49 protein-coding genes and 3 pseudogenes (1 of these 52 running past the window's edge) are annotated in these 57,671 nt (G+C 71.2%); 33 read left to right on the top strand and 19 right to left on the bottom strand.

Annotated features, from left to right (window positions below):
- The 5 genes from ABD361_RS28760 to ABD361_RS28740 form a co-directional block, all read left to right on the top strand.
- Positions 1-510 carry the 3' portion of a hemerythrin domain-containing protein gene (locus ABD361_RS28760; protein WP_344439643.1) on the top strand. 36 nt of this gene lie to the left of the window's left edge, so the window shows 510 of its 546 coding nt (coding positions 37-546); its start codon lies off the left edge, out of view; it ends in the stop codon at positions 508-510.
- Between the two features lie 13 nt (positions 511-523).
- On the top strand, positions 524-1,174 hold the full coding sequence (locus ABD361_RS28755; RefSeq protein ID WP_344439641.1) for a hypothetical protein: 651 nt from the start codon (positions 524-526) through the stop codon (positions 1,172-1,174).
- A gap of 87 nt (positions 1,175-1,261) precedes the next feature.
- Entirely contained in the window at positions 1,262-1,885 is a 624-nt protein-coding gene (locus ABD361_RS28750) for a DUF1707 SHOCT-like domain-containing protein (protein ID WP_344439639.1), read from the top strand.
- A 118-nt stretch (positions 1,886-2,003) separates the two neighbouring features.
- A complete protein-coding gene (locus ABD361_RS28745) occupies positions 2,004-2,930 on the top strand; it encodes an aminoglycoside phosphotransferase family protein (protein ID WP_344439637.1) in 927 nt (308 codons plus the stop codon).
- A 94-nt stretch (positions 2,931-3,024) separates the two neighbouring features.
- Positions 3,025-3,606 (top strand): hypothetical protein, encoded by a 582-nt coding sequence (locus tag ABD361_RS28740; protein ID WP_344439635.1) that lies wholly within the window; start codon positions 3,025-3,027, stop codon positions 3,604-3,606.
- A gap of 125 nt (positions 3,607-3,731) precedes the next feature.
- Here ABD361_RS28740 and ABD361_RS28735 read toward each other — a convergent pair whose 3' ends face one another.
- Positions 3,732-4,082, bottom strand: a complete 351-nt coding sequence (locus tag ABD361_RS28735) for a hypothetical protein (RefSeq protein WP_344439633.1) — start codon at positions 4,080-4,082, stop codon at positions 3,732-3,734.
- Between the two features lie 12 nt (positions 4,083-4,094).
- Positions 4,095-4,955 carry a leishmanolysin-related zinc metalloendopeptidase gene (locus ABD361_RS28730; protein WP_344439631.1) on the bottom strand — a complete coding sequence of 287 codons (861 nt, stop codon included), beginning with the start codon at positions 4,953-4,955 and terminating at the stop codon, positions 4,095-4,097.
- 319 nt (positions 4,956-5,274) lie between these two features.
- On the opposite strand from ABD361_RS28730, the gene ABD361_RS28725 reads away from it, so the two are divergent.
- Both ABD361_RS28725 and ABD361_RS28720 read left to right on the top strand, forming a co-directional pair.
- Positions 5,275-6,831: an FAD-binding oxidoreductase gene (locus ABD361_RS28725; protein WP_344439629.1), complete on the top strand. Its 1,557-nt coding sequence runs from the start codon at positions 5,275-5,277 to the stop codon at positions 6,829-6,831.
- A 188-nt stretch (positions 6,832-7,019) separates the two neighbouring features.
- Positions 7,020-7,403: a hypothetical protein gene (locus tag ABD361_RS28720; RefSeq protein WP_344439627.1), complete on the top strand. Its 384-nt coding sequence runs from the start codon at positions 7,020-7,022 to the stop codon at positions 7,401-7,403.
- Between the two features lie 75 nt (positions 7,404-7,478).
- Here the strand turns inward: ABD361_RS28720 and ABD361_RS28715 are convergent, their stop codons facing one another.
- Positions 7,479-9,035, bottom strand: a complete 1,557-nt coding sequence (locus tag ABD361_RS28715; RefSeq protein ID WP_344439625.1) for an FAD-dependent monooxygenase — start codon at positions 9,033-9,035, stop codon at positions 7,479-7,481.
- A gap of 82 nt (positions 9,036-9,117) precedes the next feature.
- Between ABD361_RS28715 and ABD361_RS28710 the strand changes: the two genes are divergently transcribed.
- Both ABD361_RS28710 and ABD361_RS28705 read left to right on the top strand, forming a co-directional pair.
- Positions 9,118-9,732: a TetR/AcrR family transcriptional regulator gene (locus tag ABD361_RS28710; protein ID WP_344439623.1), complete on the top strand. Its 615-nt coding sequence runs from the start codon at positions 9,118-9,120 to the stop codon at positions 9,730-9,732.
- 149 nt (positions 9,733-9,881) lie between these two features.
- Positions 9,882-10,379: a hypothetical protein gene (locus ABD361_RS28705; RefSeq protein WP_344439620.1), complete on the top strand. Its 498-nt coding sequence runs from the start codon at positions 9,882-9,884 to the stop codon at positions 10,377-10,379.
- Positions 10,380-10,627: 248 nt separating this feature from the next.
- On the opposite strand, the gene ABD361_RS28700 is transcribed toward ABD361_RS28705, so the two are convergent.
- On the bottom strand, positions 10,628-11,539 hold the full coding sequence (locus ABD361_RS28700) for a LysR family transcriptional regulator (RefSeq protein WP_344439618.1): 912 nt from the start codon (positions 11,537-11,539) through the stop codon (positions 10,628-10,630).
- A gap of 115 nt (positions 11,540-11,654) precedes the next feature.
- Here ABD361_RS28700 and ABD361_RS28695 point away from each other — a divergent pair, with 115 nt between their 5' ends.
- The 5 genes from ABD361_RS28695 to ABD361_RS28675 all read left to right on the top strand — a co-directional run bounded on the left by ABD361_RS28695 (position 11,655) and on the right by ABD361_RS28675 (position 18,070).
- The gene (locus ABD361_RS28695) at positions 11,655-12,596 is read left to right on the top strand and encodes an NAD-dependent epimerase/dehydratase family protein (RefSeq protein ID WP_344439646.1); all 942 of its coding nucleotides are present in this window, start codon (positions 11,655-11,657) and stop codon (positions 12,594-12,596) included.
- Positions 12,597-12,611: 15 nt separating this feature from the next.
- The gene (locus ABD361_RS28690; protein WP_344439616.1) at positions 12,612-13,496 is read left to right on the top strand and encodes an aldo/keto reductase; all 885 of its coding nucleotides are present in this window, start codon (positions 12,612-12,614) and stop codon (positions 13,494-13,496) included.
- Between the two features lie 96 nt (positions 13,497-13,592).
- The gene (locus ABD361_RS28685) at positions 13,593-13,964 is read left to right on the top strand and encodes an effector-associated constant component EACC1 (protein WP_344439614.1); all 372 of its coding nucleotides are present in this window, start codon (positions 13,593-13,595) and stop codon (positions 13,962-13,964) included.
- Positions 13,951-16,599, top strand: a complete 2,649-nt coding sequence (locus ABD361_RS28680; protein ID WP_344439612.1) for a substrate-binding domain-containing protein — start codon at positions 13,951-13,953, stop codon at positions 16,597-16,599. Before ABD361_RS28685 ends, ABD361_RS28680 begins: the two co-directional genes overlap by 14 nt.
- A 19-nt stretch (positions 16,600-16,618) precedes the next feature.
- Positions 16,619-18,070, top strand: a complete 1,452-nt coding sequence (locus tag ABD361_RS28675) for an extracellular solute-binding protein (protein ID WP_344439610.1) — start codon at positions 16,619-16,621, stop codon at positions 18,068-18,070.
- Between the two features lie 149 nt (positions 18,071-18,219).
- On the opposite strand, the gene ABD361_RS30780 is transcribed toward ABD361_RS28675, so the two are convergent.
- From ABD361_RS30780 to ABD361_RS30770, 3 genes and pseudogenes are all read right to left on the bottom strand, one after another.
- Positions 18,220-20,187 (bottom strand): WD40 repeat domain-containing protein, encoded by a 1,968-nt coding sequence (locus ABD361_RS30780; RefSeq protein ID WP_425583353.1) that lies wholly within the window; start codon positions 20,185-20,187, stop codon positions 18,220-18,222.
- 336 nt (positions 20,188-20,523) lie between these two features.
- Positions 20,524-21,762, bottom strand: a pseudogene (locus ABD361_RS30775) (ATP-binding protein); the annotation flags it as partial.
- 87 nt (positions 21,763-21,849) lie between these two features.
- Positions 21,850-22,077 (bottom strand): annotated as a pseudogene (locus ABD361_RS30770) (helix-turn-helix domain-containing protein); the annotation flags it as partial.
- Between the two features lie 361 nt (positions 22,078-22,438).
- On the opposite strand from ABD361_RS30770, the gene ABD361_RS28665 reads away from it, so the two are divergent.
- Complete coding sequence (locus tag ABD361_RS28665) at positions 22,439-22,987, top strand: allene oxide cyclase barrel-like domain-containing protein (RefSeq protein WP_344439606.1); 549 nt, start codon at positions 22,439-22,441, stop codon at positions 22,985-22,987.
- 115 nt (positions 22,988-23,102) lie between these two features.
- On the opposite strand, the gene ABD361_RS28660 is transcribed toward ABD361_RS28665, so the two are convergent.
- Positions 23,103-24,230, bottom strand: coding sequence for an FAD-dependent oxidoreductase (locus tag ABD361_RS28660; RefSeq protein WP_344439604.1), 1,128 nt, complete (start codon positions 24,228-24,230; stop codon positions 23,103-23,105).
- Between the two features lie 152 nt (positions 24,231-24,382).
- On the opposite strand from ABD361_RS28660, the gene shc reads away from it, so the two are divergent.
- From shc to ABD361_RS28615, 9 genes are all read left to right on the top strand, one after another.
- Positions 24,383-26,242, top strand: a complete 1,860-nt coding sequence (gene shc, locus ABD361_RS28655; protein WP_344439603.1) for a squalene--hopene cyclase — start codon at positions 24,383-24,385, stop codon at positions 26,240-26,242.
- Between the two features lie 61 nt (positions 26,243-26,303).
- The gene (locus tag ABD361_RS28650) at positions 26,304-27,044 is read left to right on the top strand and encodes a methyltransferase domain-containing protein (protein WP_344439601.1); all 741 of its coding nucleotides are present in this window, start codon (positions 26,304-26,306) and stop codon (positions 27,042-27,044) included.
- A 59-nt stretch (positions 27,045-27,103) separates the two neighbouring features.
- Positions 27,104-27,949: a prenyltransferase gene (locus tag ABD361_RS28645; RefSeq protein ID WP_344439599.1), complete on the top strand. Its 846-nt coding sequence runs from the start codon at positions 27,104-27,106 to the stop codon at positions 27,947-27,949.
- 2 nt (positions 27,950-27,951) lie between these two features.
- Entirely contained in the window at positions 27,952-29,001 is a 1,050-nt protein-coding gene (locus tag ABD361_RS28640; RefSeq protein WP_344439597.1) for a polyprenyl synthetase family protein, read from the top strand.
- The gene (locus ABD361_RS28635; protein WP_344439596.1) at positions 28,998-30,332 is read left to right on the top strand and encodes a cytochrome P450; all 1,335 of its coding nucleotides are present in this window, start codon (positions 28,998-29,000) and stop codon (positions 30,330-30,332) included. Before ABD361_RS28640 ends, ABD361_RS28635 begins: the two co-directional genes overlap by 4 nt.
- Positions 30,329-31,585 (top strand): FAD-dependent monooxygenase, encoded by a 1,257-nt coding sequence (locus ABD361_RS28630; protein ID WP_344439594.1) that lies wholly within the window; start codon positions 30,329-30,331, stop codon positions 31,583-31,585. The genes ABD361_RS28635 and ABD361_RS28630 overlap by 4 nt, the downstream gene beginning before the upstream one ends.
- Before the next feature lie 6 nt (positions 31,586-31,591).
- Positions 31,592-32,512, top strand: a complete 921-nt coding sequence (locus ABD361_RS28625; protein WP_344439592.1) for a menaquinone biosynthetic enzyme MqnA/MqnD family protein — start codon at positions 31,592-31,594, stop codon at positions 32,510-32,512.
- Between the two features lie 25 nt (positions 32,513-32,537).
- The gene (locus tag ABD361_RS28620; protein ID WP_344439590.1) at positions 32,538-33,659 is read left to right on the top strand and encodes a redoxin domain-containing protein; all 1,122 of its coding nucleotides are present in this window, start codon (positions 32,538-32,540) and stop codon (positions 33,657-33,659) included.
- A gap of 25 nt (positions 33,660-33,684) precedes the next feature.
- Positions 33,685-34,305 (top strand): TetR/AcrR family transcriptional regulator, encoded by a 621-nt coding sequence (locus tag ABD361_RS28615; protein WP_344439588.1) that lies wholly within the window; start codon positions 33,685-33,687, stop codon positions 34,303-34,305.
- A 56-nt stretch (positions 34,306-34,361) separates the two neighbouring features.
- On the opposite strand, the gene ABD361_RS28610 is transcribed toward ABD361_RS28615, so the two are convergent.
- Both ABD361_RS28610 and ABD361_RS28605 read right to left on the bottom strand, forming a co-directional pair.
- A complete protein-coding gene (locus tag ABD361_RS28610; protein WP_344439586.1) occupies positions 34,362-34,541 on the bottom strand; it encodes a hypothetical protein in 180 nt (59 codons plus the stop codon).
- Positions 34,542-34,565: 24 nt separating this feature from the next.
- Entirely contained in the window at positions 34,566-35,087 is a 522-nt protein-coding gene (locus ABD361_RS28605; RefSeq protein WP_344439585.1) for an alpha/beta fold hydrolase, read from the bottom strand.
- Positions 35,088-35,164: 77 nt separating this feature from the next.
- Here ABD361_RS28605 and ABD361_RS30765 point away from each other — a divergent pair, with 77 nt between their 5' ends.
- From ABD361_RS30765 to ABD361_RS28590, 3 genes are all read left to right on the top strand, one after another.
- Positions 35,165-35,779 carry a MarR family winged helix-turn-helix transcriptional regulator gene (locus tag ABD361_RS30765; RefSeq protein WP_425583352.1) on the top strand — a complete coding sequence of 205 codons (615 nt, stop codon included), beginning with the start codon at positions 35,165-35,167 and terminating at the stop codon, positions 35,777-35,779.
- Positions 35,772-36,737, top strand: coding sequence for a hypothetical protein (locus tag ABD361_RS28595; protein WP_344439584.1), 966 nt, complete (start codon positions 35,772-35,774; stop codon positions 36,735-36,737). Before ABD361_RS30765 ends, ABD361_RS28595 begins: the two co-directional genes overlap by 8 nt.
- Before the next feature lie 318 nt (positions 36,738-37,055).
- Entirely contained in the window at positions 37,056-37,790 is a 735-nt protein-coding gene (locus tag ABD361_RS28590) for a hypothetical protein (RefSeq protein ID WP_344439583.1), read from the top strand.
- A 331-nt stretch (positions 37,791-38,121) separates the two neighbouring features.
- Here ABD361_RS28590 and ABD361_RS30760 read toward each other — a convergent pair.
- The 3 genes and pseudogenes from ABD361_RS30760 to ABD361_RS28580 all read right to left on the bottom strand — a co-directional run.
- A pseudogene (locus tag ABD361_RS30760) lies at positions 38,122-38,316 on the bottom strand (DUF5954 family protein); the annotation flags it as partial.
- A 31-nt stretch (positions 38,317-38,347) separates the two neighbouring features.
- Positions 38,348-38,773: a DUF5954 family protein gene (locus tag ABD361_RS28585; RefSeq protein ID WP_344439581.1), complete on the bottom strand. Its 426-nt coding sequence runs from the start codon at positions 38,771-38,773 to the stop codon at positions 38,348-38,350.
- Positions 38,774-39,197: 424 nt separating this feature from the next.
- Complete coding sequence (locus ABD361_RS28580) at positions 39,198-40,637, bottom strand: amino acid permease (RefSeq protein WP_344439579.1); 1,440 nt, start codon at positions 40,635-40,637, stop codon at positions 39,198-39,200.
- 768 nt (positions 40,638-41,405) lie between these two features.
- Here ABD361_RS28580 and ABD361_RS28575 point away from each other — a divergent pair.
- The 4 genes from ABD361_RS28575 to ABD361_RS28560 all read left to right on the top strand — a co-directional run bounded on the left by ABD361_RS28575 (position 41,406) and on the right by ABD361_RS28560 (position 45,828).
- Positions 41,406-42,314, top strand: a complete 909-nt coding sequence (locus ABD361_RS28575; protein ID WP_344439577.1) for a LysR family transcriptional regulator — start codon at positions 41,406-41,408, stop codon at positions 42,312-42,314.
- A 269-nt stretch (positions 42,315-42,583) separates the two neighbouring features.
- The gene (locus ABD361_RS28570; RefSeq protein ID WP_344439575.1) at positions 42,584-43,849 is read left to right on the top strand and encodes a hypothetical protein; all 1,266 of its coding nucleotides are present in this window, start codon (positions 42,584-42,586) and stop codon (positions 43,847-43,849) included.
- Between the two features lie 794 nt (positions 43,850-44,643).
- Positions 44,644-45,510 (top strand): chitosanase, encoded by an 867-nt coding sequence (locus ABD361_RS28565; RefSeq protein ID WP_344439573.1) that lies wholly within the window; start codon positions 44,644-44,646, stop codon positions 45,508-45,510.
- 183 nt (positions 45,511-45,693) lie between these two features.
- Positions 45,694-45,828 (top strand): hypothetical protein, encoded by a 135-nt coding sequence (locus tag ABD361_RS28560; RefSeq protein WP_344439571.1) that lies wholly within the window; start codon positions 45,694-45,696, stop codon positions 45,826-45,828.
- A 1,149-nt stretch (positions 45,829-46,977) separates the two neighbouring features.
- On the opposite strand, the gene tpg is transcribed toward ABD361_RS28560, so the two are convergent.
- Positions 46,978-47,535, bottom strand: a complete 558-nt coding sequence (tpg, locus tag ABD361_RS28555; protein WP_344439569.1) for a telomere-protecting terminal protein Tpg — start codon at positions 47,533-47,535, stop codon at positions 46,978-46,980.
- Between the two features lie 389 nt (positions 47,536-47,924).
- Between tpg and ABD361_RS30755 the strand changes: the two genes are divergently transcribed.
- Positions 47,925-48,116, top strand: a complete 192-nt coding sequence (locus ABD361_RS30755; protein WP_361748708.1) for a DUF6354 family protein — start codon at positions 47,925-47,927, stop codon at positions 48,114-48,116.
- Positions 48,117-48,553: 437 nt separating this feature from the next.
- Entirely contained in the window at positions 48,554-48,967 is a 414-nt protein-coding gene (locus ABD361_RS28550) for a hypothetical protein (protein ID WP_344439567.1), read from the top strand.
- Between the two features lie 570 nt (positions 48,968-49,537).
- On the opposite strand, the gene ABD361_RS28545 is transcribed toward ABD361_RS28550, so the two are convergent.
- The 5 genes from ABD361_RS28545 to ABD361_RS28525 all read right to left on the bottom strand — a co-directional run bounded on the left by ABD361_RS28545 (position 49,538) and on the right by ABD361_RS28525 (position 56,918).
- The gene (locus tag ABD361_RS28545) at positions 49,538-51,682 is read right to left on the bottom strand and encodes an insecticidal delta-endotoxin Cry8Ea1 family protein (protein ID WP_344439565.1); all 2,145 of its coding nucleotides are present in this window, start codon (positions 51,680-51,682) and stop codon (positions 49,538-49,540) included.
- A gap of 261 nt (positions 51,683-51,943) precedes the next feature.
- The gene (locus ABD361_RS28540) at positions 51,944-52,831 is read right to left on the bottom strand and encodes a cupin domain-containing protein (protein ID WP_344439563.1); all 888 of its coding nucleotides are present in this window, start codon (positions 52,829-52,831) and stop codon (positions 51,944-51,946) included.
- Positions 52,832-53,320: 489 nt separating this feature from the next.
- Positions 53,321-53,755, bottom strand: a complete 435-nt coding sequence (locus tag ABD361_RS28535) for a phage tail protein (RefSeq protein WP_344439561.1) — start codon at positions 53,753-53,755, stop codon at positions 53,321-53,323.
- Between the two features lie 247 nt (positions 53,756-54,002).
- Positions 54,003-56,666, bottom strand: coding sequence for a DEAD/DEAH box helicase (locus ABD361_RS28530; RefSeq protein ID WP_344439559.1), 2,664 nt, complete (start codon positions 56,664-56,666; stop codon positions 54,003-54,005).
- 36 nt (positions 56,667-56,702) lie between these two features.
- Complete coding sequence (locus tag ABD361_RS28525; RefSeq protein WP_344439557.1) at positions 56,703-56,918, bottom strand: hypothetical protein; 216 nt, start codon at positions 56,916-56,918, stop codon at positions 56,703-56,705.
- Between the last annotated feature and the right edge of the window lie 753 nt (positions 56,919-57,671).

Below are 57,671 nucleotides of genomic sequence, written 5' to 3'. Positions count from 1 at the left end.
CGGCTCTTCCGGCAGGTGCGCGCGGCGAGCGGCGACGAACGCCGCGAGACGTTCAGGGAACTGGTACGGCTGCTGGCCGTGCACGAGACCGCCGAGGAGGAGGTCGTGCACCCCTCCGCCCGGCAGGCCCTCGGTGGGGCCGGGGACCACGTGGTCGACGCCCGGCTGAAGGAGGAGCGCAGGGCCAAGGAGGCCCTCGGCCGTCTGGAGGACATGGACACCGAGGACCCCCGGTTCACTCCTGCGCTCATCTCCCTGCAGGAGTCGGTGCTCACCCACGCCGAGATGGAGGAGCGCATGGAGTTCGGGCACCTGCGTGCGAACCTCTCCCCGGCCCGGCTGGCGGCCATGGCCACAGCGGTCAGAGCGGCCGAAGCGATGGCCCCGACCCACCCGCACCCCGGCGTGGAGTCCCGGGCCAGGAACGTGATGCTCGGCCCCGTGGCCGCGGTGATGGACCGTACGCGTGACATCGTCCGCAAGGCCATGGGCGGCGGCAAGGACGGGTGACCACCGGGGCGCCATGGCAAAGCAGGTAAAGCAGGCAAAGCAGCGGCTGCGTTTCGACGGCTGGATCGCGGGAGCCGGCACCTGCACCGGCACCCGCATCGTGCTGGGGCACTGGCCCCGCTCTCCCTTCGGCGCGTTCAGCGACGTCATGGTCGAACACGCCGACGGCACCCGGCTGCTGCTCGCCCCCACCGACCGCACGGCCGACTTCATCGCCTCCACCTACGCCTTCGACCGGGTACGCATCGAGCCGGTCACCGTCCAGCGGGCCGGGAACGACTGGTCGGTGATCAGCGACTCGCTCAGCTGGCACTTCACCACCGGCCCCCTCGGCCTGCCCGGACGCCTCCTGCGCCTGGTACCACCCGCACTGGCCGCTCGCCCGGCGTGGATCCGCTGTGCCGACCCGCCGGCCCGGATGCTGGGGCTGCGGACGTGCGGAAGCGGGCGCGCCGACCGCCGGGAGTTCTACGGCATCCACGAACTGCGGCCCCTCGCCACGGCGACAGGGCAGTGGGAAGGTACGAGCCTGGGCGGGCTCGCCCGGGTCGAGCCGCCCGTTCGCTTCGGCTTCGCTTCCGTCCCGCGCCGGCCCGCCCTCATCCGCGTCACCACGACGGTCGACCTCCCGGCCGGACGACCGACCGGAAAGGCCGCCGCCTGACGCCACGGCCCGTAGGGGCCGGATCAGGGTTGCCTCCGGGGACGTCCCGGGGGCCGAGCGGCACCCGCCGTCCCTACGCTCGTTCCTGTGACCACAGACTTCCGCAAAGCCACCCCCTGGAGCGAACAGCGCGCCTCCCATGCCGACCGCGAGCGGGCCGTGCGCTGCCTGCAGCAGGCGACGGTCGAGGGCCGCCTCGACTTCCACGAGCTCGACGAACGGCTGGAGCAGGCGCTGGGCGCCCGGACCCACGGCGAACTGGCCGTGCTGACGGCCGACCTGCAGGCAACGGAAGGGGAGGGCCGGGACGCCGAGCCCGACCGCCCCCCGGTCCTCAGGGGCGGCCTGCACGGTGCCGTCCGCAAGGGCCGCTGGAAGGTCCCACCGCGCCTGACCGCCTACGGCGGCATGGGCGGCGTCGTCCTCGACTTCACGCAGGCCGACTGCCGGCTGCGCACCGTCGACATCGAGGCCCACGGCCAGATGGCGGGCGTCACGATCGTCGTGCCCGACGACTGGTCCGTCGACACCGACCGGATCGAACCCGGCCTCGGCGGCATCACGGACAGGACCACCCCCGACCACGCCGCGGATGCCCCCCACGTCCGCCTCACCGGCAACGGCGGCATGGCGGGCATCGTCGTCCGCCACCCGAAGCCCCGCGAGCGCCGCCGGCTGGAACGCGAGCGCAAGGCCCTCGCCTCCGGGTGACGCCACTTGAGCCCTGCCGCACTACCATGGGGCGCATGCTATGACCTCGTCAGCGGGCGCCCCCGTACTCCTTCGCACCCCCGTCCTCACCACCGGCCTCGCGAAGGAGAACCCACCCATGCCCGCCACACCGGCCCTCCGCGTCCCCGACGCCTTCGCCGTCTCGTACGGGGCCACCGGCCCCCAGGCGCGCGCCTGGCTCACCGGGCTGCCCCGCCTCGGCGAGGAGTTCCTCGCCCGATGGGACCTGCGCCCGGACGGCCCGCCCACCCACGGCATGGCCTCGCTCGTCCTGCCCGTCCTGCGCGCCGACGGCACCCCGGCCGTCCTGAAGTTCCAGCAGCCCCGCGAGGAGACCGCCGGCGTCGCGGCCGGCCTGCGGGCCTGGAACGGCGACGGCGCCGTCCGCCTGCTCGGCCACGACGAGGACAGCGGCACCCAGCTGCTCGAACGCCTCGACGCCTCCCGCACCCTCGCCTCCCTGACCGACAGCCGCGCCGCGCTGCAGACGCTGGCCGAGCTGATGGCCCGTCTGACAGCCGTGCCCGCCCCGCAAGGCCTGCGCCGGCTGGCCGACATCGCCGCCGCCATGCTCGACCAGGTGCCCCGGGCCGTACGCGCGCTGCACGACCCCGCCGAGCGGCAGCTGGTCCGCTCCTGGGCCCGCGCCGTGGCGGAGCTCGCCGGAGAGGCCGGCGACCGCCTGCTGCACTGGGACCTGCACGACGGCAACGTCCTCGCCGGCGACCGCCACCCCTGGCTGGCCATCGACCCCGAACCCCTCGTGGGCGACCCGGCGTTCGAGCTGTGGCCCGCCCTGGACGCCCGCCTGCACGAGGCGATCGCCTCCGCCGACCCCGAACGGGCCGTGCTCCGCGGCTTCGACCACCTCACCGCCGTCCTCGCCCTCGACCGGCGGCGCGCCGCCGGCTGGACCCTCGGACGGATCCTGCAGAACACCCTGTGGGAGATCGAGGACGGCAGCACCGCCCTGGACCCCGCCCAGCTCGTCATCGCCCGGGCGGTGCAGCGCCGGGCCCGCTAGGACGGCCCGGCGGGCAGCGCCCCTTCGGGGCGCTGCGTTTCCGCCTGCTTCCTCCTGCGAAGGATCGAAAGGTGACCCGGCGAAGGGGGAGAACGTGACAGTGATCGTGGGGCTCGTGCACAACGACCGCGTCCATCTGGGCGGGGACTCGGCCGGCGTGGCCGGCCTCAGGATCACCGTCCGCCGGGACCCGAAGCTCTTCCGCAACGGGCCCTACGCCCTGGGCTTCACCACCAGTTTCCGCATGGGGCAACTCCTGCACCACGCCTTCAAGGCGCCCAAGCCCAAGGGCGATCTGGACGGGTTCATGGCCACCGTCTTCGTCGACAAACTGCGCACCTGCCTGAAGAACGGCGGCTGGGCGCGCAAGGACTCCGAACAGGAGCAGGCCGGAACGTTCCTGGTGGGGATACACGGCCGCCTCTTCGTCGTCTACGACGACTACCAGATAGCCGAACCGGCGGACGGATACGCGGCCGTCGGCTGCGGAAGCGAGATCGCACTCGGCGCACTCCACGCCACGTCCGCACTCGACGTCAAGCCCCGCAAACGCCTGACCCTGGCCCTGCTGGCGGCCGCCCACCACAGCGCCGGAGTCTGCGCACCCTTCACCTACGTCACCGCGGCGAAACCCCCTGCCGGCCGCGGCCCGGAACGGGACGCGGGACGGACCTGACAGGCGGCCGCCCCATTCGATCCGTGGCGTGCACGTACGGCACCGCAGGATCAATTGCGCGCACGTCATAGCCGGTGCGGCACCCGGGCGTCCCGAAAGGACGGCCCAGCCGTCCGGCCGGCCCGTCACGTGCCCTCCGGCAGCCTCCGCAGGTTCTCCCGGCCGACCGTGACGTAGAGCCCGGTCGCGGTGACCACCCGGCAGTGGTCGCCCTCCTCGCGGAGGAGGAGCACCGGGGTGCCGGCCGGCAGCATTCCGTCGGGCTCGGGAGCCCGCTCGGACCGCTCGAACCAGTACGGGTGCACCTCCTCGAGGACATGGCTGAACCGGTTGGGCGCCGGCCGGACGACGTTGTCGCGCGGAATGACCGCTTCGGCCCCGAGCACGGTGGCGTCGGGCCTCAGGACGGCGTGTTTCTCCTCTCCCCGCGCGTCCTCGCGCCCGTCCCGGGCCCGCTGCTCCCGCTCACCGTTCATGAGGTTGCGTCCTCACGCCGCCGCCAGCAGGCTGTCCTCGGGCAGGACGACCGGAATGGTGCGCTGCACCGTGCCGGCGCCGACGGGTGCCGCGTGGGTGCGCAGCTCGCCCCGTTCGGCCATCTCCAGATGGTTGGGCAGCATGTAGGCGTCGGCGGCCTCGATGTCGACGACGTAGCCGATGTCGCCCAGGCTGGCCACCGTCAGGCGGCTCAGCGGGTTCGGGGGATCGGCGACGAAGCCGGTCATCAGCTCATTGGCGAACACCGTCTCGCGCCAGTGCCCGTCGCGCGTCCCCGCTCCGCCCTGGTTCTCCACCGGTACGGGCCGGGGCTGCCCCGCGCCGACCAGCTTGCCGTACTCCTCCATGGCTCTCTGGCCGCGGAAGACGGGGTTGTCGGTGCCGGCCCCGTGGAGCACTCCCTTCTCCGTCCAGGGGCGGGTGCCGATGCCGCAGACGTGCCCCATCTCATGGGTGATCACGTCCACCAGCGTTCCCTTCGTCTGCATCTGCTGCAGGTCGTCCGTGTCGAAGGACATCACGCCCTTCGCGGGCAGGAACGCACCGGGCCCGTTCGCCGGTCGCAGCACCGTCGGTCCCGCTTCTCCCAGGATGTTCCCCGGCCCGTCGATCGACGTGCCCTGGGCCAGGACCAGCAGGTCGTCGACGACCTCGCCGTCGACGCTCACGTCCGGCAGGTCCCCGACGATGACCTTCGCCCAGCGGTCCGCCGCCTTGGCGAACGCGGCCTTCTGCGTTTCGTTCAACCCGCCGAGGAACTGCACGGCGATCGTGTACGGGGACGTGGTGGCGGCGAGCTCCCGCGCACGCCCCGCGTCGGCCTTCGCATAGTGGGTCTCGTACTCGACCATGGGTCTCCCTCCTCGAAGGAGGAGTTGCTACGGCTGCGCCGGAGAACCACAGGAGACGTTGCCCACGAGAGCGAGGAAACCGCCCGGCAGGCTCGGCGGATTCCCGGCGCCCGGCGCACTGCGAGATGGCGTGCGCTGACATGTCGCACCGTGCGAGCAGGGCGAATGCCCGTGCTCCACCACTTCCAGGCTACGCCTGTCCCCCCACGAACGCGCAGCAGAGCGGAACCACTTCCCCGGCCCGCATCATCTGTTTGATCAACGGGGACCCGGTAAAGCGCATGGGCGCACAGGCACAGCACCAAGGCAGGTATGCGGCATGGCCATCAGCAGGCGCACACTTCTGGCAGCAGGCACCGGAGCGGCGGCGACCGCCGTCTGGGGCACCACAGTCGCCATCGGCAAGGCGGGGGCGGCCGGTACGCAGAAGGCCGGTGCCGCCGACTGGACCGCTCTCGGCAAGGGCCTCGCCGGCGGCCTCGTACGCCCCGACGACGCCGACTACACCGCCGCCCGCCAGCTGTACAACACCCGTTTCGACGGTCTGCGCCCCGCCGCCATCGCCTACGTCGCCGGCACGGCGGACGTCTCCGCGGCCCTGGGCTTCGCCCGCCGCTTCTCCATACCGGTCTCCATACGCAACGGCGGTCACAGCTACGCCGGCTGGTCCAGCGGCAACGACCGGCTCGTCATCGACGTCTCGCGGCTCAAGAGCGTCCGTACGCCCTCCGCGTCCACCGCCGTCATCGGCGCCGGCGCCAAACTCGTCGACGTTTACACGTCCCTGGCCGCGCACGGCGTCACCATCCCGGCCGGCTCGTGCCCCACGGTCGGTGTCTCCGGGCTCACCCTGGGCGGCGGCCACGGCATCCTCTCCCGCGCCTACGGCCTCACGTGCGACAACCTCACCGGCGCCACGCTCGTCACCGCCGACGGCAGGACCGTCGACTGCGACGCCATGTGGAACCACACCGACCTGTTCTGGGCCCTGCGCGGCGCCGGCAACGGCAACTTCGGCGTCGTCACCGAACTGCGCTTCCGTACCCGCCCCGTGGGCGAGGGAGTGACCGGCTACGTCTCCTTCCCCTGGTCCAAGGCCGCGGCCGTCCTGCAGGCCTGGCAGGAGTGGGGGCCGAGCCGGCCGGACGAGATCTGGTCCGCCTGCGACCTGTCGGCCGCCGGCAGCGGCTCGCCCCACATCTCCGTCGCCGCGTTCACCATCGGCTCGTACGGGGACCTGGAGAACGCCCTCGACGAACTGACCGGCAAAGTGGCCCGGGCGAGCGGCGGCAGCGCCGGCATCGGCACCCCCCGCCTGCGACGCCACTCCTACCTCGACACCGTCCGCGCCTACGCCGGCTGCGGCGACAAGTCCACCGAGCAGTGCCACCTCCCGGGCACCACGCCCGGCCGCGAGTCCGCCGGCCAACTGGAGCGCGAGACGTACACGGCCCGCTCGGACTTCTTCGACCGCTCGCTCGACGCGACGGGCGTACGCACCCTGCTCGACCAGGTCGAAGGCTTCGGGCGCGGCGTCAAGGGCGGCGGAATCTCGGTGCAGCTGACGGCCCTGGGAGGGGCGATCAACCGCATCAAGCCGCTCGGCACGGCCTTCGTGCACCGCCGGTCGCGGATGCTGGCCCAGTACCTGACGTCGTGGGCGGCCGGCGGGACGGGCACGCCGCAGACCGCCTGGCTCGACGGCATGCACGCGGCGATGCGCCCCCACGCCTCCGGCGCCGCGTACCAGAACTACACGGACCCGGGCCTGAAGGACTGGCGCACCGCCTACTATGGGGACGCGGCGGACCGACTGGCCAAGCTGAAGCGGCAGTACGACCCGGAGCGCGTCTTCGACTTCCCCCAGGCCCTGTGACGCCGGGACCCGCCCGGCTCGCCGGCTCCACAGCGCCGCGACCGGCGCCCTGCCGGCCACCGACGACGCGGACAAGGGCCAGACCATCACGTTCGGCTATATGTCACCTCAAAGGACTGATTCCACCGGAACCAGGGCAGATTGTCGCCGGGTGGGGACTGAACAGCACTGTTCTCAAGGGGGAATTCATGCCGGACGAGCAGGCGAACGACGTCGTCCGCGGCGGAAGCCCGGACTCCGCAGTCGACCGCGTGGCCGACTTCTACGGCGCCTACATCGACGCCGTCTCCGACGGAACCGACGACCTGGGCGACGAGCTGCGCGCTCACTACCTCACCGAAGATTTCCGCCAACGGCTGGCCGCCTGGGAAGAGGCCCACCACGCCGACGGCGTCCTGCGGGCCCAGGACGTCCCCACGCACTGGAACGTCCGCTACCACGACTCCGGCGCCGGACACCTGTTCACCACCGTCACGCTCACCTGGGGCACCGGCCCCGACGCCGGGCACACCCGGCTGGCGGTGCAGAGCGACCTGAGCACCAGGCTCATCTCGGACATCGAGGACGCCTAGGGCGTGTCCGGTGGATCCTGCAGCGCCCCTTACGGGCACCGTGGCACCGGGTGACGAAGATGCGCCGGAAAGGCCCTAGCCGGCGCGCCCGGCCGGGGCGCCGAGCCACTGCGCCAGGGCCTCGGACAGCGGGGCGCTCCCGTCGTCCGGGCCGGCCGCGGCCCAGGCGGTGATCCCGTCCGGGCGCACCAGCAGGGCCCGCAGCTCCGGATGGGTCGCGCAGGTGGTGGACAGCACCTTCAGGCGGTCCGCGTAGCCGTCCGCCCGGCGTGCGAGGCCGGGCTCGCCCGCCAGGTCCAGCAGCAGGGCGCGGCCGTCGTGGAGATGGTCGGCGAGCCTGCTGCCGTCCTGCAGTTGCAGGTCGGGGGCGCTGCGCCCCACGAGCGGGTGGGCGGTGCCGTCCGTCGCGTAGGACTGCCACGCGCCGGAGATCATCGTCGTGAGGTACGTCGTCACCGCCGTCTGCCCGGTCAGTTCGGTCATGAGGGTGCGCAGGGCCCTGGTCTTCGCGTCCGGGCGCATGAGCGAGACCTGGGACCGCGTCCAGTCCAGCACCCAGGCGCCGATGGGGTGCCGTTCGGCGGTGTAGGAGTCGAGGAGCGCCTCGGGGGCCCGGCCGCGTACCACCGCGGCCAGTTTCCAGCCGAGGTTCATGGCGTCACCGATACCGAGGTTGAGCCCCTGCCCGCCGAACGGGGCGTGGACGTGGGCCGCGTCCCCCGCCAGCAGGACCCGCCCGGCACGGTAGTCGGTCGCCTGGCGCGCGTTGTCGGTGAAGCGGGTCGCCGTGTGCACCCGGGTGATGGTGACGTCCACGCCGGAGATGCGGCGCAGCGATTGCTGGAGTTCCTCCGCCGTGACGGGCGTTCGGCGGTCGGCCGGTGGGCCGTCGAACTCGACCGTCAGGATCCGGCCCGGCACGGGCCCGTGCGCGTACGTGCCGGTGTCGGTCCAGTTCCAGCCCCGGCCCAGCCGCTCGGAGCCGGTCATCTCGACGATCGCCTGATAGCCCGTGATCTCGGCCGGGGTCCCGGGGAAGTCGAACCCGGCGAGCTTGCGTACGGTGCTGCGGCCGCCGTCGCAGCCGACCAGCCATCCGGCGCGGATCGTCCCGCCCGGCTCGGTGGTCACGGTGACCCCGTCCGCGTCCGCCGTGAAGCCGGTCAGGGTGACGCCGCGGCGTACGTCCACGCCGAGCTTCTCGGCACGGAGGTGCAGTATGCGCTCGACGTCCTGCTGCGAGACCAGGGCGACGTCCCCCGCGGGCCCGCGGTCGGCGAAGTGCGGATCGGACGCGTCGAAGTTCGCGCCCCACAGCGCGATGCCGGCGAAGTGCCCGACGAACTTCGGGGGGAGGGTGGTGGGCGCCGGGCCGGCGCCGGGAGCCGGGCCGAGGAACGCCCTCATCTTCTCCAGGGTGCGCTGCTGCACCTCCGTGAGGTCGGGCAGCAGCCCCCGCCGGTAGAACGCCTCCGCGGTGGGGATGTTGATGGCCCCCGCCTTGATCGTCTCGTCGGGGGCCGTCAGCCGTTCGACGATCAGGACGCGAGCTCCGCCCAGCGCCAGCTCGCACGCGAGCATCAGGCCGACGGGTCCGGCCCCCGCCACCACGACGTCATGGTCAGCACGCATGTCCTGCTCTCCTGTCGGTGGTTCGTTCTCCTTGCCGCGAAAACTATAGTCACTAAAAATTTTGGTTGGCTATAGTGTTTTCGTGGCACAGGAACCCTCGCTGCGCGAGCGCAAGAAGCAAGAGACCCGGCAGCGCATCTCGGACGTGGCCACCGCGCTGATCGCCGAGCGCGGCTTCGACCAGGTCACCGTCACCGAGATCGCCAAAGAGGCCCACGTCTCGGCCATGACGGTCTTCAACTACTTCCCGCGCAAGGAAGACCTCTTCCTCGACCGCATCCCCCAGGCGATCGAGCTCATCACCGCAGCCGTCCGGGAGCGGGAGCCGGGCCGGGCCCCCCTCGCCGCCCTGCGGCATTCCGTCCTCGCCCTCATCGACCAGGGGCACCCCCTGCTCGGCCTGGCCGACCGGTACGCCTTCTTCTGGCGGATCGTCGTGGAGTCACCGGCCCTGCGCTCCCGCGCCCGGGAAGGCGTCGAGGAGATCGAGAACGCCCTCGCCGCGGCCCTGGCCGAGGCCGGGGATCCGGCGCCCGAGCTCGCCGCGGCCCTGGCGCTGGCGGCCGTCCGCTCCGCCTACGTCGCCGCCGCCCGCCGCCTCCTGGCGGGCGAGCGCGCGGCCACCGTCCGACCGGCGTACCGGGCGCGGATGGAAGAAGCCCTCACCGCGGTCGAGAAGGCCCTCCACCGGCGGTGAAGACGCCGGCGGACCGGGGACGGCTCAGCGGTGCTGCGGTCGTCGAAGTCCAGGCGGGTGCCGTCCTGCGTGGCGCATGGCGTACGGCGGTGTACGCGGGAGCCCCGCGTGGGAAGGGAACCGGGGCGGGTCCCCGGACTGGAGTGATCATGAGCACCGACGCGTACCACCACTGGCAAGAGCTCCAGGTCTCCCGGCCCGGCGACGTCCCCCCGGCCACGCCGCTGACGTGGCTGGCGCAGAAGCACCAGCAGCACGCCGACCGGCTGACCGACCGCCTGCTCCCCGCCGACACCCCGCACGAAGCCGCCCCGGCCACGGCCGCCGACGCTCTCGCGGTACTGGCCCTGCGCGAAGCCGTCTGCCGCGAGATGGAACACGGCCGCGGCATGTACCTCTTCGACGCCCTGCGGCTCGGCGCCACCTGGAACGAGGCCGCCGCCGCACTCGACCTCACCCCCGGACAGGCCCGCGACGTGCTGCGCGCCTGGGCCGAGGGCCAGCGCCACCTGTACGCCGCATCCCAGGAACGCGGCGAGCAGCCGCTCGGCCTCGGCCCCCAGGAGCACGCCGCCGTCCTGGCCCTCACCGAACTCGCCGACGACGAACCCGTGACGGCGCGCCGAAGCGGGACGACGGGGACGTGACGCGCGCCCCGCGCGCTCACCACCGGCTTCAGCACCCATGCGGGTGAATTCCTGAGACGAGCCACGCACTCGTGGCCCACTTCCGCCAGGGCCGGGGCCACGAGACGGCCGGCGTGGATGCCCGGCCGCGGCGCGCGTGGGTCGCGGAAACGGGGTCGGACAGCGCCGCGCCCGCCGCGCCACCGCACCCGCCTGCGAGCCGGCGAGGGACGAGGAGGCGGCACATTGAGCGGCGAACCGGCCCGCACTCACCCCTCGTTCAGCGCCGCAGCCTGCTCGCGAAGGGCGTGCACGAGGGTCGTGAGCGGGGGGTGGTCGCGCCGGCGGCCGATCGTGGCGATGCCGATGTGCCGGGTCGGGACCGGTGGCGCGATCGGCACGATGTGCAGGCCCGGTACGTGCGGGGTCAGTGCGATGGAGGGGACCAGGGTGATGCCCATGCCCGCGGCGACGAGCGAACGGGCGAAGAAGTAGTCGGTGGTCGTGCCGCGCACCTGCGGGGCGAAGCCGGCGCGTTCGGCGTAGCGGCGCAGGTACGCCTCGGTCTTCAGGCAGCCGAGCACCCACGGCTCGGCCGCCAGCTCGGCCAGGTCGAGCGCTTCGCGGCCGGCCAGAGGGTGTCCTGCCGGCAGGACGACGTGCAGGGGGTCCTCCAGGAGCGCGGTCCACTGCAGGCCGGAGTGCGGGCCCTGCCCCCCGGGCAGCGGGCCGTCGAAGCGGTAGGCGAGCGCGAGGTCCACGGCGCCCTGGCGGACCAGGGGCAGGCTGTCCTCGGGCTCGCCCTCCCTGACGTGCAGCACGGTGTCGGGATGGGCTGCCGTGAGGCGGCCGAGCGCACCGGGCAGCAGCAGCCTGCCGCCGCTGGTGAACGTGGCGACGGTGAGCCGGCTGCGTCCGGTGCCGAGCCGGTCGACCTGCTGCCTGGCGTGGGCGAGTTCGGCGGCGACCGACTCGGCGGCCCCGACCATGATCCGGCCGGCCGGGGTGAGGGTGACGCCGCGGGTGCTGCGGGCGACGACCTGGGTGCCGAGGCTGCGTTCGAGGGCGGCCACGTGCTGGGAGACGGCCGAGGGGGTCAGGCGCAGGGCACCGGCTGCCTGGTTGAAGCTGCCGTGCTCGGCCACCGCCCGCAGGACGCGCAGCCGCTGTACGTCGATCAACAGTTTCCCTTCATACGTCGTCAGTAAGTGATCACTTCTGCTGGTGACGGTAGATCCCCAGGATGGAGGCATGCAAAAGACAGGTATGCACAAGGCAGACATGTACAAGGCAGGCATGCAAAAGATCTGCGTCATCGGCGGAAGCCGCTACTTCGGCAAGCTCCTCGTCCAGCGCCTCCAGGCCGCCGGCCACCAGGTCACGGTCGTCAACCGCGGCTCCACCCGGCCACCCGCCGGCGTCGAGCACCTCGTCGTCGACCGCAACGACGAGCCCGCCCTGAAGGCCGCCCTGGGCACCCGCACCTTCGACGTCGTCGTCGACCAGGTCTGCTACACCCCCGTACAGGCCGCCATCGCCGCCCGCGCCTTCGGCGGCCGCACCCGGCGCTACGTGATGACCTCCACGATCGAGGTCTACGACCCGGCGACCGCCGCCCTCGCGCCCCTGCCGGTGGACACCCTGGTGCCGGAGGAGAGCGTGGATGCGGCCGCCTGGCGGGCGTCGACCGACCTGCCCTGGCACGACGAGGCGTACCTGGAGGCGCACTACGCCGAAGGCAAACGCCAGGCGGAGGCCGTCCTGGCCCGGACCCCCGGCTTCGCGTTCGCCTCCGTACGCAGCGCCCACGTGCTCGGCGGCGGCGCCCAGGAGTTCACCGGCCGGCTCGCGCACTACGTCGAGCGCATCGCCCGGGGCCAGGAGATCACCGTGCACGCCCGGGCACGGCCCACGGTGTTCATCCACTACGAGGAGCTGGCGGACCTGCTGCTGTGGGCGGCCACCGCCACCGATTTCACCGGCCCCCTCAACGCCTGCTCCGACGGCCTGCTCGACGTACGCGATCTGAGCGCCGCCGTCGCCGCACAGACCGGACGCCGGCCCCTGTACCGGACGGTGGCCGACGGCGAGAGCGCCTCACCGTTCTCCTTCGACCGCCACTACGCCATGAGCAACGCCCGCGCCAAGCACCTGGGCTTCGCCTTCTCCCGCACCACCGACTGGCTGCCCGGCGCCGTCGCCGAGACCCTCACCGCATCCGCCGTCCCCACCCTCTGAGGAACACGAACCACCATGCGCCACCGCAGCATCGGACACACCCGCGTCAGCGCCGTCGGACTGGGCGCCATGCCCCTGTCCATCGAGCACCGCCCGGACGAACAGCGCGCCATCGCCACCCTCCACGCCGCCCTCGACGCCGGCATCACCCTCATCGACACCGCCGACAGCTACCACTGGCACGCCGGCGAGGAAGGGCACAACGAGCTCCTCATCGCCCGCGCCCTGGCCTGCTACGGCGGCGACACCTCCGGCGTCCTGGTGGCCACCAAGGGTGGCCGCGGCCGCCCCGGCGACGGCACCTGGACCGTCACCGGCCGCCCCGAGCACCTCAAACGCGCCGCCGAGGCCTCCGCCCGGCGCCTGGGCGTCGAGGCCATCGGCCTGTACCAGCTCCACAAGCCCGACCCGGCCGTCCCCTGGGCCGACTCCGTCGGCGCCCTGCGCGAGCTCCTCGACGCCGGCACGATCCGCGCCGCCGGCATCTCCAACGTCACCACCACCCACATCCACCAGGCGCACGCGATCCTCGGCGACGGACTCGTCAGCGTGCAGAACCAGTACTCGCCGGCAGTCCGCGACAGCGAGCCCGAGCTGCGGCTGAGCACCGAACTGGGCCTGGCCTTCCTGCCCTGGAGCCCGCTCGGCGGCATCACCCGCAGCTCCCTCGACGGCCCCGCCGCCGCGACCTCGGCAGGCACCGCCTTCCACCGCGTCGCCGCCGAGCACGGCGTCAGCCCCCAGCAGATCGCCCTCGCCTGGCTGCTGGCCCGCTCCCCGGCGGTGATCCCGGTGCCGGGAGCCAGCCGCCCCGCCTCCATCCAGGACTCCGCCCGGGCCACGCGGATCGAGCTGAGCGCAGCGGAGCTGACGCACCTCGAAGCAGCACTGCCGGGCTGAACCGGTCCGGGCACCGCAGCACCGGCATCCCGGCCCGGAAGAACATGCCTTCACACCTCTCCTCGACCGACAGGCTCCGTGCCACCATGTCCACTTATGGCGCAGGGCGAGCGTGAGGGCGAATTACGGCGCATCGTACGTATTTCCGCACCCGGGGACCACGTGCAGGAAAGAGACGTCACGTCGCTGGAGGCCTGGCTCAAGGGAGAGCCGGAGCTCAAGGACCAGGTACAGGTCAAACGTGCACCACGGCGCGCCGAGACCGGCGCGCCCATGGGGCCGCTGCTGGACATCGTGCTCCACGTGATCGACTGGAGCGGTTCGGCGGTCGCCGCAACGCTCGTCAGCCGGGTGGCGGACTCCATCAAGGAATGGCGTACGAGCCGCCGGGCCCTCGGCGACCAGGATCCGCCGCAGTTCCGGGCAGAGCTGGACGACGAGCGGGATCAGCACGATGGCGGGTCCTGAGCCGCACGAGCGGCAGCGCAACCGCGCCCTGCTCGTCGGAGTGACGCAGTACTCCAGCGGAAGACCGCTGGAAGTCGCGGACGACCTCGGTGACATAGCGGCCGTCCGGCACAATCTCGACCAGCTGCGCCAAGCGCTGCACGCCGGCGGAGTCTTCGACGAGGACGCGATCGAGTCGCTCGAATCGCCGGGCCTGGAGAAGTTCGAAAGCCGCCTCGGCCACGCACGGGACCACACCGACGGACTGCTGCTGGTCTACTTCGCCGGGCACGGCATCGTCGACACCCGCACCAACAGCCACGGCCGGCTGCTGCTCGGCCTGCGCGACGCAAAGGTCGAACACGGCGGTCCCAGCTTTCCCGGCTGGGTCCGCTGGGACGACGTGCTCAACCGCCTCTGCTCCGGCGTCCGGCGCCCCCGCCGCACCGTGGTGATCCTCGACTGCTGCTACGCCGGCAACGCGGCCGGCGCCTGGGAGGAACTCGACGAGCAGGACCAGGAGCGCATCGCGCTGCTGCTGGCGGTCCAGAAGAACCAGCGCATCGACGCCGGCGACCCCGCCACCCCCACGCCGTACACGGCGGAACTCGTACGGTTCCTGACCAGGGGCGTCGGCGGTTCAGGCGGACCGGTCGGCCTCGGCGCCCTGCAGGAAGGGCTCGCGGCCCGCCTGGGGGACAGGCAGACGGTGGGCAGGAAGCGCTGGAGCCCCCAGGCCTGCCACAAGGACACGGCAACCGTCGAGATCCTCGCCCGCCCACCCGAACCGGGCGAAGGCGGCACAAGCCCGCAGGGAGCGAAAACCGGAGCCGCGGCAGAAGCCGCCACCGGAGCCCGTACGGTACGGGAAACGGGCATCCCCACCGTCCCCCCGCCCCGGCGGCGCCGCCTGATCCTCGCCGCGCTGGTGACCGCCGTGACCGCCGCTCTCGCCACCACCCTCTGGTGGCTGCTCACCGGCGACCCGAAGGGCGAGGGCCCCGCCGCCTCCTGCGCGAACCACCCGCCCCTCGAACTGCGCGTCCTGACCGACCCCGACCTGCTGCCGGCCACCCGCAAAGCGGCGGACGGCTTCGTCGCCTCCCAGGCCAACACGGACGAACACCACTGCCGCCGCACCGGCGTCACGGTCTACAGCGCGGGCGCCGCCGAGACCGTCGAGGCCTTCCGCACCCAGTACGGCGAGTGGGCCCACGTCGGCCGCGCCGGATTCAACCCCGTCGGCACCGTGGGCCCGCAACCGGACGTGTGGATACCCGCATCCTCGGCCGGCGCGCGGCGCGCCCAGGACGAGGCGGGAAACCAGTCGTCGGTGCTCACCCTGGATCCGGACAACAAACCGCTCGCCTACGCACCCATGGTGCTCCTCCTGCCCGAACAACTCGCCGAGAACGCGGGCGCACGCACCGGCCGCACACTCGCCGAGCTGATGACGGCCATGAAAGCAAGGAACCAGCAGGCCGAGGTGCGGCGGCCGGACCCCGCGCTCACCGACGCCGGACTGGCCGCGGCCCTCGGCCTCTACCGCACCGACGCACCGCGCACCGTCGAAAGGGGACAGCGCCGCCAGGGGCGGCCCGCACCGACGGGACGGGACCTCGTGTGCGCACTGGCCCGGGGCAACTCCGCCGAGGAACGCGCCGCCGACCGGCGCACCGCGGCCCTGGTGGCCGAACCCACCCTCGCCCAGTACCGCAGTTGCGTGGGAGAGACCGGGGTGACCCGGGTGGCGGAATACCCCGACGACGTGCCCGCGCTCGACCCGGTGTTCGTCCACGTCCGCTGGAACGGCGCCCGCCGGGACGAGAGCGACCGGGAGGCGGCGGTCCGGCGATTCCACGACTGGCTCACCTCGGACGACGGCCGGAAGACCTTCCAGGGCGAGGCGTTGCGCAGCACGCCGCAATCACCCCTGCCGTCCCCGCCGGCCGGGCCGCCGGCCGGCCCCGGGCCCCTGCCGCGTGCCCTCACCGCCGACGAGGCGAGCGACACCCTCGAAAAGCACCGGCAGGCCACCGCCGCGAGCCGGGTCTCCTTCCTCCTGGACAGCTCGGGATCCATGAGCCGGTGGTGGGACGGCCCCAACGGCGCCCGCGAGATCCTCAAACAGTCGCTGAGCCGCTTCGGCCCCGACGACACCTTCGGCGTGTGGTCCGTCGCCTCGGCCGCCTCGGATCCCCCCTACCGCGAACTCCTGCCCTTCGGCACGCACGGATCCTGGTCCAGGACGGCCGACAAGAGCGAGCAGGACAAGGCCGCCGACGCCGGAAGGAAAATCGACGCGGCCACACCGCAGATGAACCTGGAAGCGGACATAGGCGGCGCCCTGCGCGCGGCACTGGACAGGATGCCCCGCGGCGACGAGGACGACGGCCACCCCCAACTCGTCGTCCTGCTCACCGACGACGAGGACAACGACCGCCTGAACGCGTCCCAGCAGAACGACCTCCTGTCCTTCGTACGCAACCGGAAAGTGCCCGTGACGATGGTGTCGTTCGACTCCGGCGGCTGCCTCAAGGACCGCCTGGACCTGCGCGTGGCCGAAGCGAGCGGAGGGACGTGTCTTGATGGCCGGGGCGACCTCGCGAAGGGGCTCGACGCCGAGATCGCCCAAGTGGCACAGGGCCGCCAGTAAGCACGACGGGGGAAGGACCATGAGGCACGGGAAGACGATCCGGTGGTGGGTGCACGCCGCCGTGCTCCTCCTGGGCGCGACGACGGCCTGCACCGGTGGCGAAGGCACCGCCGAACAGGCGGGACCGCCCTCGGTACGGCCGCTCACCGGCACCCAGCTCGTCATCGCCACCGGCGTGGACGTCACCGGCAAGAACGGCATCCGCAAACACCTGGTCGACGCATGGAACACCCTGCAGGAGAAACAGCACTCCCCCTACCGCGCCCAGGCCGTCATCCTGCCCGGCTCCGCCGACCTGCAACGAAGCCAGCTCCTGGCGGCACTGCAGTCCGGCAGCGCCGGCTACGACATCGTCAACCTCGACGTCACCTGGGTCGCCGAATTCGCCGCCGCCGGCCTCGTCCGGGAACTACCGCCGGAATTCGTCGACGACGGCGACGTGATCGACAAGGCCGCCGCCACGGCCCGCTGGAAGGGCAAGGTCTACTCCGTGCCCTACAACAGCGACGTCGGCCTGCTGTACTACCGCCGCGACTACCTGATCGACGGCGCCGGAATCGAGGAGGGCAAGCTCACCGCCCTCACGAAGAAGGACACGACGTGGAACGACGTCGCCTCCCTCATGGACGGCGTCGACGCCTGGGCCCGCGCCGACAAGACCGAGAAATCGAAGAACTACCGCAGCGCCTGGACGAGCCAGCTCAGCCCCTACGAGGGCCTCACGGTCAACGGCACCGAGGCATTCGCCTCGGCCGGCGTCCACCTGACCGACGACGACGGCGACTACACCGCCGCCCCCGACGACCTCACCAAAGGCATAGCCGAATTCCGCCGCCGCACCGACAGCGCCCACACCCTCGACTCGGCATTCGACTCGGACGAGGCCGGCACCCTCAAGGACTTCGCCGAAGGCAGAACCGCCTTCCTGCGCCACTGGCCCTACGCCTACCGAACCCTGCACACCGCACTCGGCAACGGCAAACTCGGCGTCGCGCCCCTGCCCGGAGCCGTCCTCGGCGGCCAGAACCTGGCCATAGCCGCCAACCCCGGAATGACACAGGAACGCATCACCAAGGCCAAGGAACTCGTCAGATTCCTCACCGACAGGACCAGCGAACGCTGCCTGCTCGACGCCGGCTTCGCCGCCACCCGCACCTCCGCCTACACCGACCCGGCCGTCTCCTGCGACGGCGACCGCGCCGCCCCGAGCGCCCCCGCCCAGTCCGAAGGCAACGCCACCGACATGCCCCGCGACCCCTCCCACCGCCCCCTGTACGCCCACGACACCCTCCTGCCCGCCCTCCAGACCGCCACCCTCCGCCCCCGCACCCCCTTCTACGGCGCCTTCACCCACGCCTTCACCACCGAACTCAGCCGCCTCCACACGGCGGCGCAGGCACGGTCGATGCCCGACGAGGCGGTGGCAGGAGAACTGGACAAGGAACTCCGCAAGGTCCTGCCGAGCAACTGAGCAACGACCAAGGTCACCAGTGGGCGCCCCCCTACAAAGGAACCGCGCCCGCCCACCCCCGCAACAACAACTCCCGCTGCGCACTGCGAGGTGGGCCAGGTCCCTGCGGCCGGTCCGAGGCGGAGAACCGGACCGGCCGCCGCCGCATGTCAGGGACAGGGCGCCCCGGGAGGCAGGTCGGGCAGCAGGTCGTGCCACTCGTGGGCGGTGCTCAGGGCACAGACGCGGCCCGCGACGTCGTCCGGGGCGAGTTCCCACAGGCGGCTGGTCCGGTCGAGGCTCGCCGTGGCCAGCGTCCGGCCGTCGGGGCCGAAGGCGAGGGAGACCACGGTGTCGTCGTGACCCGTCAAGGTGGCGACGGTGCGGTGATCCCCGGCGTCCCACAGGCGAACCGTGCGGTCGGCGCTGCCGCTGGCCAGGGTGCGGCCGTCGGGGGAAAACGCCAGGGCCTTGACGACTCCGGTGTGGCCCGTCAGCGTCCGGATCCGGTGCCGTGTGACGGTGTCCCACAAGCGGATGGTGCCCTCCGATCCCGCTGTGGCGAGGAGACGGCCGTCCGGGCTGAAGGCCAGGGACCATGTGGTGGCCGACTGCCCGGGGAAGAGTGCGACGAGGCGGCGGGAGGCCACGTCCAGGAGCCGTACCGAGCCGTTGGCGTTGCCCTTGGCCAGGGTGCGGCCGTCGGGGCTGAACGCCAGAGTGAACGTTTCATCGGTGTCACCGCTGGCGACGACCTCCGAGTGCCGCGACGCCACATCCCACAGCCGTGTCGTACGGTCCGCGCCCGCCGTGGCGAGGAAGCGGCCGTCGGGGCTGAAGGCGAGCGCGAGAACGGTCCGGACATGACCGGAGAGGACCGCCTCCGTACGCCGCGTGGCGGTGTCCCACAGGTGTACGGCCCCGTCCGCGCCGGCGCCGGCCAGCAACCGGCCGCCGGGGGCGAAGGCCAGCCCGGTGACGGCCTCCGACGGCCCGGCCAGGGTGGCGAGCAACCGGCGGCTGCGGACGTCCCACAGGCTCACCACCCCCTTGGCGTCACCGACGGCCAGCACCTTCCCGTCGGGGGAGAAGGCCACCTGACGGGGCACGCCCCGCGTGCCGAGCGGCGTGGTCATCCTGCCCGACGCCATCTCCCAGATACCGGCCCGGGGCGCTTCCACCGAGGCCCCTGCCGAACCGCCGGGGCCGGGCTCCTCCAGCGAGACGGTCGCGAGGTGACGACCGTCGGGGCTGACCTGCACCCCGTTGACGGGCAATTCGCTGGTGAGCGTGGCGGTCGTCTCGTGACGGGCTGCATCCCACAAACGGATGGTGCGGTCGTGGCCCGCAGTGGCCAGCCCCCGCCCGCCGGGAAGGAAGGCGACCTGGGCCACCACTCCGGTGTGGCCGGTGAGCACAGCAAGAGGCCGGCGGGACGCGACGTCCCACAGGCGCGCGGTGCCGTCGGCGCCCGCGCTGGCCAGCGTCCGGCCGTCGGGGGAGAAGGCCGCGGACATCACCGAGTCGGTGTGCCCTTCGAGGGTCGCGGACTCCTTCGACGTGGTGGTGTCCCACAGCTTGATCGTGTGGTCGTTGCCCGCGGCGGCCAGCGTCCGGTTGTCGGGGGAGAAGGCGACGCCCATCACCTGCTGCGTGTGCCCGGTCAGCACGGCCGTCTGCCGGTACGTCGCCGTGTCCCACAACCGGACCGTCCGGTCGTGCCCGGCAGTGGCCAGCGTGCGCCCGTCGGGGCTGAAGGCCACACCGAGAATGCCACCCTCGTGCCCGGTGAGCGTGGCGAGCACCCGGTGCGTCGTGACGTCCCACACCTTGGTGCTGCGGTCATGGCTGACGGAGGCGAGGGTCCGCCCGTCGGGCGAGAACGCAAGCGCGTTGACGCTGTGGGTGTGTCCCCGGAGGATCGCCAGCACCGCCCCCGAACCGGCATCCCAGAGCTTGACCGTGTGGTCGTCGCTCCCGGTGGCCACGATGCGCCCGTCGGGGGAGTAGGCCACGGTGTTGACGGTGGCGAAGTGGCCGTTGAAGTCGTCGGCGTGATGCCGGGCGTAGGTGCTCAGCAGGCTGCCGCGGGCCTCCACGGTGGGCGCGTGCCGGTAGGCCGTGAGCGCGGAGAGCATCGCGGCCTCGGGGGACTCCCGGGCCAGCAGGTCCGCCCGGGCGGCGAACTCGCGCGACAGGGCGAGCCGGTGATTGCCCTGGGACGTCCGCCACTGCGTGAAGGCCAGCGCCCCGGCGGTCGAAGCCAGGACGAGGAGCACGGTGAGGACCGAGGTCAGCGTCCTCAGCCGCCTCACACGACGCTTCCTCGCCCGTACCTTCGCGTCGTCGTGGCGGATGCTGGCGTCGAGGAACGCCCTGGCCGCCGAGCCGAGGACGACGCGTCCCGGAGCGGAGGCCCACTCCCGCGCGGCGGCGAGGCGGCCACCGCGGTACAGCAGCCCGCTGTCCCGGCCCTCCGCCTCCCACACGACGGCCGTCTCCGCCAGACGCTGGTGGATGTGGAGCCCCGCACGATCGTCGTCGACCCACCGGCGCAGCCGGGGCCATGCGGACAACAGCACTTCGTGCGCGAGCTCCACGCGGTCGGCGTGGTGGGTCAGCAACCGGGCCCGGGTGAACACCTCCAGGACGGCGGCGGCGTCCTCGCACCCGCCGCCGGCCCCCTGCAGCAGGTCCGCCCGCCGTGCGGGACGGCCGGTCTCCTGCTCCCCTTCCCCGACGTTGACCAGCTGCAGCAGGACGCGACGGGCGGCTTCTTGCCGAGGAGGGGTCAGGGACTGGTAGGCGCGCTCGGCTGTGGACGCCACCGCACCGGATATGCCTCCCGTCAGCTGGTACCCGGCCACCGTCAGGGATGCCCCGTCACGGTGCTGCCACGTGCACAGCAGGGCGTGCGACAGCAGAGGCAGCGCACCGGGCCGCAGCCCGCCGCCCCGGCCGGGGGAGCCGGGCCCGAGCCCCGCGTCGCGCAGCAGGATCTCCACCAGCCCGGCCTCCACGGCCAGCCCCGACCGCCGCGCCGGGCCGGTGATGACCTCGCGCAGCTTCCCCTCGTCCATCGGCGCCAGGGCCACATGCCCCCGCTGCAGGGACGGGGCCAGGCCGGGATCGGCGAGGCAGTGATGGTAGAAGTCGGCCCGTACACCGAGGACCACCAAGGCGCACGGCCGGTCGTCGCTCCCGCTCGGGTGGGAAAGCGCGAGCAAGGCGGTGATGAAGGCAGCCCTCTCCTCGCCGTCCCGGCAGAGGGCGAAGGCCTCCTCGAACTGATCGACAACCACCACCAGACCGGTCATGTCCGAAGAGGAACGTTCGCCGGAGGGGCCGAGCCCCGCGCACACTTGCTTGACGAACGTCTCCGGCCCCGCACTCCATGCATCAGCCAGCTCCTGCCGGGCGACACCGCACACGGCCGCCAGGTGAACCAGCAGCGTCTCCAGGGGACGCTCACCGGGACTGACGACCACCGCCGGCCAGGCCTGCGAGCCCGCCACGGGCAGCGCCCCCCGGGCAAGTGCGGGGAGCAGCCCTGCCCGCAGCAGCGAGGACTTGCCGGCGCCGGAGGGCGCCACGACCGTCAGCGGGCCCCGACCACGGCCGGCGAGCCGCTCGGCCAGCCGCGCGACGAGCTCGGCCACGGCCTCCTCGCGCCCGAAGAACCACCGCGCGTCCTCAGGACCGAAGGACGACAGCCCCGGATAGGGACAGACCTCAGGGCCCGCGGACCGCCCCCCGCGGCACGCCCCGGCGTTCGCCGCCCGCGCAAGCTCCTCCAGCGCCCCGTCCGTCCCGAGCGCCTGGTCGCAGGCCCGGGCCAGCCCCAAGGTCAGCGGCTTGTCACCGTTCTCGACCCGGCTCAGGTAGCTCTTGCTGTAGAAGGCGAGCCGCGACAACTGCAGCAGCGACACCCCCCGCTCCCGCCGCATCCGCCGCAACTGCTCACCGGGCGCGTCCGGAGCGGTAGCCGGACCCTCATCGGCTCCGTTGCAGGGCGTTGCCCCATCCATCACTTCTCATGGCCTTTCCTGATGACCTGGACGGTCGTGCATGTGTCCATGCGCGCACGCGTGCTGACAATCAGTAGGGATCATCTCATCAGCGGATTGACCGTCATGCGGGCGGCAGACCGGAATTCCCGCACCGCTGCCTCGCCGCCAAACCGCCGGATTCCCCCATTACCGACGGCTGAGGGAATGAGGATCGACCCACAATCCGAGGGGTGTTTCTCATGGTTATCCGGAGGGGGTTCGGTTTCCGTCATGCCTCTCGGAACATGACGCCATGACGATATTGATCTTAGACAGGACGACCCGGCGGTCATAGCGTCAAGGTGTTCGCACAGGGAGATCACAGTGGGGAGGAACCATCATGACCAGCAGCACTCCGGAATCCGCTGCCGTGCATCCGAGGGGGCGGGGGAAACTGCGGGGAATGCGCATCACGCGAGCGGCGCTCACGAGATTCGTCGCCGTATCGCTGGCCGCCGCGGCGGTCGGCGTGTGCACCGTGGACGGCGCGGACGCCGATACCCCGAAGAAGAACCCCGTCGAGGTCCTCGACCTCAAGATCCGCAACGATCAGTACGCGGCTACCGATCTCGGCCCGGCAGGGCCGAGCCTGGGGGATATGGACGTCTACTCCGGCGGCATCGTCAGGGACGGCCGCACCGTCGGACGCGGCGGCGGATCGTGCCAGGTTGTTCATGTCGATGGCGAAAAACTCACCAAGCAGTGCCTGCTCACGATAGAACTCGAGGGCGGCTCCCTGACGATGCAGTCGCTCGGGGTCAGCGGAGCGAAAACCCTCGACATGGCCATCACCGGGGGAACAGGCGTCTACCGCGACGCGCGGGGCTCTGCTCGGTACTGGGACATCGCAACGCCCGACGAAAGGCTGCGGGCCGAAATCCTGCACTGACAGCAGACCGGAGCCCTGCGGCGTTGGCCACTCCCATCGAACGAGCGCTGGTCCGAGCACGCCGTAACGGTGGGCAGGCCCGGCCCGCCCGACGTCGAAGGGGCCGGGCCGGTGGCTACCACCAGCGCCGGCGGCCGCGCAGATAATCGCTGGTGGCGTACAGCCAGCGCGCGTACGCCCGCGTCACCAGGGGACTGGGCACCAGGCGGTCGTAGCGCGGCGGGTGGTAGCGGTAGGTGTACTCGGTGGCGGCCAGCCGGGCGATCGGGGAGACCCGCCGGGAGCGGAGGTGTTCGTAGCGGCGAAGCGCCGCGGTGAGGTTTCCCGGCCGGTGGGCGAGGAGGCGGGCGAGCACCCAGGCGTCCTCCAGTGTCTGGTTGGCGCCCTGGGCGACGATGGGCGGCATCGTGTGGGCCGCGTCGCCGAGCAGGGTCGAGCGCTCGGTGCCCCAGACCCGGCGGATGCGGTGGGTGTGGTGCGGGAACGTCTCGATCTCCGCCTCCCGCAGGCCCTCCAGTACGGCCGGCACCGGCGCCGCCCAGCGGGCGAAGCGCTCGCGCAGCAGGGGCAGGGCGGGCACGTCGGGCGCGCCGGGACGCCACGGGAAGCTGAACCACCACTGCAGGGTGTCCGGCCCGGCGGGCAGGAGTCCGCAGAAGCCGGCCCGGCCGTTGATCATGAGCCCGTGGTGCGGACCGGTGATCCGGTGACGGTGATCCGCGAGGCCCTGCCAGGTCGCCCAGCCGGCCGGCACGGCCGGGTCCTGGCCCCACAACTGCCGCCGCACCGCGGAATGGTGACCGTCGGCTCCGATCAACAGGTCGCCCTCGGCCGTGCCGCCGTCCGCGAAGACGGCCTGCACGCCGCAGCCGCCCTCCTTGGCCCGCACGAAGCGGCGACCGTACGCGATGGTGCCCTCCGGCAGGCCCTCGGCGAGGCGGGCGAGCAGCTCGCGGCGCGGCGCGGTGATGCTGGGGTGGCCCAGCCGGCGGGCCGCATGCCCGACGTCGATGGAGTAGAGGTGTTCCCCGTCGTCGGTCCGGGTCTCCAACTGGTCGATCCGGGCGCCCAGTCCGTCGGTGCGGACCCCGAGCGCGCGCAGGATGCCGACTCCTCCGCTCCACACAGTGATCGCCGACCCGGTGGTGCGAGGGCTCGGCGCCTGCTCCAGCACGGTCACCCGGTGTCCTGCCGCGAGCAGTCCTCGGGCGAGCGCCAGACCGCCGATTCCTGCCCCAATCACCAGTAACCGCATGGAAGACGACCCCCCAGTTGTGAAGACGCCGACGGGTGGGAGCAGTGCGGCACCAGTGCTCTTATAGTACGAACGCGAGCTCCTGAGTGTCACGTACCACCCGCTCCTGGCCTGTAGTCCAGATACTGAGGGTTACTATCGTGCGCACTGATCTGAAGGTGGCCGTCTCCCGCGGAGTGGACCACCTGCTCTCGATCCAGGAACCGGAGGGCTGGTGGTCCCGCTGCCCCGACGGGAACGTGATGGTCGACGCGGTCGACCTCTTCATCCGCGAGCTGCTGGGCGTGCGCGACGAGCGCATCCTCGCGGCCACCGCCCGCTGGATCCGCTCCCAGCAACTCCCTGACGCCGGATGGGGCCTGTACCCCGGAGGCCCCGGCGACCTGTCCACCACCGTGGAGGCCTACCTCGCGCTGCGGCTGGCCGGCGACGGCCCCGAGGAAGCGCACATGGCGGCCGCGGCCCGCTTCGTCCGTGCCCAGGGCGGCGCCGAACGCTGCCGGCTGGAAGCACACCTGTGGCTGGCCCTGTTCGGCCAGGAGGACTGGCGGGCCGTGCCCACCGTCCTCACCGAGGCGGTGCTGCTGCCGCCGCGCGCCCCGCTCTCGCTCTACCGGCTGTCCACCTGGGCCCGGCTGACCATGGTGCCGCTCGGCCTGGTCCACCGGTCCCGGCCCTGCCACGACCCGGGCTTCCGCACGGAGGAGCTGCGCACCGGCCGCCCCGCCCCGACCGCACTGCCGCGGGCCCTTCGGGCGGTGGACCGCGCGCTCGGCTGGTACAACGAACACGCGCTCGGCCTGCCGCGCCGCCGGGCGGTCGAGCGCGCCGTCCGGTGGATCACCGACCGCCAGGAGGCGGACGGCGCCTGGCTGGCCTGCAACGTGGCCTCGGTGTTCTGCCTGCTCGGCCTGCACGCCGCGGGCCTGAGCGCCGAGGACCCCGCGATACGCGCCGGACTGCGCGGGCTGGACGGCTTCGCCGTCTGGCAGGAGAGCGCCGACGGCCCCGTGCGCCGGATGAACTGCATGCCCACACCGGTCTGGGACACCGCCCTGTGCGTGACCGCGCTCGCCGGCGCCGGCCTCGGCGGCGACCACCCCGCCCTGCTGCGGGCCGCCCGCTGGCTCGCCGGCCAGGAGGTCACCTCGCACGGCGACTGGGCCGTGGCCAGGCCGGGGCGGGCCGCCGGCGGCTGGTCGGTCGGCTTCGTCGAACAGGCCTTCCCCGACTGCGACGACACCGCGGTGGTCATCGAGGCGCTCTCCAGGGTGACGGCGCCCGACCCGGCCGAGGCCGCCCGGCTGCGCGGCGCCACCGCCCGCGGCACGTCCTGGCTGCTGGCCATGCAGTCCTCGGACGGCGGCTGGGCCGCCTACGATGCGGACAACACCTCGTGGATCGCCTCCCGTCTCAGCACCCTCGACTTCACCGAACTGACCGACCGGCCGTGCCCGGACATCACCGGGCACGCCCTGGAGAGCCTGGCCCGCCAGGGCCTGGCGGCCGATCCCAGGGTCCGGGCCGCCGTGCGGTGGCTGGTGCGCCACCAGGGCGCGGACGGCTCCTGGTTCGGCCGGTGGGGCGCCAACCACCTGTACGGCACGGGGGCAGCGGTCACCGCGATGCTGAGCGCCGGCGTATCCCCGCACAGCCCACCGGTGCGGCGCGCGGTCGGCTGGCTGACCGACCACCAGAACCGCGACGGCGGCTGGGGCGAGAGCCTGCGCTCGTACGAGGACGCGGCCTGGTGCGGCCGCGGGCCGTCCACCCCCAGCCAGACCTCCTGGGCGCTGCTCGCCCTGCACGCGGCCGGTCTGCCGGCCGACGACGAACGGGTCGACCGGGGGCTGGCCTGGCTGGTCGAGGCCCAGCGGGAGGACGGCGGCTGGGACGAGGAGCCGTTCACCGGCACCGTCCTGCCGCGGCAGTTCTACATGAGCTACCCCCTGTACCGCCACCTCTTCCCCGTCATGGCGCTCGGCCGCTACCAGCACTGACGCTGCCCCGGGCCACCGGCGCCGACCCCGTGCCACCGGCGAGAACCAGGAACGGAGTCCTGTGAGGAAGCCCAGAGTCAAGGCCAACGACCTGACCCAGTACGACGACCTCGCCGACCAGTGGTGGGATCCGCGCGGCCCCTTCGCCGCGCTCGGCTGGATCGCGGCGAAGCGCGGCGAGCTCATCCCGCCGGCCGACCGGCCCGGTGCCCGGCTGGTCGACGTCGCCTGCGGCGGCGGTCTGCTCCACCCGCACCTGGCCGGCAAGGGATACCGGCACATCGGCGTGGACCAGTCCGCGCGCTCGCTGGAGGTGGCTGCCGCCCACGGGGTCGACGAGACGGTCCTGGCCGACGTCGCCAAACTGCCGTTCGAGGACAACAGCGTGGACGTCGTGGTCGCCGGCCAGTGCCTGGAACACGTCCCGGACCCGTACGCCGTGGTGACCGAGTGCTGCCGGATCCTGCGCCCGGGCGGCACCCTGCTGCTCGACACCATCGCCGACACCTTCCTGGCCAGGATCCTCATCGTCACGCTGACCGAGAACCTCCCGCTGCCCGGGATGGCCCCCAAGGGCTGTCACGACCACCGGCTCTTCGTCAACCGCCTGCGCCTGGCCCAGACCGCCGCGCTCGGCGGCGTCGAGCTGCGCTTGTACGGGCTCTGGCCGCAAGCCCGCGCCCTCATCCCTTGGTTCTTCAAGCTCCGCTCGACCGTCCCGATGTTCCCCACCCGCTCCACCAACGTGATGTTCCAGGCCATCGGCACCAAGCGCCTGCCGTCCCCGGGAAGCGCGCGGTGACGGCGGGGTCCGCGACGGCGGCATCCGGCCGCTCCCGACCGGGACCGCGGGCCTGGCTGATGGCCGCCGGACCGCCGCTGGTCCTGGTCATCGTGCTGCAGGGGCTGTACGCAGTGGCCGCCGCCCGCCAGGTTCATCCGCTGGAGCCCTGGCGGGTGGCGCTGACCCTGCTCGTCCTCGTACCGGACTGCGTCGGCCGGCGCTACGTGAACGACTACGAGGACTACGTGCGCGGCCTCGACAGGACGGACCGCGTCCGCCCCGACAGCGCCCTCGCGCAGGGCCTGGACATGCGCCGGCTGTACCGGGCCGGACTCGGCTGCTTCGCCGTCGCCTGGGCCGGTCTCGCCGTGCTCGCCGCCACCACCACCTGGTGGCTGCTGCCCCTGATCGCGCTCTGCTACCTCGCCTACTTCGGCTACGCGGGCGGCCCGCGGCCGCTGGGCCACCGGGCGCTGGGCGAGCTGCTGGACTTCGTGGTGACCGGCTTCGGCGTCACCTTGATCCTTGCCTGGCTGAACGCCGGCCGCGTCGACGCCACCTTGCTGCTCGCAGCCCTGGGCCCGGCCTTCCTGTTCGCCGCGCTGATGCTCCACAACAACGCCCGTGACACGCACAAGGACGCCGCAGTCGGCAAGACGACCCTGCCGCACGTGGTCAGCCCGACGGTGACGAAGCTGCTGTACGGCGGCTGCCTGGCCGGCTTCTACCTGGTCGACGCCGCACTGGCCCGGCACCTGCACGCCGCGGGCGTGCTGCTGCCGCTGCTCACGCTGCCCTGGGCCGCCGTGCTGGTCGCCTCGGTCGCCCGGTCCCGGATCGGCCCGACGATGATCTCCTGGGCCTGGCTGTACTACCTGATGATCGCCGACTTCGTCCTCTTCGCGACGGGAGCGTGGATCTAACGATGCCTCCTGCTGGAACCGGTCCCGCCCTACCGGGTCCGGCCCTGCCGGGCCCGGACCTCCCCCGGCTCACCGGCGACCTCTCGCGCGTCCGCGACCGCGTCGTCAAGGAGCTGACGCTGGACGACCCGCCGATCGAGGAGGCGCTGCAGCACCTGGTCCGCCACCCGGGGAAGTTCCTGCGTCCCGCCCTGGTGCTCGGCGCCGCCGACCTGGTCGGCGGCGACACCCCCGCCAGTGAGCACGTGATCACGGCGGGCGCGGCGGTCGAACTGCTCCACCTGGCCACCCTCTGCCACGACGACCTGTGCGACCGGGCCCGCGTCCGCCGCGGCGTACCCACCGTCAACGCCCGCTACGGCGACAGCGCCGCCCTGGTGCTCGGCGACTACCTGCTCGCCTCCGCCTTCAAACTCGCCGCCGCACTGGGCCGGGAGGCGGCCGGCGCCGCGGCACGCTGCGCCCGGCGGATCTGCGTCGGGCAGCTCGTCGAGCTCCGCGAGAACGGCGACCAGGACCGCACCGTCCCCGGCTACTTCGCCGCCGTCTCCGGAAAGACCGCCGAACTCCTCTCCTTCAGCGCACTGCTGGGCGCCACCGCGGCGGGCGCCGACGAACGCCGCCGACGGGCCCTGGCCGCCTTCGGCCACCACCTCGGAGTGGCCTTCCAGATCTGGAACGACCTCGGCGACCTCACCGCACCGGGCCAGGGCGCAGGCCGGGACCTCGGCAACGGCATCTACACCCTGCCCGTCCTCTTCGGCCTGGAGGCGGCCGGCGACCGGCTGCGTCCACTGCTGTCCGTTCCTGCCCGGGACGGCACGGTCGCCGAGGTGCTCGCCGTCCTGCGCGACTGCGGCGCCCTGGAACGCGCCGCCGAGACGGCGGACGGCCGGCTGCGGACCGCCTTCGCGCGCCTGGAGGCCGCCGACCTGCCCCGCCCGGACCGCGTGACGGCGCTGCGCCGGATGCTGGCCGGTCTCCTGCCCGAGGTGGCGCAGCTGCTCGGCACCCCGCCCCCGACCGCTCGATCCGCCAAGGTGGCGCGATGACCACCGCGCAGGTGCCCAGGCTCGCGCCCGCCGAGGTGTTACGGTTCGCCGCCGATCCGTTCACCGGGATGCTGCGCGCCCAGCGCGTCCACGGCGACGTGGTGGAGGTCGGATACGGGCGTCAGCGCTCGACCTTCCTCTTCGGGCCGGAGGCCAACTCCTTCGTCTTCGCCAACCCCCAGCTGTTCTCCTGGCGCGACTCCTTCGAGGTGATGCTGCCGGTGCTCGGCGAGAGCGCCCTGCTGGTGAGCGACGGCGAGGGCCACCGCAGGCGCCGCCACCTGGTGCTGCCCGCCTTCCACCGCCGCCGCATCGAGGACTACGTGCGCCTCATGGCCCGCAACACCGCCGCGACCGTGAACCGTTGGGAGACCGGCCGGCGCATCGACCTCTACCGCGAACTGCGCGCGCTGATCCGCCGCAACACCGTCGAGTCGCTCTACGGCTCCCGGCTGGCCGCGCAGAACGACGCCATCGGCGCCCGGCTGCAGATCGCCCTCGACGCCACGGACCTGCCCCTCGGCCTGCAGCTCTTCCTCACCCGCTGTCCCAATCCGCTCACCGCCCGGGCCAAACGGGCCCGCCGCTGGGTCGCCGGGCGCATCCAGGCCGAGATCGAGCACCGGCGCCGCCACCTCGAACCGGACGGTGACGGCCTCGGCGCGCTGCTCGCGGCCGCACACGGTGAGCGCTGCCCACTCGACGACGGCGAGATCCAGGATCAGGTGATCAGCCTGATCGTGGCCGGCTACGAGACGACGAGTGCCGCCATGGCCTGGGTGGTGCACGCCGCCCTGAGCACCCCCGGGACCTGGGAGCAGGCCCGGGAGTCCGTCACGGAGCTGCTGGGCGATGCGCCGGTGACCGTGGAGGCGCTGGAGAAACTCCACTACCTGGACGGCGTGGTGCAGGAGGCGCTGCGCCTGCACCCGCCCGTGGTCGTCCTGCCGCGGGTGACGGCCCAGGACGTCGAATTCGCCGGGCGGCGGCTGCCCGCCGGCACCCGGCTGGCGATCAGCCCGTACGTCACGCACCGGATGTCCCGGGTCTGGACCGAGCCCTCCCGGTTCGTCCCCGAGCGGTGGCTGAGCGGCCACCGGCTGCACCGGGAGGTGACCCCGGCCGGCTTCCTGCCCTTCGGGGGCGGCCGCCACCGCTGCATCGGCGCGCCGTTCGCGACCGCCGAACTCAAGACGATCCTCGTGGAGCTGCTCCGGCGGACCGACCTGACACCGGCCGCCCCCGTGACCCCGGTCAGCATCATGGCCATGCGCCCCCGCCGGGGAGTCCCCGTCGTGGTGCGCCGACGAAAGGCAGGCTCGCACGGATGAGGATCACCATCGTGGGCGGTGGCATCGCCGGGCTGGCCACTGCCCTGAGCCTGCACGCCGCCGGTTTCGAGCCACGGGTGTGCGAGGCGGCGCGGGCCATCGAGGCGGTCGGTGTGGGGATCAACCTGCTGCCGCACGCCGTCCGGGAACTCACCGAACTCGGCCTGGCCGGGCAACTGGATGCCGTCGCCCTGCAACCGCGACGGCTGAGCTACCACGACCGGGACGGCTCGCCCGTGTGGCAGGAGCCGCTCGGCGTCGACGCCGGCTACCACTGGCCGCAGTACTCGGTCCACCGCGGCCGCCTGCACCTGCTGCTGCTCGCCGCCGCGCGCGAGCGCCTGGGACCGGACGCCGTCCGCACCGGCCTGCGGTTCCAGCGCTTCGAGCAGACCGCGGACGGCGTCCGGGCCCACTTCCTGGACCGGGCGAGCGGCACCGGGGTGACCGAGGAGTGCGACCTGCTGGTCGGATCCGACGGCATCGACTCCGCCGTCCGCGCCCAACTCCACCCGCAGGAAGGGCCCTCCCACTGGAACGGCGTGCACATGTGGCGCGGCGTCGCGCCGTACCCGCACATCCTCGGCGGCCGCACGCTCGTCGTGGCCGGAGGCAGCCCCGGCGCCAAGTTCGTCGCCTACCCCATCGAGGACCCCGCGACCGAGGGCGGCGACGCCCTGATGAACTGGGTGCTGGAGGTACGGCACGCCCCGCCCGCCGCACCGCTGGACCGCTCGAACCGCCGCATCTTGGCGGCGGAGGCCCGCGCCGGACTGGCGGGATGGAGCCTGCCCTGGATCGACCTGCCCACCCTGGTCGGGAACTCCTCGGCAATCTACGAGTACCCGATGCTCGACCGCGATCCGCTGCCACGCTGGAGCTTCGGCCGGGTCACCCTGCTGGGCGATGCCGCGCACCCCATGTTCCCGATGGGGATGAACGGCGGGTCGCAGTCCGTCGTCGATGCCCGGGTGCTGGCCTGGTGCCTGGCCCGGGAGCGGGATCCGGTGGCCGCTCTGCGCCACTACGACGAGCTGCGCCGACCGACGGTCAACGCCATCGTGCTGGGCAACCGGGACCTGGGGCCGGAGGAGATCATCGCCCGGGCCGCGGAGCACGGTGGCCCGCTGCCTGCCGGCCAGGCCGAAGCCATCGCGCACGGCTACAAGGAACTGGCCCAGGCCACCGTGTCCCAGGTGAACTCCCACACCTCGTGGACGGTTGCCCGCGAAGCCGCCGACCGGACCGGCTGAGGGCCGATGACCGCCCCTTGCCGTCGGCGCCCCAGGGTGGGTCATATCGCGTTCCTCAACTGCCTGCCCCTGCTGTGGGGGCTGGCCAGGACGGGCAGCCTGCTGGACCTCGACCTGACCACCGGCCACCCCGCCCGGCTCGGTGCCGCCTTGCTGTCTGGCGAACTGGACATCGGCCCGGTCAGCCTGGCGGACTACCTGGGCAACACCGACCGGCTGGTCGCCCTGCCGGACATCGCCATCGGCAGCGACGGGCCGGTGATGTCCTGCCTGATCGTCAGCAGGGTGCCGCTGGCCGAGCTGGACGGCCGGACGGTCTCGCTCTGCTCGACCAGCCGCACCTCGGTGCGCCTGGCCCGGCTGCTGCTCCGCAAGCGGATCGGCGTGGAGCCCCGCTACCGTGTCCGGCCACCGGACTTGCGGGTGATGCTTTCCGGTGCGGATGCTGCCGTACTGATCGGGGACCCGGCGCTGCGGGCCGCCCTGCTGCGCCCTGCGCCCGCCGGCGTGGAGGTGCACGATCTGGGCCGGCTCTGGCGGGAGTGGACCGGGCTGCCCTTCGTCTTCGCGCTCTTCGCCGCCCGCCGTGAGCTCGTGGAGCGGGATCCGGCGACCGTGCGCGAGGTCCACGCGCAGCTGCTGGCAGCCCGGGACCTCGGGCTGCGCGAGGTGGACCGGCTGTGCGGGCGGGCGGCCCGCTGGGAGCCGTTCGATGCCGCAACCTTGCGCCACTACTTCACCCGGGCGCTCGACTACGGCCTGGGCCCGCGGCAACTCCTCGGCATCGCGCAGTTCACCCGCCTCGCCGGCGGCCCCGACGCGGGGTTCCCCGCCGACGCCCCCCTGGACCTGCTGGAACGCGCGGACACCGCGCCGGGGTCGCCTGGGTGGTTGCCACGGCGAAATAACAACGTTATTGTTGAATAACAGCGTTATTCAACGAGGGGGAGCCATGCACAGCACTGCGATCGGGCCCACGAACACGGTCCGCAGCATCGCCCGCAGCACGGTCGGGCTGGTCGTCGTGGACGACCACGTCGAGACCCGGGTCCAGGCCGAGCTCGCCTTCGCCGACCACGGCACGGACCTTTCCATCCGGCTCGCCTTCCCGGACGTCGAGCGCGCGCTGGGCTTCACGCGCAAGCCACAAGGCTGGTGCCGGGGCGACCTGTGCATCCCCGCAGCTGCCACCGCCGCCATCGAGGACGCCGACGCCGCAACGCTGGACATCACCGCCTTCGCCGCCCTCCTGGGCCGGCCGGTGGCGATCGAGCCGGACGCGGGGGTCGTGGTGCTCGGCGCATCGGCCGCGCAGCGGTCGGCGGCGCTGACCGGCGGCACAGCCCCCGACTTCACGCTGCCGGACGTCCACGGCGTCGAGCACCGGCTCAGTGACCTGCGCGGGCGCAAGGTGGCACTGGTCTTCTGGGCCTCATGGTGCGGCTGCCGCTACGACCTCCCCGAGTGGGAACGCCAGCATGCCGCACTGGCCGCCGAAGGCTTTTCCGTGCTGAGCGTCGCCGTCGACCGCCGTATCGAGGACGCGGCGCCCTGGATCGCCGAGGCCGCACCGACGCACCACGCGGTGATCGATGTCGACGGCAAGGTCGCGGACCTCTACCAGCTGCTCAACGTCCCGACCGTGGTCTGGATCGACGAGGAAAGCCGCATCGCCCGCCCGAACGACACCCAGTTCGCCACCGACCTCTTCCGCTCCATGAGCGGCCTGGACGCGCACAAGACGCTCGGCGCACTACGGCGATGGGTGACCACCGGCGACCCCGGCCTCGGACAGAACACGGTCGCCGAACTGACCCGCCCCAGCACGCCGGAACAGCAGCGCGCCCGCACACAAGCCACCCTGGCGCTCTGGCTGCTGCGCCACGGTCGCACCGAGGCGGCCGAAGCGCATTTCGCACGGGCAGCGGAGCTCGCACCGGAGGACATCACGACGTGGCGCAGCGCCATGCCGCTGCTCGGCGTCGACCCGATGGGCGACGAGTACTTCGCCCGGCGCACCGCGCTCGAGGAAGCCGGCGTACCGATCTACCGACCGCTGCCGGACCGGCAGTAGCACCCCTGCAGGAGAAAGCATCCTCATGCCCGCCACCTCACCGACCAGCGCCTTCGCCCGGGCCCAGGCCCAGGGCGAAGCCGCCGTGCGCGCCGCCGTGCTCGACATCGCCGCCGGGCTGCTGGCCGCAGAAGGCCCGGCCGCGCTCAGCATGCGCCGCATGGCAGCGGTCGCCGGCTGCTCCACCACCGTCCTCTACCGCCTCTTCGGCGCCAAGGACGGCATCGCAGCGGCGCTCTACCGCGAAGGCTTCGCCCGGCTGCGCCGCCGGCTGGACGCCGTGCCACGCAGCGACGATCCGGCCGAGTACCTCGCCGCTCTCGGCCGCGCATATCGCGCCAACGCCCTTGAGGAGCCCAACTTCTACAGCATCATGCACGGCGAGGCCATCCCCGGCTTCGTCCCCGACGAGGCCTCCCGCGCCGAGGCCGCCGCCAGCCTGGACGTCCTGCGCGCAGCGGCCCGTGGCTGCATCGACTCCGGTGCCTTCCGCAGCGATGCGGACGCCGACGAAATCACCGACACCCTCTGGGCGGCAGCCCACGGGGTGATCAGCCTCGAACGCGGCGGGCACTTCCCCGGCACGCTGGGCGAAGCACGGTTCCGAACCCTGACCCGGGCAGCGGTAGCGGCATTCCTTCCCTGACAGGGGCTTGCCGGCTGTGTCTGGCAATGAGGAATCCGACGGGCTGTCCGGCCAGGTCAGAGCCCTGTCCGGGACATTCCGACGGGCGGTGCCCCGAGGAATTCCAGCATGATCGCGTCCACCGTCGCAGCGTCGGCGATGGGCAGCGTGTGGTGGCCCAGCCCGGGCAGTACTTCAATGCGGGCCCGCGGCAGCAGTCGGCGGGCCCGGTCCGCCGTCGCTTCGGCGTCGTGCACCCGGCTGCGCCCGGCGAACAGCCTCTACTCCGGCATGGCGAGCGGCGCCGGGTCGAGTGTTCGCCCCACCGCCGGCCGGCCCCGCCCCTGCAGGGTTGCGCCCAGCATGTACAGGCGCTTGAAGTCCTCGTCCACGCCTGTCCCCGCGCTCTCCCAGTCGAGGAACGCGCCGACCCGCCGCTCGGTGGGCCGCAGCAGCATCGGCAGCACGCGCAGCAGATAGCCGGGCCGGTAGCCGCCGAACACCTGGGTCGGGTCGAGCAGTGCGAGGCGCTGCACCCGTTGGGGCGCGTGCAGCGCGTACGCGGCGGCCACCCAGCCCCCGTACGAGTGCCCGCACAGGGCGGCCGCCGGCAGCCCGAGCCCGTCCAGCGCGGCATCCAGCCACTCCCTGAGGTCCCGCGGCGTGCGCAGCGGCAGCCCCGCGCGTTCGCTGCGGCCGACGTCGCCGAGGATGTCGACCGCGTACACCCGGTGCCGGGCACCCAGCGCCGGGGCGTTGGCGAACCATGCTGTGCCCGTGGCCCCGCCGCCGTGGAGCAGCACCAGTGGCGGGCTGTCCGGCGGCGGGCCGTAGGCGTGCACCCGGGTCGGGCCGTACGACGGTGGGTACGGTCAGCTCCGTGGAGAGCCGGCAGGACCCGCGGCTGCGACTGGTCCATCGACTGCGCGCGGTGACCGTCGGGTTCGACCTGCTTGCCGCAAAGTCCGCTGCATGCCACGGACTGCACCCCACCGACCTGCGGGCCCTGGCCGCCCTGCTCGACGCCGCCCGGGCCGAGCGCCCCATGACCCCCGGCCGGCTCGGTGAGCAGCTCCGCCTCAACTCCGCCGGCACCACCATCCTCGTCGACCGGCTGGAGCGGCTCGGCCTGGTCCGCCGCGAGCGCGACACCGCCGATCGCCGGCGGGTCCTGCCCAGCGTCGAACCTCAGACGGTCGACCTTGGCTGGTCGTTCTTCGGCCCCGCCATCGGCACGCTGCTCACCGCGACGACACCGCCGAGCGCTTCCTCACCGCGACGACCACCGCCACCGCCACCCGTACGAACGCCGCCCCTGCCACTGCTGAGGCGTAGCCGAGCGCAGACGGGCAGCAGCGTTTCGGTGCTGGAGGTTGCAGAACAGGCCGAGGGATGGTGCCTGTCGTGTGGCTGGTCCGCCGTACGGGGGAGGGGCCCGGTCCCGGGGCATGACGCACGGCCGCACACCGCGCACAAGAGTCGTACTCATGCATGATCACTGTGAACGCCGCGCCCGCGGGCGCCGGCTCCTCGCCCGGTTCGCCGTCGTCGCGTGCCTGCCGTACCTGACGCTGAAGCTGCTCTGGATCGCTGGGGTCGACGTCGGGGTGAAGGACCTCGGCAGTCTCTCGCGGGGACAGTGGATCGCTGCGAACGCCGTGACGTTCGCGATGGACGGGATCGCAGCGGTGATCGCTCACGTCCTGACCCGGCCGCGCGGGCGGCGCGTGCGCGCGTGGCTCATCCTCTTCCCGATGTGGGTGGCCACGGGGATGCTCGTCACGCTGATGATCGCGGTGCCGGTCGGCCTCGGTGTCATCGCGGTGACCGGTGCCGGGAATCCGGCGGCCTCCAATGACATGCTCCGGCCTTGGGTGTTCGGTGTGGTCTACGGCGGGTTGTTCGCCGAAGGGCTGGTTCTGCTGTCGGCGTTCGCGCTGTACGCCGGCGAACGCTGGGGCCGGCTGCTGCGCACCCGTGTACGCGATCTGACCGATCCGGCCGGTACCCAGGGCATGCAACGGGTGCTCACCGCGCTCGCCGTGGGCTTCCTCGTCTTTTCGGCCGTGTTGCGTCTGGCGTGGGGACTGGGGGCGGATGTCGGCATGAACGCGGAGTGGATCGCCCGCCGGAACGCGATCGGTCGCACGGGCGATCTCGTGCATGGCCTGGCGGCGCTGGCCGGGGCGGTCGGCATGTACGTGCTGGTGTTCCGCCGGTGGGGCAGAGTGCGCGTGCGGGTGCCGCTGGTGATGGCATGGACGGGTGTGGGGGTGGTCTTCGGGTCTAGTGGTTGGATGGACGTGGGCCGTTCGCCGGCCACGTCGGCCTTGCTGGGGGTCGGCAATACGGCCGATCTGATTGCCGGGCTGCTCACTTTGTGTGTCGGCTGCTTCGTGCTGACGGAGCTGACGTCCGGCAGGGGCCGAACCGTCGCACCGACCGGTGCTTGACGCCGGCCTTGAAGCGCAATGGGCTCCCGTGCCGTTCCCCACCGCAGTGCGGCTGGTCCGTTACCGGGCAGGTGTGCTTGCTCCTGCGTCACCACGTCGTCGGCCGATTGATGGCATGTACGGGTTCCTCGGCGCTGATGACCGTGCTCAGAGGTGGCGTTTTGTCCGGTTGTTGACATCTGTCCTGTCGGGGTCTGGATGATCAGCACTGCCCGTGTTGGGGCGGCCGCGTGATTCTTTATCCATTGGTTTGCGCGGGGTTTTGATCTCGTGGCGGGCCGTTCTTCTCTGCTCGTACTGTCACCTATAGGAGTTGCCATGCTTCGTTCTGCCCTCCGTGCCGGCTTAGCCGTCGCCGCCCTCGCCGGTTGCGTCCTTGCCCCTACTGCGGCGTTCGCGGTCGCGTCCGACGGCGCCCGCATCGTGTCACCGGCCACGGCGTCAGCTGATCAGTGCACGGTGGTCAAGAATGGCAGCATCGGTGCGGGTATCGGTATCCGGATGACGATGAGTCCTCAGGGTCCGTCGGTCACTTTCCTCGATCCGGCTGATGACAGTCCGATCACTCGTTGGGGCACGCTCGACCGTAGCCGTCCCGCGTTGCCGCAGGGTGCGGGTATCGAGGAGGAGATTCTCAACCCGTACGGTTCGACTCCCCAGCTGCTGACCAAGACCGACGGTGGCATGGACGGCCTGTACGGACTCGTCGATTTCCCGCGGTTGCCCAAGGGCTGTTCGGTGGACAGGGCAACGGTCGTCAAGCAGTGCACCGTGGTCGAGCGCCAGGACATCGGTGCGGGTACCGAAGCGCGGATGACGATGAGTCCGCAGGGCCCGTCCGTGGACTTCTACGACGGCGACGGCAGCCGGATCACCCGCCTGGGCACCCTGGACCGAGCCCGTCCGAAGCTGCCCGAGTCCGCCGGGATCTACGAGGAAATCGTGGGGCCGAACAGCTGGACCCCGCAGCTGAAGTCGAAGACGCAGGGTGGTCCTACGGGGTACGCATTCTTTGACTTTGCCAAGATGCCCAAGGGATGCCCGCTGCACTGACCTCTGCACCACATCAGCCATCCCCGCGCCCGGCCTTGGGTTTTGGGTTTGTGCGTCGGCTCCGTGCCGGTGGTGTGTCGGAGCGGTGTGGTGTTTCGGGCCTGTTGGGGCTCTATCGCAGTAGTTGGGGGCGTGGCAGATCTGGTGCCACGGTGCCTGCAGCCTCGATCCGGTTGGCGCGTTGGGTCCGGAGCCGGTCGGCTGCCTGAGCGTACTGGGCCGGCTCTGCGCCCGCGGGATTGGTTTCTTGCGCGGCCATCGTGCGGGTGTGGGCTGTTGTGTTGTCGGTGTGCCGGGCAAGTCAGGCGTCGCTGGCGGGGCTCGAGCCAGGTCAGGGTGAACTGCGGGGCTTTGCGGGGGTTGTGGGCACCCGCGTGTGTACGGCTGCCGACCTTCCACCCCGGGCCGGCAGCAGTACCGTATCGGGGTGCGTCGTCAGTACCTGTTGGGAGTTACTGTGCACGTCCTCGGGGAACCGTGCCGTGGTGTAGTGCAGATCGCGCAGCGCGAGCCGCTCCGCGGCCTGGGGGTGTGAGGGGTGTTTCGGGGTCGGCTTTTCACGGTTCCAGTTGGGGACGGCGGGCTCGGGCTCGGGTCGGTCGGGGCTGCTCGATGCCGTCCCGACCCAGCCCGGTGTACTCCTCGCCGCGCACCACCCGGTAGCGGGTTCCGAGTACGGTGAGTTCATCCACTCGTTCGTTTTCCAGCCGGGCTACTGCCGCGAGCAAGGTACGCCGCTGCGCAGCGTTGTGCGGCTTGTTCTTCGCCCGGAACGACGACAACGAGTTGTGCTCGTCTAGTGCCTGCTGCGGACAGTTGTACTGCATTGCGATCAGGACTCGCGACCGCGGTGTCTCGCCGGCGCCCTGTGCGGCTGCCCCGGACAGCGGGCTCCGCGCCGTCGCCTTGTCCGTATTCAGTGCGCCCTGGAGCGCGTCGGTCTGCACGACCGCCTCCACCGGATGCTCCGGATACCTGATCATGATCAGCTGATCTGATCCGGGCTCATTTCCCCGTGCCTCCTACGCCCATCTTGCCGACCAGGCAGTGCCTGCTGCGGGTTTCCTGAGTATTCAGGGTTGGCCACACACCCGGCCGGGACGGTGGCGTCTCTTTCCCCGTGCAATAGCCGCGAGGAAAGAGGCGTCGTGTCGTCCTTGTCCGTGGCGGTGACGGCACTTGTCTTGGTTCGCGCAGTGTCGGCCTTACCAGCTGTTTCGTCGTCGGCCGTGCTCCCTGTGTGGTTTTGCTGGTCTGGTCGCAGATGTCACTGGGCATGGCCACCATCCGGCCGCCGCTACCACCACTGTCACCGCACCTTCCGTACTACCGCTGATGCCGTGGCCTGTGCCTGCGGCCTGCGGATGTCGTGGGTCGCGGGCTGGTGGTCGGTGGTCGGTGGTCGGTTCAGTCCTTGCTCTCGGTGGTGGTGCCCGTTACGTGGCGGCGTACGGTGTACCAGCCGGTGACTAGTGCTGCGGCGATTAGCGGCAGGCACAGTACGGTGGTGCGTGCGGTTCCTCCGTCGGTGTACATGAGGACCAGGACGCAGGCGAGGAAGGCCAGCGTTGCGAGTTCGGTCCATGGGGAGCCGGGCAGGCGGTAGGTGGGGCGGGTCAGTGTGCCGTTGCGGGTCTGTCGCCAGAAGAGGAGGTGGCAGATCATGATCATGCCCCAGGTGGCGAGGATGCCGAGGGCGGCGAGGTTGAGCACGATCTCGAAGGCGTCTGCGGGGACGATGAAGTTGAGTCCGACGCCGAGGACGCACATGCCGCTGGTGAGCAGGATGCCGCCGTAGGGGACGTGGTTGCGGCTCAGCCGGGCGGTGAAGCGCGGTGCGGAGCCGTTGACGGCCATGGAGCGCAGGATGCGGCCGGTGGAGTAGAGGCCGGAGTTGAGCGAGGACATGGCCGCGGTGAGGACGACGAGGTTCATCACGTCGCCGGCTGCCGGGACGCCGATGTGGGAGAGCACGGTCACGAAGGGGCTCTGGTCGGCGCTGTAGTTGCTCCATGGCATGAGCATCGACAGCAGGAGGACCGAGCCGACGTAGAAGAGGCCGACGCGCCACATGATCGAGTTGATGGCCTTCGGCATGATTTTTTCGGGGTTCTCGGTCTCGCCGGCTGTGACTCCGACCAGTTCGACGGAGGCGTAGGCGAAGACGACGCCTTGGGTGATCAGCAGCATGGGCAGCAGGCCGTTGGGGAAGATCCCGCCGTTGCCGCTGATCAGGGCCGGGCCGGGGACGGCGCCGTCGATGGGGTGCCGGGTGGCCAGGAGGAAGATCCCGATTGCCATGAAGGCCACGAGTGCGCCGACCTTGACGATCGCGAACCAGAACTCCAGTTCGCCGAAGATCCGCACGGAGATGAGGTTGACGGTGAGGACCACGGCGAGGGCCAGGAGTGCGATCACCCATTGCGGGACGTCGGAGAACAGGTGCCAGTAGTGGGTGTAGGTGGCGACGGCGGTGATGTCGGCGATGCCGGTGGTCGCCCAGTTGAGGAAGTACATCCAGCCGGCGGTGTATGCGCCCTTCTCTCCGAGGAACTCCCGGGCGTAGGAGACGAAGGCGCCGGAGGAGGGCCGGTACAGGACGAGTTCGCCGAGCGCACGTACGACGAGGAAGGCGAAGGCGCCGCAGACGGCGTAGGCGACGAACAGTGAGGGCCCTGCGTCGGCGAGGCGGCCGCCCGCGCCGAGGAAGAGTCCGGTGCCGATCGCGCCTCCGATGGCGATCATGTTGATGTGACGGGGTTTCAGGGATTTGCTGTAGCCGGTGTCCCCGGCGTCGGCGTGACGGGTCGTGGGGCGCTTGTCGTCTTTGAGGAACTGCTCGCTCACGCCTCGGTTCTGCCTTCCATGGTGGTGGCCGTGCGCTGAGGGCGCACGATGTCGATGAGGGCCGGCCGGCATGCCGGTGCGTCGCGTGCCGGTCTCCTGCTCCATCCGGTCGAGCAGGTGGCCCAGGTGGCCCGGATGGTCCAGGTCCGCCGGAGTGCGGCGCGGCATCCCGGCGGCCGGGATCCTGGCGTGCCGGCGCACGCCAGCAGGTCACGGGCGGTTTTCAGGTCGCGGGCGGCTTTGGTGCCGAAGGTCGGAGCTGTGGCCGTGATGGCCCACCTCGTGGGGCGGGTGCCCAAGGAGGGTGCCGCTCGCGTGCGCGTTCACCGGCTTCCTACCCCGGCGCACTCCGGGAACGGGTGTGTCGTGGGTGATGCCGGCGGCAGCGGAACGGCGCGAGCAACCGCCGCCGGGGTGACCGCCGCCTGGGGACAACCGCTGCCTGGGGACAACCGCCGCCGGGGGGGGGGGGCAGCCGCTGCCTGGGGTCAACCGGCGTAGGGGCATACCACTTCCTTCCGGGGCGTGAGAGGGGTGATTGTCGGCGGCCGGATCCGCACCCGCCCGCCGGACGTTCCCAGCCACGGCGGGCTGTGGTAGGGGGCGGTCGGGGCGCCGGCGGAGGGTTCCCCGTCCGGCACGGGATCTGCGGTCGTGCCCCAGGAGCACGGGCTTGCGTTTTTCTTGCCGCGAGCAAGAATCCTGCTGGCGTTCAACCGCAATCACAAGAAAACACATCTTCGCAACAGATAAGTGAGCCTTAACTCCGTGCACGGACTCGATCCCCGCCTGCTCGCCACCCTTGAAGCCGTCGTGCGGCACGGCTCTTTCAGCGCTGCCGCACGTGAACTCGGCTACAGCGGGCCGGCCGTCTCGCAGCAGATCGCCGAACTCGAACGCCGCGCGGGCCTGAGGGTGCTCGAGCGTCGCCCGGTGCGCGTCACGCCGGCCGGCGAGGTCCTTCTCGGCGCCGAGCAGAGCGTTCGTAACGCGTTGGCGACGGCATCGGTGGAGCTCGACGCCATGCGCGCGGGTACGGCCGGCCGGATCCGGCTGGGCGCCTTCGCCTCCGCCGCCACCAGCATCGTTCCGCAAGCGCTGGCCCAACTCCACACGGCCTACCCCCACGTGCAGGTCAGCCTGTGCCAGCTGGAACCGGAAGCGGGCTACAACCGGCTCAAGCGGGGGGAGATGGATCTGGCCCTGAGCTACGACTACGACTTCATCCCCGACCCGCCGCCCCGGATGCTGCGCCGGACGCTGGTGGCACGGGATCCGGTGGTGGCCGTGGTCCCGGAGCACCACCGTCTGGCCGGCAGGGAGGTCATCGACCTGGCCAGCCTCGCGGCCGAGACGTGGATTGCGGCTCCGGAGGCTGCTTTGCGTCTGGAGCTGCTGTCCCAGATGGCCCAGACGCCGGGTTTCCAGGCCCGCCTGCAATACGAGGGGGACGACTTCAACACGGTCCTGGGTTTTGTGGCCGCGGGTCTGTGCGTTGCCGTCATGCCGCAACTGGCGCTGGGCCGCAGCAGTGCCCGGGTCGTGGCCCGCCCCCTGGCCGAGCCGCAGTTGACGCGCTACATCTACGCCGTCCGCATCGATACCCGGCACGCCCCGCGCGCCGTCCTGGCCCTGGAGGAGATGCTCGCCGCGCAAGCACTGTCCGCGCTCTCCTGAGGCCCACCGTGCGCCGGGGGCTGAGGCTCACCGTGCGGCTGGGGGCTGAGGCCCCCCGCGCGGCGGGGACGGAAGCCGGATGTGAACAGGTTGTGGAGGTCATGTGAAAAGCAGCCAACTTGGCGGCGGCTGCACGCGCGTAGATCGCGCCGTGGCGCCAGGGTTTTCGGTGCCTCCGACTATCGGCCACGATGGCTGAAAGTTAAACTATTGGGTGTCGGGCGCACTACGTTTGCGGCGGTTGACGTTCCCCCGAGAGGAAACCCCTCATGACCGCAGCCAGCAGCGCGTCGAGAACGGCCCGTGTTCTGACCGGCTACCGCCCCGAGGACGGCTTCATGGCCGTGGAGCTGGACCCGCCTCCGGCCGAATACGTGTGGCACGACGAGCACGCCGAGCAGCAGGAGCAGCGCTACGGCCCGGGAGTTGGCTACCACCAGTGGCTGGCCGTGGACGCACGCGACGGCGCCGTCTGGTTCGGCGACACCGACTGGCGGGCCTCGCGCGAAGACCTCGCCGGCCAGCTCCCCGGCCCTCCCCGCAGGGCGCTCGGCGACGGGACCATTGCGGCCCCCGGAGTCATGGTGCAGCTGCTCGGCCACCTGACCCATGACGAACGGCGCGGCTGCTCCTGGAGGTTCTTCACCGCCGAGGAGTTGCACGCGCTCGCGCTGCGCGTACTGCCCGCCGTGCAGCGGCTCGTGGACTCGCTCCACCGGATCGGGCCGGACGGCGAGCTGGAGTGGTCGGCCGAGGCTGCCACCGCCTGGGACGACATCGAGCAGGCCGTGACCCATACCGAGGCGCCCTCCGGCGAGCTCCTGTGGCCCGCGCTGCGCACGACACCGGTCCCGTCCTGGCGCGTGGAGGTCGGCACGTTCCTGTCCATGAACCCCGACCTGTGCGACCCGTCCTGGGGCCTGGCCACGGATGCGGAACTCGATGCCTACGCCGACTACCGTCCTGAGAGCGGCTATGGAGGTGTACCGGGGCGGATGTGCCAGGCCACCGATGTGGAGATCGAGGACGGTTTCACCTTCTACGGCCACCGTGCCGCCCTGTATGCCTACCGGGCGGGGGTGTGCGGCGAGCGCACTCCGACGGACGCGCGCATCTGGCTGGAGACGACGGAGGCCGGCCGGGGCGCTTGGGAGGCGGCCAGGCCCCTCGGAGCCACTCTCGCCGACGTTCCGGACTGCGTGCTGGCGGCTCTGGCCGAACGGTTCCAGAACGCCGCGCACGAGGAGGGCCTGGTCCTGACGGGCCTGAACGCCTACATGCACCGGTTGCGCGCCGAGGAACGCGCCGCCGTCGACCAGCAGCTCGTCTTCGAAGCCGAGGAAGTCGAACGCCTCGAGACCATGCTCAAGGACTTCCGCGCCGCACGGAACCGCACCGTGACGCGGATCCTGGCCTGGTCCGACGGCCGTAGCGACGGGGAGATCGCCCGCCTGGCGTCCATGCCCGACGCCTACGTCAGCAACTGGCGGGCCCGCCTGACCGACGAACAGGTGACCGCCACATCCGCATCCTGAATCACCGTGCGGCCAAGACGGCGCCACCTCTCCCCACCCTCTCTGCCAGGGGCGGCCCACTTGCCCCCCCCGGGGGGCCCCGGGCGTACCGGCGTCGGACGCGGCCGCGCCCACCGCCACTGCGCCCGCCACCGCGCCCGCCGCCGCGGCCGCGGGCATCGCCTGCCTCGGCTGCTCGATGAGGCTGTTCTGGAGCGTTATGCCGGTTCGCGTCCGGCAGGGTCTGCGGAAAGCCAAGCGGTCAGATGCTCCAGGGCGACAGATGCGGGGCCTTGGACGGCGAGGGTCACCCTGATCGGGGCGAGGAGTTGTGCGGAGTACGGCTCCAGGGCCGGGAGGGCTTCCACGAGGATGCCGATCGCACCCGCGGCGTCCTCGGCGGCGACCGCGCTCCAGCCGGCCGGCGGGGTGTGCGGCCTCGGCGAGACGGCCAGGCCGCTGAGCAGGTGTGGCCCCCCAAGAACGAGCAAACATGGCCAAACCTCACATCAAGAGCCGGGAAATCCATAAGTCGCCACCATCCGCAAATTCCTGCCTCCCGTCGACTTGCGGGGTGACAGCGGACGCCCCGCGCTGCGCCGCCGCTCGGCGTCAGTGCCGCCATGAGGGCCGCCATGAGTGCCCGTACGTACGGCGGCCGCCTGCCCTGCGCTGGCACCCAAGTCCGTTTGAAGCGCCTGAAGTTGGTGGGGGCCGGCGGGTTGTGGTCGTCCACAGGGCCTGGTAGGAAAGTTTCCTAACGATTGCAATCGCTGCACTGCTCTCATCCGACACGCCCTCACTGGAGGTCATCCATGCGTGCCCGATCGATAGGCAAGGCGATCCGCAAGCCCGCCACCGGCCTGGCCCTGGGCCTGGCCCTGCTCGCCGTGCCGGCCACCGCCGCCGCCAGCCCGGCATCCGACGGCGCCGGCCAGTCGTCCGCCGCCGCTCACCGCGTGGCCAAGGCCGCGTCCGGGCTCGACGACCCGGCCAAGAAGGAGATCGCCATGCAGCTGGTCTCCAGCGCCGAGAACTCCTCGCTGGACTGGAAACAGCAGTACGCCTACATCGAGGACATCAACGACGGCCGCGGCTACACCGCCGGCATCATCGGCTTCACTTCCGGCACCGGCGACATGCTGGACCTGGTCGAGCGGTACACCCAGCGCAAGCCCGACAACGTCCTGGCCAAATACCTGCCCGCGCTGCGCCAGGTCAACGGCAGCGACTCGCACCAGGGCCTGGACCCGGACTTCACGGGGGACTGGAAGGAGGCCGCCCAGGACCCGGAGTTCCAGCAGGCGCAGGACGACGAGCGGGACCGGGTGTACTTCAATCCGGCGGTCGAGCAGGGCAAGGCCGACGGGATCGGGGTGCTGGGCCAGTTCGCGTACTACGACGCGCTCGTGATGCACGGCAACAGCAGCGACGCGACCAGCTTCTCCAGCATCCGCGAGCGGGCGATGGCCGAGGCGAGAACGCCGGCCCAGGGTGGCGATGAGAAGACGTACCTGAACGCCTTCTTGGACGCGCGGGTGTGGGCGATGAAGCAGGAACCGGCGCATAGCGACACCAGTCGGGTGGACACCGCGCAGCGCGTCTTCCTCGAACAGGGCAACTTGAACCTGGACCCGCCGCTGGACTGGAAGGTCTACGGCCAGTCGTACCACATCGACTGAGCCGCTCGGCGGCCCGTACCGTACCCGGAACCTGGCGCGGTACGGGCCGCCGTCAGCATGAACGGCCGGGCGGAGCAGGGCTCCGCTCCTGCACGGGCCGGTGCGCCGCCCGCCGGCTCATGCAGCAACCGGAGGCGGTGGCAGGTGTGTGCGTGAGGGCGCGAACCTGGCGATGGCCTGCGGTTGGGCGAGGATGAGCAGGCCCTCCAGGACTTCGGCGCGCTCCGTCGGCAGAAGGTCCTCGATCGCTACGGGGACACCAGCCCCGACACCCACCTGCTGAGGGCCCAGACGGCCTTCCTGCAGTTCCCTCAGTGACCTGTCCTCAAAAGCGAGCATGTCCCCTGCCAGCGCCTCGGCGCTCCGCGCGGGCTCGCGTCGTTGACGTCGCGCGGCGGCGAGGGATGCCGGAAGAAGGACGCCGCGCAGCTGCCGCTCACGATCCGCCAGGTGGGGTACTCGCTGATCTTTGACGGCGTGCTCGTCAAGGAGGAGCGGACCTGCAAGCGCCTGGTGGAGGTGCTGGCATGGCCCTCCGCTCGGGCCGGTCCCGTGGGAGGCGCTGCGCGACGACACGGAGATCACCGCCGTGCCCGTGGCCCACGACATCCCGGCAGGCTTCCACCAGCCCCTGCTGCAGGCCGCCCCGGGGATTCCGCCTCGACCGGCAAGCCGGCCAGGAGGCGCGGCTGGAGGCGTGGTCGAAAGACGGCGGGAACGGTCAACCAGCTCGTGGCCGTCGCCGACCCCTATGGCGTACCGGTGTACTCGGGCTCGGGGTTCAACGGCCTGCCGGCGAAGCGGGGCGCCGCGCTGCGTGCCGGGACCGACCGGCACCGGGCCGTGCACATCTTCGTGATCTGCGACTGGGACCAAAGCGGCGTTCACCGGTTCTCCGCACGGGCCGAAAACGTCGCCGCTTTCGCCGCTGTGGATGCCCCGGGCGCCGACGTCGTCTTCGAGCGCCTAGCGGTCATCGAGCAGCAGATAGCCGACTACCACCTGCCGACCGCACCGCCGAAAGCCACCGACCGCCGTTCGTTCCCGGGCCGTTCGACCACCCAGACCGAAGCGCTCCCGCCCGACGTCCTGGCCGACGTCCTGGCCGGAGTCCACGCTCGCCCTGCACGACCGCGCCCGCTACACCGACGGCTGCGCCGCCTACCCCGTACCGCCCTGGGCAGGCGTCTTCTTGCGGACCGCGGCCTGCTTCGCCCGGCTGATCTCCCACGAGGGCCAGGAACTGCTCGTCGTGCCAGACGACCGTGTGCACCTGCTGCGTGTTGCGGAGACGGCCAGGCTGCGCCCGTCCCAGCCGCCCGCGGCCCGCCGCCAAGACCCGGTCAGGCGTGTGGAGTGGGACTGGCGCGAGCGGCAGGAAGCTGAAAGGTACAAAGCGGTGCCGGCCAGTCGCGTCAGGCCCTTGCGACGCTGAACGCCCTGACGCGTTCGCTCGACAGGGCGGACTCAGCCGATCGAGAAGTCGGCGAACTCGATGTCGTTGAAAGCTACGTGCAGACCGTGGGCGCGGTGGCCCCCTTCGCGAAAGTAGGCGTGCCCCAGCGCACGGGCGAGTATCACCATCTGCTGCTGCTCACCCGCGCCGGCATCCCGGGCGGCGAACAGCTCCCGGGCCACCTCTCCGGGCAGGTCCTGGGTGATCCACCGCACCCGCGGATCGTCCGAAGATCCTGTTGGCGCGGCGAACCCGAATCGCGCCCTGGTATGGAAGACGAACCCGTCAGCTTCTGCCTGTGCACGCCGACGGGCCCGTATCCGTGGCTGCCACCGAGCCAGGACCGCTTCCTCGATCGCCCGGGCCTGCATCGGCCCCGGCAGGCGGCGCGCTCCTGGCTTCTTCGTCACCCACCGCTGCACAGTGCGCTGCGAGACCCCCAGCACGGCGGCGACCCTCCGGGTGGAACCGCGGTGTGCCGCCAGCAAAAATCGCAGGCGTGCCTCGGTGCTTGAAGGAACGGGTCGGGTGCGCAACGCGCGCTCCAATCCCTGCTCGATCTGTCCCACGTCCGTCTCTCCAAGCGACCAGCCGGCAGAGCCAGCACCCCGCAGTCCGTAGTGTCAGTTCTGCCACGTCAACTAGGCCCCGCCTGCCAGCTTCTGCATTCTCGGGACGGCACCGGCTAACGCAGGCTACGAGCCCTTGGGCGAGCATCGGCGACAAGCTGGTCCCGGGTCACGGACGGACGCCGCCGGCATCCTGGTGTTGTCCTCCCTCCCAAAAAGAGTGAGTGGGTGTTTTCGATCTCCGGATCCGGGATCGAAAACACCCGCTTACGGGACTGGCGTACGTCCAGGTGGTACATCCCCTTGGTGGAGTGGAAGGCGGTGTGACGTGGACACCGAGAATCCCCCGCCGGCGGACACGTTGGTTTTCCGGGATGTGATGGACGTTCATCAAGACCGACGCCCTGGCGTCGCCCTCCAAATACGAATTCCTCGAGGAGGCCGACGACATCACCGCCGACCCTCGGTACACGGCGCTGCTGGCCGCGATCACCGCAGTCCACCGCCCGGGCACCACTGCTGCCGAATACGCCCGCGCCGCATGGCACGCCCTGCGCACCCCCACCGGGGCGGCGCAGTGATCACTCCGCACCGATTCCGAGCGTGACCGGCGGGTCGGCGCCTGGCTCGCCGAGTTCGCCGCGGCCGCCGGCCTATAGAGGGAGGACATCCTGCACCAGCTCGCCACGGCGAGCGCCCTCGGGCTGAACCTACCGGTCGGCCAGACCGCCTCGCAGGCCCGGGCAGGCAGTGAGCCGCAGCCTGCAGGAGTCGTACGACAGCGGCCTGGCGACGCGAAGGGGGTGTCGAGCCATAGATCCATCACGGTGTTGCCGCGCGGCCGCGCCCATGCAAGGGCGAGCGGCGGGTGAGCCGGCCGGGGGTCCGGTCGGCTCCGAACGGGTGCCTCGGGGAACCCTTCGTGATCAATGATCGAGGTGCTGGGAACGCTGGATTTCGACGTACCGCCGTTCCTGCGCGGCACGTGCCGACCCCGAGGTCCAGAGAGGATTTCTTCATGGGCGAGAACGAAGAGGAAAAGCCCGACCAGACCGCCGCTTGCACGCGCCCCGACCGGAGCAACGCCTACGTGTCGAGCGCTGGCGAGCAGATCACCTCCAGCAGCCGGCCCCTCCCGCAAATCACCACTGTGGGGCAGAAGGTGCTCGACGCGGGCGGCGGCATCTTTTCCACCAGGTTCACGCCTCAGCTTCTGGACACAGATCTGTCGGGTCTCTCCGACGACCAGAAGGCGAAGTTCCGGGACAACCTTCTCAAGAAATTTGGGGTCGGGATCTCCCCCATGGACATGGCGAAGGGGGGCTCGTGCGACACGCTCGGAAAGGTGATCTCCTTCTACGAGGCACGCGACAGCGAAAAAGCCTCCAAGAGCGTTCTCTTCGGCGCTAACTACAAGCCGAAGAGCTTCTGAAGCCGAAGCGTCCCGCTGGCTGAGTGCACGCTCACTTCCGGTACTTCCGGCTTCCCGCCCCTCGCCCCGCCGGCCGAGACGGGACGAGGGGCTTTCCGTATCGAGTGCTGTGCCCCCTGGTGCGATGTGCCGGTTTGGTGTCAGTGGGTGGGTGTCAGTGACGGCACGTCAGTACTGGATGGTTTCGCTGGCGGGGTCACTGCCATGGGGCGGTGCATGCGACGGCCGCAGCTGCCATGGGGCGGCGGTACACCCCACTCCGCTCCACTGTCTCGGGAACGGTACTTCTGAGGCCGACGGAGCGAAGTACTGCGCCTTGGCCGCTTCCGGTGCAGGCGCCTTGGCGGCACGTGAAGGTGGCCGCTTCGGTTGAGGGACTTCAGGTGTGTTCGTTGCGGTCTTCGCTGCGGCGGCCGCCCAGGGCTGGGCCCGGGGCCGGACGAGTGGTTGGTCGGGCAGGGCTGGGCGCACCGTGGCGCGTGTGCGCAGCGTCGGTGCGCCTCGCTCCTGTGGGGAGTCTGGCGCGCCGAGGGTTGGTCGGTCGTTGGGTCTGTCGACCTGTCCTTGGGGTCAGATCAGGGCGAGGTCGCCGTTGATGTCGATGTCGGTGGGGACGAGGCGGGTGCCGGCGGCGGTGAGGGTGAGGGTGGTTTCGCGTCCGGGGTGGAGGGGTTCGGTGCCGGTGACGGTCACGCGGACGCCGCGGTCGACCTGCTCGCAGGAGGTCAGGGTGGCGCCGCCGCCGATCTGGAGTCCGTCGGCGGCTTCGGTGGGGAGGTGGAAGGTGAGGGTCCAGTCGGTCTGCGGCTCGGTGTCCTCGGGAGTGAGGATCCGGACCGTGGTGGTGGGGCCGCTGTGGTCGGCGGAGGGTTCCTCGGTGATGGTGAGGGTGTGCCGGTCCGGGGACGGGGACAGGGGGAACGCCGGCAGGATGGCCCAGCGCGTGGCGGGCGCGCCGAGGACGGCGGTGCTGGTGGCGTCCACCCCGAGGGTGCCGGCGGTGTCGCTTGCGGAGTCGGCGTTGCCAAGTGCCCAGGTGCCGTCGTTGTTGCCGGTCAGGGCCCAGGAGGCGGCATCTGCCGGTTCGAGGCTCTGCACGGCCTGGCCGTCCTGGAGCGTGAGGGGCAGGCCGGTGTAGTTGTTGACGAACGTCCAGGTGCCGTCGGTGGCGCCGGGGATGGCGGTCCACATGCTGCTGCGGGCGCCCGGGGTGTCGGTCAGGACGGCGCGGGCGGGTGCGGTGAAGGTGTAGCGGTCCCAGTCGAGCATGCGGCCGCTGTCGGGGTCGACGAGGTGGTACGACTTGCCGGTCTGCACGTCGAATTTCTGGTTCTCGGGGGTGAACTGATTCTCCACCGGCCGGAAACCCACGACCATGCACTGGGCCACCCAGTTGGCAGGGCCGTCTTCGCGCTCCTCGTTCCTGAGGATCTCGACCTGGGAGACCTGCCAGTCGGGGATGCCGAACTCCCACGCGTAGTTGTGCGAGTCGACGTCGCTATACCACGCCCCCGCCATGTGTGAGGGGTGGCCCTTCTTGGTGATGATCTTGAAAGCAGCCAGCCGCAGGTAGTGCGGAGCGTGGCACTTGACCACGCCCACCGAGACTTTCTCGATGTAGTCGCCGGGCTTGGGGCGCCACGGCGGTTGGCCCGAGTGCCCGCCGCCGCTGCCCTTGTAGCCGCTGTACTCGTCGTCCGTGTGGGTGGTCAGCCCGGACTGGTGCCAGACGGCGTTGACGTCCCGGAAGGCGGCCGCGAAGAGGGCGCCTTCGCAGGCCCATACCTTCAGCCAGTCCAGGCGCGGCTTCTCCGGCCGCTTCGGGCCGGGGAACGCTCGCTTGGCCCACCGGTCGAAGAACTCGCCTTCGCAGCGCCCGAACGGCCCGAGCCACAGCTCGACGTCGCGGGAGATCGGCTGCGGTTTCCAGTCGGGGTCGGCCAGGTACCCCCACAGCACCATGTACTCCCAGGCCGCCAGGTACATCTCCCGCTGGTATCCGGCGTTCGCGCTCCAGTGCCACAGGGTGCGCTTTTGCCCTTCGATGTAGGTCTTGGCCACGTGCTGGCAGTACTTGCCGCCGCCGGCGACCTCCCAGTTGTTGTTCTTCCAGATCAGCGCTTTTCCGTACTCGGCCAGGTCTGCCTTCGCCTGGTCGCGGTCGCTGGCGTTGAAGCCGAGCTTGTCCCAGTTGTTGTACTTGTCCCGCAGCAGCATCAGGTGCAGGTTCGCCGCCTGCGCGTAGAAGTGCAGGACGTCGTACTTGTAATCGTCGACGGCGAACTTGTCGATGTGGTCGCGGACCCGGGCGATGGCGTTGTCCATCGCCCGGCGTGTGCTCTCCAGGTTCCCGCCGCCGCTGCGGACCTTCTTGGCTTCGGTGGCATAGGCCTTGGCGGCCGTGCACATGCCTACCAGGTCCTGTTTGACATGCTGGTTGTAGAAGGTCTGGATGTTCGTGCGGACCAGCTGCTCGATCCGGTCCTTCATCGCCAGGAAGACGTCTTCCTTCTCCTCCGGCCAGATCGCGTCGAAGATGATCTCCACACCGAGGGAGATGAACTGGCCGCCGGGGAAGAACCCGCAGGCCATGGTGATCGCCCGTTTGGTCCATTTCTGCACCACGGCGGGATCCGCGTTGATGTGCAGCCCCGTGTCGCCGCCCTCCCCGTACACCCGCAACGGCTCCTGCTCGACTGCTTGCTGATCCAGCACTGCTACCTCCGGTCGATCGTTCGGGCGATCACTCACAGCCCGAGGGGCCTCCCGCGGGCGGGCTCAAGAAGGGACGAGGGGCGCGAGGGGCCTGGAGCGCGGCGCCTGGCCACCTGCGCGCCGGTGGAGTCCGCACGCCGGCGGCCAGCCACCAGCCGCAGTGGTGCAATCACCGGTGGCGTGCGAAGCCCACACATCTCCTCGCTGGTGTGGTTCGCCCCGCATACGGTCCGCGCGCAGCGGCGCCGCGGGAGTGCCGGGTCAGTCGAGTTCGGTCTGGGCGAGGATCTGGGCCAGGACGTGCCAGGACAGGTCGGAGTAGGTGGTGAAGACCTTCTCGGTGTGGTCGGTCTCGTCGATGTAGTGGAACCGGTCGCGGCTGGGGTCGAGGCCGGAGTAGGTGCTCAGTTCGGTGTCGTTGAGGTAGACGTGGAAGCTCGCGGCGAACTGGTCCGACTTGTTGAGGTACCCAGGGCCGGTCGCGGTGGTCGTGCCGCCGTCGAAGGGGCAGTAGACCTTGTGCACGGCGAAGGTGTCCCCGGCCAGCCACGCGGTCTGCCCGGGAGTGAGGGTGTAGAGCCCCATCTTCTCCGCGTTCCACGCGAGGGAGCCGTACGCCATGATGTCGAGCTGGCCGGTGAGGCAGTGGATGATGCCGGTGGTGTGGCCGTGGGAGTGGATCGGCGAGTAGTGCTGCGCCGGCCAGATCTCCAGCACCGCCGGGGACCCGAAGTCCCCGCTCGGCGGCACGTACACAGCCAGGTAGTCGTCCTTGGCCCAGTGGTCGTACGTGCCCTTGCCGGTGCAGGCGACGCGGATGTACGGCGGGTGGGAGCCGTCCTCCTTCGCCTTGTCCATCAGGATCCGCCGCAGCAGCCCCGGCTTCTTCCCCGACTCGACCGGGCGCAGGTGGTGGCGGATCGCCTCGGTCTCCTGGACCGACAGCCGCAGGCCGTGCGCCTTGCGCGCCAAGTCCATCACAGCCGGAGGGACCATCAGCTGCTGTACGAAGCCGTCGAACGATACCGGCTGCGCGATGGTCAGCGCGGGCACCATCCGCTCCGCGGCGACACGGAGCCTGCGCTCCTCCTCCCTGGTGGTGTGGAACGGGTGCGTGGTGGTGGGGACGGCGGTGTCGATGACGGTCACAGCGAAGCTCCTGGGCAGCGTGGGCGGTGAAGGTGGAGCCGAACGGCGCGGGTGCGGCGCCGCTGGCGGCGTGTCGCTTGCTCGATGCAAGGGGCCGGCGCAGGACGAACGAGGTCCGCCCCGTGGGGCCGTGCGTCTTTGACGTACATCACCCAGCCGCTGGGTTCACGCCCGCCACGGCGAGGAGGCTGTCCGGGGGTACCGGGGTACAGCCGTCATCGGGGATGAGACTGAATCCGAACCCACTGCAACTGCAACACCGAGCCACGTTGCACCTCTGACCTGCACGCTTATGCAGGCCGCAGCCTTCATGATCTGCGTTGCACCACCGCGATGCAGCCCCCACGCGCACGAGAGCCGGGACCATTACGGCCCCCGGGGCTCGTACGGTCTGGCGCGCCACGGCCGGACAGTGGTGCTCAAAAGCCGTGCTGCTTCTACGGTGGGTGAGTGAGTGCGGCTGGCCTGGGCGGGGAGGTCGCACTGGGATCATTTTTCGATGGTCAGGTCTTCGTAGACGAGCGTTACCGTCTCGATCGCTGTGCCGGCATCGTTTGCGGTCAGAGCCGGGCCCTCCCACGATGAGGCCCAGGCGTTCACGAGGTTGACACGCGCAACCGCTTTCTCCTTGCCATCAAGAAGCGAGATCGAGAGATCCGGTTGTGTGGGATCGGGACCTCCACTGGCCGCCGTCCGCTTGACCCAGTCGTTCCACTGCCCGCTTGCGTCCATAGGCCCGGACAAGGTGACGTCCCGGAGCTGTCCCCCACCGGGGATTTTGCGGGTGAGGAGTTGACCGTCCGGCGGGACTGCCTTCGGCCCGATGTAGTCCTGCAGGCCATCGACGTTCTGGTAGATGGCCACTCGGTTCTTGCCCAGATCCATGACAAAGGCATCCGGCCTGGGTGAAACGCCGACACCCATGTGAGCCCCTTTCGGTTTCGCCCTCAATGGCACAGCCCGTCATCCGAGAACCCGGACACCAGACGCGACTCGGGCTTCAGCCGCAGGAGCTTCCCCTCCGCACCAGCACACCATGCGCAAGCCGCGCACCCGTCCCACGAACGAGTCACACGACCTCTGCGCCTCGGAGGAGATATGCCCTTCAGACGTATCTCCTCCGAGACCCATCACGTCACGTGACGACCAACCGAGGAAGCGGGACGGCTTCTTATGCCCAGTCCATGCCCAGTTCCGCGAGCGCGGCGAGTTGGTCGGCGTCCAGCCGACCCCTCCTCGATTTTGTGTTCGAAATCCATACGCCGAGTTTCACGGTCACCGGCTCTGCTTCGCCGTCGATGGTGATCTCCTCGGTGTGGCCCCTCGGCACAGGCCGGTGGGTGCCTTCGCGTTGGACCCATTGGGTGAGGGCCGCCAGACCGCGCTGGAACGCCTGCTGCGCCTTGCTCGGGCCCTTCGTGGCGCCCTTGGCCGCCGGGGCGGGGGACGGTGCCTCGAGAGGCTTGATGCCCAGCGTGGACAGTCGCTCCTGCTGCTCGGGCAGGAGCCGCGCCCAGTTGGCCGGCTGCTTCTGCTGCTGGAGCCATTTGCCGATGTCGTCGCCGTCCATGAGTACGCCGGGCTGGATCTCGGGCAGGTGGCCGTCGGCGTCGACGAGGTCCGCGAGGATGCGGTAGTGGCGCTGCCAGTTGAGCGGCCACGGGCAGTTCCAGTCGGGGTCGATCGCGGCCAGCTGCTTCGCGCGCTGCTCCGCCCGCTTCGGGTCCTTTCCGAGACCGCCCTTCCGGCGGAGGTTGGCCATGTGCTGCCCGATGGGCACCATGGCCTCGCCTTCGCCCCACATCGCGTCCTGGCGGGGTGCGAGGTGCCCGGTGGCCCGCCGGTACGACCTGAGTGCGGCGAGCTTGGCCTCCCACGCCTCCTCGCCCGGCTCCCAGACCATGCCGGCCTCCGGTGCGTCCAGCAGGGTCTTGCGCCGCTCCTCCAGCTCCCCGGCCCGCAGTGCCTTGCGCTGCTGGTGCACCCACCTGCCGAGTGGAAAGTCCTTCGTGACCCCCACTTCGACCTCGGTGTCGTAGGGCACGGCGTAGAGGCCGGTGATCTCGTTCTCCTTGCGCCAGCGCAGCAGAGCTTGGTAGCCCTCCAGCCACACCAGCGACTCCGGACGGTAGACGCGGGTGCGCAGGAAGGCCGCGATGGTCGCCGCGTCGCGCGGGGTGGAGAAGTGGAGCAGGGCGGACTCGGCAGCTGCGTCGGTGTCGCCCTGCTCCTGGCCCTCGCCGGGGCTCGCGCCGCCGGCTCCGACGATCCGCCCCTCTTCGTCCCGCCGGAGGTGGACCTTGCGCTTGCCGCTGGTGAGCGCGCGGGAGGCGAGTTGCTCGACCAGGCGCTCATCATGCGAGCGCAGGCCCTGAAGGACGGCTACAAGGGGGCGGAACGAGGCGCTGGCGACCATGTCCTGTGGGTCTTCGCCGGGCTCCAGGAACACCGGCACGATGATCCGCGCCACCTTCGTGGAGCCGTCGCGGTTGAGGCGGAGCGCCCGGCCGATGTTCTGGACGATCTCCACCTGCGAGCCGCGGGTGTCCGCGAAGCAGACGGCCTCGACGCCCCGCTCGCCGGTGATGTCCACGCCTTCCCCGAGCACTCGCACCGAGGCGAGGAACGCGCGGTGCACGCGCCGGCCGTCAGCGTTGATGCCGTTTGCGAATTGGCGCAGGACCTCGCGCCGCTCGGACACGAGGTGGTCGCCGCACAGCCACGCCGACCACACGCGGTCCGGCGGTACGTGGCGGCCGGCCTCCAGCTCGTAGAAGTCGGCGCCGATCGACGATGCGGGGAGCCGGCCCGCGGCGGCCAGGTCGGCGTCGGAGACATCGTTCACGTACAGCTCGGCCGCCGTCTCCGGCAGCTTCTCTGCGAACGCTGCGGCTTCCTCCACCCGCTGGTGGAACGTCATCACGGTGCGCAGGTTCCACTTCGCGGCGTGCTCCAAGAGCGCCGTCTGCAGGAGCGCCATGCGCCGGCCCCGCAGCGCCTCGTCCGACTCCCCGTAGACCGGTGAGGGGTCGCGGATCTCCAGTACGTCGATCTCGAACCCGGCGAGGATGCCCCGCTCGATCGCCTCCGAGAGCCCGAGCTCGGCGATCCACGGCCCGTAGGTGTCCGAGTCCTGGCCCATCGACGCCAGTACCAGCTCCTGGCCGTCCGTACCCTTCTGGGGCCGGGGCGCGGCGAGGATGCGCGGCGTGGCGGTGAGGTAGAACCGGAAGTCTGCGGGGATCCGGGCATTGTCGTGGATCGCGGCCCACGGTCGACCAAGATCACCGGCGGTGCCGTGGGCTTCGTCCACGATGGCGAGGTCGAAGCCCGCCATGCGCTGGCCGTACAGGCGGTCTCCGCCCGCCAGAGCGGCCTCCAGCGGCCCACGAACCTTCTGCTGACCCAGGGGAGCTTCGATGTCCTCCCGGTCCACCAGGGAGGCGTACGTGGCGAACACGACCACCGGCCCGGACCCCGCCCACAGCGCGAGCTGGATCGGGTTCGTGGTGGTGCGCACCCCGAGCTCGTTCAGGACCGGGTCGTTCTCCAGCGAGCACACCGCCACCATCGGGGCTCGGTGGCCCACCACCCGCCACGCCTGGGCGGTCTGCACGAGCAGGTCCAGGGTCGGCACCGTCACGAGGATCCGCCCGTCCCGGAAGCACTCCAGCGCGCACGCGGCGGCCGTGATCGTCTTACCCGACCCGGTCGCAGACACGATCGTGGCCCGCGCACCCTCCGGCGGCACAGATGATCTTGCAGGGAACCCCACCCATTTCCGGATAGCCGATTTCTGGTCGACCTGGTGCTCTTTGAGCTGAATCACTGACATTTCCGTGCCTCCCCGACGCCAAATTCTAGTGGCCGTTTAGACGGCCGAGTGAGGGGCGCAGGCCGTACCGGCGTTGCTCCAGATCGACCCATCCGCGAGATGCCAGCCGCCGGACTTTCCGTCCGTGAAGGACGGCTTGTCGTCCGGGTCGTAGTGCCCGGCCTCGCATGTGCAGTGGATGACGCCCCCGCTGGACAGCTCCACCGTCCGCGCCGTGCACAGGCCGCCGGCATCGCCCAGCGCCTCCAGCACCCGGCGCCGCTCGGTGGTGTGCGGGTGCGTGCGGCAGTACGGCCTCCCGGACGAACGCCTCCAGCCGCACCAAGTCCGCCCGTTCGCGTTGCCGCACGTCCGCGATATGTACGACCAGCTCAGCAGCCCCGGCCGACCGGCCCTCGCGCCGCACCCAGTCTCGGTCCACGATGCCCACCAGAGCCTTGCTCACGGCCATCACACCCGCGTGCCAGCCCTGCCGGAACTCTTCACCCCTGGCGCCCGTGTACCTATCGCGCTCCACGACCTCGCACTGCGCCCCGGCGACCGCTCCGGCCACCAGGTCGTCCGCCTCGCTCGCGGGAGCGCCCTGTGCTTCCAGGAGCGCGAACAGCTTCACTTGGGCGTTCACGCCCGCTGTCTGGTACTGCGTCACCCGGCGCAGGGAATCGCTGCTCAGCTCGGGGTCTGGTCCGGTAGATTCGTGGTGACCGGTCATTTGCGACCGTTCCTCTCGGATTTTTTGGAAGGTCTCCGGATGGCCGGGGGCGTCTCGTGTTTTCGCCAACGGTACATGCTGCATCTACCTGATGCACCCACTACGCTAGAACCCGACACGAACGAGCACCCCCACTCTCTTAGCCAGCCTGGTCCGCGTCAGCGGGCCTTGACGAGGAGCCGGAGGCGAAGCCGCAGGCACCTCGTCACCAGGTGCGGGAGCGAAGCGGACGCACCCACGAGCCGCGCAGCGGCTCGTGATAACCCTTCAGGCTCCGGAGCGAAGCGGAGGAG

This window comes from Streptomyces luteosporeus (genome assembly GCF_039532865.1).
Taxonomy (GTDB): domain Bacteria; phylum Actinomycetota; class Actinomycetes; order Streptomycetales; family Streptomycetaceae; genus Streptomyces; species Streptomyces luteosporeus.
This window is presented reverse-complemented; position numbering and strand designations above follow the sequence as displayed.

Excerpts from the sequence above, each read along its gene's own strand:
- ABD361_RS28755 (WP_344439641.1), top strand. The coding sequence starts at position 524 with ATGGCAAAGCAGGTAAAGCAGGCAAAGCAGCGGCTGCGTTTCGACGGC.
- ABD361_RS28745 (WP_344439637.1), top strand. The coding sequence starts at position 2,004 with ATGCCCGCCACACCGGCCCTCCGCGTCCCCGACGCCTTCGCCGTCTCG.
- ABD361_RS28735 (WP_344439633.1), bottom strand. The coding sequence starts at position 4,082 with ATGAACGGTGAGCGGGAGCAGCGGGCCCGGGACGGGCGCGAGGACGCG.
- ABD361_RS28730 (WP_344439631.1), bottom strand. The coding sequence starts at position 4,955 with ATGGTCGAGTACGAGACCCACTATGCGAAGGCCGACGCGGGGCGTGCG.
- ABD361_RS28725 (WP_344439629.1), top strand. The coding sequence starts at position 5,275 with ATGGCCATCAGCAGGCGCACACTTCTGGCAGCAGGCACCGGAGCGGCG.
- ABD361_RS28720 (WP_344439627.1), top strand. The coding sequence starts at position 7,020 with ATGCCGGACGAGCAGGCGAACGACGTCGTCCGCGGCGGAAGCCCGGAC.
- ABD361_RS28715 (WP_344439625.1), bottom strand. The coding sequence starts at position 9,035 with ATGCGTGCTGACCATGACGTCGTGGTGGCGGGGGCCGGACCCGTCGGC.
- ABD361_RS28705 (WP_344439620.1), top strand. The coding sequence starts at position 9,882 with ATGAGCACCGACGCGTACCACCACTGGCAAGAGCTCCAGGTCTCCCGG.
- ABD361_RS28695 (WP_344439646.1), top strand. The coding sequence starts at position 11,655 with ATGCAAAAGATCTGCGTCATCGGCGGAAGCCGCTACTTCGGCAAGCTC.
- ABD361_RS28690 (WP_344439616.1), top strand. The coding sequence starts at position 12,612 with ATGCGCCACCGCAGCATCGGACACACCCGCGTCAGCGCCGTCGGACTG.
- ABD361_RS28685 (WP_344439614.1), top strand. The coding sequence starts at position 13,593 with ATGGCGCAGGGCGAGCGTGAGGGCGAATTACGGCGCATCGTACGTATT.
- ABD361_RS28680 (WP_344439612.1), top strand. The coding sequence starts at position 13,951 with ATGGCGGGTCCTGAGCCGCACGAGCGGCAGCGCAACCGCGCCCTGCTC.
- ABD361_RS28675 (WP_344439610.1), top strand. The coding sequence starts at position 16,619 with ATGAGGCACGGGAAGACGATCCGGTGGTGGGTGCACGCCGCCGTGCTC.
- ABD361_RS30780 (WP_425583353.1), bottom strand. The coding sequence starts at position 20,187 with ATGCTCTCCGCGCTCACGGCCTACCGGCACGCGCCCACCGTGGAGGCC.
- ABD361_RS28665 (WP_344439606.1), top strand. The coding sequence starts at position 22,439 with ATGACCAGCAGCACTCCGGAATCCGCTGCCGTGCATCCGAGGGGGCGG.
- ABD361_RS28645 (WP_344439599.1), top strand. The coding sequence starts at position 27,104 with ATGGCCGCCGGACCGCCGCTGGTCCTGGTCATCGTGCTGCAGGGGCTG.
- ABD361_RS28640 (WP_344439597.1), top strand. The coding sequence starts at position 27,952 with ATGCCTCCTGCTGGAACCGGTCCCGCCCTACCGGGTCCGGCCCTGCCG.
- ABD361_RS28635 (WP_344439596.1), top strand. The coding sequence starts at position 28,998 with ATGACCACCGCGCAGGTGCCCAGGCTCGCGCCCGCCGAGGTGTTACGG.
- ABD361_RS28630 (WP_344439594.1), top strand. The coding sequence starts at position 30,329 with ATGAGGATCACCATCGTGGGCGGTGGCATCGCCGGGCTGGCCACTGCC.
- ABD361_RS28625 (WP_344439592.1), top strand. The coding sequence starts at position 31,592 with ATGACCGCCCCTTGCCGTCGGCGCCCCAGGGTGGGTCATATCGCGTTC.
- ABD361_RS28620 (WP_344439590.1), top strand. The coding sequence starts at position 32,538 with ATGCACAGCACTGCGATCGGGCCCACGAACACGGTCCGCAGCATCGCC.
- ABD361_RS28615 (WP_344439588.1), top strand. The coding sequence starts at position 33,685 with ATGCCCGCCACCTCACCGACCAGCGCCTTCGCCCGGGCCCAGGCCCAG.
- ABD361_RS28595 (WP_344439584.1), top strand. The coding sequence starts at position 35,772 with ATGCATGATCACTGTGAACGCCGCGCCCGCGGGCGCCGGCTCCTCGCC.
- ABD361_RS28590 (WP_344439583.1), top strand. The coding sequence starts at position 37,056 with ATGCTTCGTTCTGCCCTCCGTGCCGGCTTAGCCGTCGCCGCCCTCGCC.
- ABD361_RS28585 (WP_344439581.1), bottom strand. The coding sequence starts at position 38,773 with ATGATCAGGTATCCGGAGCATCCGGTGGAGGCGGTCGTGCAGACCGAC.
- ABD361_RS28570 (WP_344439575.1), top strand. The coding sequence starts at position 42,584 with ATGACCGCAGCCAGCAGCGCGTCGAGAACGGCCCGTGTTCTGACCGGC.
- ABD361_RS28565 (WP_344439573.1), top strand. The coding sequence starts at position 44,644 with ATGCGTGCCCGATCGATAGGCAAGGCGATCCGCAAGCCCGCCACCGGC.
- ABD361_RS28550 (WP_344439567.1), top strand. The coding sequence starts at position 48,554 with ATGGGCGAGAACGAAGAGGAAAAGCCCGACCAGACCGCCGCTTGCACG.
- ABD361_RS28535 (WP_344439561.1), bottom strand. The coding sequence starts at position 53,755 with ATGGGTGTCGGCGTTTCACCCAGGCCGGATGCCTTTGTCATGGATCTG.
- ABD361_RS28530 (WP_344439559.1), bottom strand. The coding sequence starts at position 56,666 with ATGTCAGTGATTCAGCTCAAAGAGCACCAGGTCGACCAGAAATCGGCT.